The organism is Acinetobacter sp. ANC 4173 (genome assembly GCF_004331255.1).
Classification (GTDB): Bacteria; Pseudomonadota; Gammaproteobacteria; order Pseudomonadales; family Moraxellaceae; genus Acinetobacter.
In genome coordinates, this window is sequence record NZ_SJOF01000002.1 from 1 (window position 1) to 57,671 (window position 57,671).

Consider the following 57,671-nt stretch of genomic DNA (forward strand, 5'->3'; position numbering starts at 1 on the left):
GTGAATTAGTTCACATTCTAATTGAAGAAGGTTTAGACCATATTGAAGTTACAAACAGCGGGAAACTGACAATACCCAAATAAATTGAGGTGAAAAAGCTCATTTTCGAGCCTTAAGTCCACTCTAGAGACGTGGACTCCCCTATGATTCTGCTCAATCGGTCGGTCGAACGTTCCTCCTCCCTCCCTCAATCACAGAATCCTCGATGTCGTATAATGCAGATTGATGTTAAAAAGCCCCGTGAGGAAAGCATATTTTCTCACTGGGGCTTAGTAACATAATCAGGACACATTATACGAAATCAATATAATCTACCTATACAAACACAAAGTTACGCGACCTTGCCCAAACAAAGTCGCCGTAGAACACGATCTTATGATTTTAAAAAGTTAGAGATCTCTAACAAAACTTCATCTGTCTTTTCAGCGTGTAGCCAGTGTCCTGCATTCAAAACCTCTTTTATTTCAGCAACAGGAAACTGTTTCTGAATAGCATCAAAATGCTCAGGTTTATGAATGTATGGAGATAACCCACCACGTAAAAACAATACTGGCTTTTTATAAGACTTTATCTCTTGCCAAGACAATATCTCTGCATAATGCGCAAAAATAGCATTTAAATTAAAACGCCATTTACCTTGCGTGAATGATTTCAATAAAAATTGAATCACCATATCTTCTTGGATAAATTTCTTCATAATTTCAGTAGCTTGCAATCTAGATGGTGGTGCAGCTTCCTGTACAGCAAATAATGCTTTAAAAATTTGTTCGTGATGATTTTCTTGATAAGCAAATGGCGAAATATCTAACACAATTAGACGCATTACACGATCTTCGGCTTTCTCTGCAACTTTCATGCTTATTTTTCCACCCATAGAATGTCCAATGAGGGAAAATTTTTGAATTTGTAGATGATCCAAAGTTTCTAATACATCCTGTGCCATCAAGTCATAGTTCATCTGTTCACTATGCTCAGATAAACCATGATTACGGACATCTATTTGTATTACAGCCCTTTTTTCGTTCAAAGTCCGAGCTAACATGCCAAGATTGCTCAAACTTCCAAATAAACCGTGAATAAGTACAACTGGCTCTAAATCGCTTGGGTTTACTGATTGCTGTATTTGATGATTAAGGATCATAGGGCTTCTATCAGGTATTTTTATATATAGTGGCTTTTTAGTTTTTAAGAATCAATAAATTTGCTTAGGCTATTTATAAAAATACTAAAAATCGGAGATAATTGTGATGTATTATCCTGATTTTTTTTGCATTTATTTCATTTTTATACATTAGATTTAAAGAAATTAAATGGAATTTTCAAATAACTAATCCCATTTTCCTCGGGTTCAGGAAATTTTCCTGCCTGCATATTGATTTGTATCGCAGGTAAAATCAGTTTAGGCATTGCTAATGTAGCATCGCGTTGATTCCGCATATTAACAAATGCTTCTTTTTTAATGCTCTCATTGATATGAATATTATGTATCTTTTGTTCAGCAATACTGGTTTCATAAACAAAGTGATCACGACCTTCAGGTAAATAGTCGTGGCACAGGAACACGCGCATATTATTATCTAAAGCAAACAGTTTTTGTACTGAATCAAATAAAATGGCTGCACTGCCTTTAGGGAAATCGCAACGTGCCGTACCATAATCAGGCATAAATAGCGTGTCTCCGACAAATACAGCATCACCAATCACGTAACTTAGGCAAGCTGGTGTATGTCCTGGGGTTGGAATGTTATAAGCGTCAATTTCACCAATTTTGAAATGTTCGCCATCTTTAAATAAATAATCAAATGACCGTGTCGCATTAAAATATTTGGGTGCAAGGTTATAAATTGTGCTAAAGGTTTCCTGCACAATCGCAATCTTTTCACTAATTGCGACCACTCCCCCCACCTTCTGTTTTAAATACTGGGAAGCTGTTAAGTGGTCAGCATGGACGTGTGTTTCCAAAATCCAAATTACGCTTAGGCTATTTTGTTGAATATATGAAATCATCTCATCCGCCAAAGTTGTCTTTGTCGTTGCAGATGCAGCATCATAATTCAGCACACTATCGATAATGGCAGATTGGCGACTATTCGGGTCTGTAACCACATAGCTAAAAGTATTGGTTTCTTTATCAAAAAAAGCCTTAACGATTGGTTTTATCAACACGATTTCGCTCCCATCGTTTTATTAAATATCATCATACCTATTACCATCGCAGTAATAAAATATAGCGTTTGATAGTGACCCAAACCAATCAAGGTTAGACTTGGTGCGGGACAAATACCAGCTAAGCCCCAACCCATACCAAAAATTGCACTCCCTAGAATTAATCTTGAATCAATCTGTGTATTCTTAGGCATTACAATCGGTTCTTTAAACACTGTTTTTGGGGCTTGTTGTTTAGAGAGTATCTGAAAAGGAATAAATGCCACCGCAATTGCACCCATCATCACAAATGCCAAACTTGCATCCCAAGTTCCAAAAATATCCAAAAAGTTCAGTATTTTTTCTGGATTGGACATTCCTGAAAACATTAAACCAATGGCAAACAGACCACCAAAAATAAAGGCAAATATATTTTTCATGTTCACGCTCCCAAAATATGACGCATTACAAACACTGTCACGGCGCCTACAAGCATAAAGGTTGCTGTTGCTATGAGTGATCGTTTTGATAAACGACTAATCCCACAAATACCATGACCACTGGTACATCCAGAACCAAGTCGCGTACCAAAACCGACCAATAAACCCGCTAAAATCATAATGAATGGTGAACTTTCAATTTGAATCTGTGGTTGCGTAAATGCCCCATAAGCAAATGGCACAATAATTAAACCCAATAAGAACCAAAGTGCAGGTGTGCTCAATAAGGTTTTGGGGCTAAGGACTTGTGAAATTAGGCCGCTAATTCCTGCAATACGACCATTGACCCACAAATAACCCACGGCGGAGACACCCAGTAGTGTTCCACCGATAAAAGCGGTTAGATAGTCATGCATTTTCTGCGTTCCACTTAAAACAATATATGTTTTTATAATATGTTTATTTATAAATTATTCAAGAGTAATTTTGTATGAATTTTATGCAAACTCACCTTTCGAATTCATTTAAGACCTTATCCAAAAACCGCAGCTTCCAACTCATCGGCATTTATTTAAATAAACACTGATATGAGGTGATAATGAACAATCTTTGACGTACATTCCCTAGAATCATTTTAGTCAACAAACATATGGATTCTAGATTGGGACAGAATTGATATAGTTTTCTTCAACTAAAAATGAATACTTTCCAGATTATTTTCAATAATATTCAACCAAGCGCGTGTTGCTGGTGTCATCGCAACAGTACTGTTCCAAGCCATCTTTAAGTTCCAGTTGATCTTCGGCTCAGTGAGTAATGCAATATGAAATTCATCGCTATTCAGTCGCTCACAATAGGCTTGAGGAAGTAAAGCAATACCCACATTCGACTCCACCAGCTTGGCAATAAAGTCCCATTGACTACTCCGGCAAGCCACTTTCGGTTCAAAACCCACCGACTGCGCCGCCTGAATAATGACATTGTTTAGAGTAAATGTATTGGCGTACAGTAAAAAGGATTCCTCCTTGAGTTCAATCAGTTTAATTTCTTGTTTTTTACGCCAATGTGAGCTTTTCTTTGCTAGTAGACAAATCGGTGAGTTGATAATTTCAAATCCACTCAGTAAAGGTTTTAACTCTCCCATCACCACCCCAGCATCAACCTCTTTACGTAAAATAGCCTCTTCAATGCCCGTCGCCCCGACTTCCAGAAAGTTCAACTCAATATGTGGATATTGACTATGGAATTTGGCAATCACGGTACTTAGCATCATGGCTGCCAAAGGTGGTAGACCTATAGTCAGCTTACCTTTCTTTAAGCCTCTTACTTGTGTCACCGTATCAAAAATACGTTGCTGTTCATTCAGAATAATTAAGGCATGTTCATACACCTGCTGTCCCACATAAGTCAAAGCTACGCCGCGTTTGCGTCCTGCCTCCCCTTTATGCAGTAGCATAACGCCTAATTGCTCTTCTAGACTGCGCATCGCTTTACTAATGGTCGGTTGGGTTAAATTCAACTGTTCAGCAGCTAAAGTGAAACTCTGCGTCTCAACAAGAGTGACAAAAACTTGCAGACTTTTAATATCCACACCAAATATTCCATATTTGCATAATTATTTTTTTATTATTCATAATTAAAGTTTCAGGTCAATTTTACAATAAAACCCTGTTGATTAGACCAGTTCATGTCATGTCCTCTCCTGATGCATCAAAAGTACACGATCTCCTAAAAGTCACCGCTCAATTGCTGTTTTTAATTGGACTATGGTGGATCAGCTCCTTTATTCAGCAATTCTTTCATCTTCCTATTTCTGCTGGCGTGATCGGACTCATTCTGCTTCTGCTTGCCTTGAGCTCAGGCATCATGAAATTGGTGTGGATTAAATCAGGGGCAGATTTCATTCTTGCCGAATTGGTGTTGATGTTTATTCCCTGTGTCGTGGGCTTAGTCAAATATAAACAACTCTTTCTCACACAAGGCTGGCAGCTCATTCTTGCGGTTGTATTAGGAACCATCTGCGTTATGGTGATGACCGCATACAGTGTTCATTTTGGCTTTAAGTTAGAACGTAAACTTCAGCAAAAGCAAAATCATCGTCAGTCTAAAGTGGAAGCACACTCATGAACTTCACGGCGCTATTTTGTTTTATTGCAACCATCATTGGGTACGTCTTGGCGAAAAAAATCTATCATCGTTACCCTTATATGCTGCTGTCCCCTGCCATGCTCGTTCCTTTTGTGCTGATTTTAATCTTGTTGCGTTTCCATATCTCCTATGACACCTATATGCTCGATAACCATTGGATTGTCTGGATGCTTGGACCCGCAACTATCGCCTTTGCCATCCCTATCTATGAATATCGTCAACTGATTCGCGAACATCTGTTTTCTATTGCTCTGGGGATTGTGATTGGAATGAGTGCTGGTGTAATAAGTGCCTTTTATTTAGCAAAACTGTTTCATTTTGATAGCCAAACCACCTACAGCCTAATGTCACGCTCCATCTCGACCCCCTTTGCGATGGAACTGACCGCGCATATTGGTGGTTCAGTCGAACTGGTGATTTTATTTACTATGATTACAGGGATTGCAGGCGTACTTTTGGGAGACACCGTACTACTGCTGTTAAAACTGAACTCCGCCTTTGCACAAGGCGCTTCGCTAGGCAATGCAGCACATGGCTTTGGTACCAGTAAAGCATTCATGCGTCATTATGAAGAAGGTGTGATTGCATGCTTAACCATGGTTTTGGCAGGTATATTTATGGTGATTCTCGGACCGAGTTTAATTCATCTGGTATTACGTTGCTTAGGCTAATTAGTTGGTTAAAAAACTTAAAACAAGGTACTCATCGGTAAATAATTCAGGCCGATCACAAATATCAACAAGCAGATTGTTTCACTTAACTCAATGCTCGCACCAATGGTATCTCCTGTAATCCCTCCTAGACGTTGCAGAAACTTAGCACGCAAATAAAAGAATGTTAGCACCCATGCCAGTCCTGTAAGTAAGCCTATACCGTAAAAATACAAGACCAGACTCAAGCTGAGTACAATCACGCCATATACACGGCGCTTAGGCAAATGCGCTGCCATACTCGAACCTAATCCATTAGAACGAACATAGGGTGTGCTCACAAATAAAGCCAAAGGCGAAATTCGTGCAAGTAATGGAAACAGTAATAAAGCCAGTGCTGCTTTCTGCTCGAGCAATACATATAAGGCAGCCCATTTTAATACGCAGACAATAATTAAACTTAGAACCCCAATAGGACCACAACTCGGGTCTTTCATAATACGAAGTGTACGCTCCTTGTCTCCAAAGCCTCCGACCCATGCATCGGCAGTATCTGCCAAACCATCGAGATGTAAACCTCCTGTTAACCAAATCCAAAGCACCAGAATTAAACTTGAGAGTAGAACTGTAGACAATCCAGACAGCAATAAAGCCACTGTATATAAGATCAACCCAATGATCAGCCCCACCAAGGGATAAAATAAAATCGAGTTTGCATTCTGCTCAGCCGTCGGCATTTCTCTAAGTTGAATTCGTAACGTAGTCAAGAACTGTAAAGCTATCAGAAATGGAGTCATGTTAACTCCTGCAAACTAAGCGTCTGTGCTGCGGTATCCCAATGAAAAGAATTGAGTTGCCCCAATTCAGCCGACATTTTTAACACATCATCCAAGGGTTGCTGTGACACCATACATTTTAACAGTTTAATTACACCACCATGCGTGACCACCAAGGCCGATTGCCAACCATTGAGCTGCATCTGCTGCTGTATGTTCGCCATCGCTGTGCTGACTCGGCGATGAAACTGATGCATAGTTTCCGCATTAGGAAGTGTAGTCTGCGTTGGTTTTTGCCAGAAGTCTGCCAAAGTTTCAGGAAATTGTTCATATAGCTGTTGTATCGACTGTCCTTCCCAATCGCCAAAATGCATTTCTTGCAGGTTCTTATCTAAAATAAGCGGTATATCCTGCTCTTTTACAAAGTGTTGCGCGAAGATACGGCAACGCTGCAGAGGTGAGGAAAACACGATATCCCATTGCTGAGGTAGACTTTGAGATTGATCTATACTGCTAAGCATCTGTTGCCAACCCTTAGCTGTCAAAGCATCATCCAGTGAACCGCGCAGCGTATGACTCAGTTCACTTTCGCCATGTCGTAGTAGATCAATCTTTAAATGCATAGCAGATTTCCTAAATTTTCTCACCAATCACAGCGGCTTCTGCAAATGTCGCCATTTGATTATGTAAATGACATGCCAATTTAATAATCCCAAGTGCTGCACCTGCACCACTGGCTTCACCCAAGCGCAAATTCAGTTTTAAAATCGGCTCTGCATTTAACTCTTGCAATAAGCGTTGATGCCCATATTCGGCAGACTGATGTCCAAACAGCAGCCATTCACGTACCGCAGGGTTCAGTTGGACTGCAACCAGTGCAGCAGCCGTACTGATAAAGCCATCAACGACCATTGGTAGACCTAATTGCGCACAACGGATATATGCACCGACCATCGCAGCAATTTCTAAACCACCAACGGCGCATAAGGCTTTGAAAGCATCTTGCTGAACATAATCACGGTGTAATGCCACCGCACGATCGATCACTTGTTTTTTATGTGCTAATTGCTCTGCACGAATGCCTGTGCCAACCCCTGTAAGTTGTTCCGCAACTTCGTTGAGTAACATACATGCCAAAGCAGAAGCTGAACAGGTATTGCCAATGCCCATTTCACCCGCAATATAAATAGAGGCTTTTTCCGTTACGGCACGTTCGACACTTTGCTTACCCAAATTCATGGCTGCAATACATTGTGCTTCTGTCATTGCAGGCTGTTTGGCAAAGTTGGCTGTGCCTGGAGCAATACAATGGGTTTCGACATGGGGATATTGATAAGTATCTCCCACCGTACCACAGTCAATCACTTGTAAAGTCGCCGCATATTCCTTGGCAATGACACTAATACAGGCACCACCCGTGGTGAAATTGAGCAACATTTGACGGGTCACTGCTTGAGGATAAGCCGAAATATTCTCTTCCATCACCCCATGATCGCCAGCAAAAATACTAATCCACGGCGCTTGAATATCGGGTTGATCTTTATTCTGCAAACTTGCCAATAAAATTGCGATACGTTCTAACTCAGACAAAGAACCAGTAGGCTTGGTGAGTTGTAATTGGCGCGCTTCTGCACGTTGTTTCACTGCATCATTTGGTTGTTGACACGCCTCTAACCACCAACTCATGATTTGTCTCCTTTTAATTGCATTGATAATCCCGCTACACAAAACACCACCTTATCGGCAAGCTGTGCCAGTTGTTGATGCAGTCGCCCCGATTCATCCACAAACTTACGGCTTAACTCTCCCATAGGCACAACGCCTAAACCTGTTTCATTACTCACGAGAATAATTGTGGAAGATAAAGTCGGTAAAACGTCGAGTAATTTTTGCATCTGCTGTGCCAATAAGCTCTGATCATCTACCAATAAGAGATTGGTCATCCATAAGGTCAGACAATCGACCAAAATCAGTTGTTCTGGCGCATCTATACGCTGCAAACAATCGGCCAAATACAGCGGCTCTTCACTCAATTGCCAATGTGATGGGCGTTGTGATTGATGATGTTGAATCCGTTGCTGCATTTCAGCATCTAAAGCCTGAGCGGTTGCCACGTAGTGAACCTTAAGCCCCGAATCTTGTGCAATCTGTTCAGCCAAACGACTTTTACCTGAACGGGCACCCCCTAATATGAGTTGCAACATACGTCACCTAATGAAATGTTCTGTAGAGTATGTAAAGGACCTTGTAAGACTTGGGCCTGATAATAACCAAACTTGATCTGGTTAATGTCAATTTCAAACTGCTGAGCAGAAAATGCAGCCATTTTGTCTAAAATACTTTGGCTGGGATACGCAGCGTTATATAAACCCACAGTAATATGCGGACAATAGCTTAATGCCGCAATTTCATCACTAAACTGGGCACATTGCGCTCTGATTTGCTCTAAAGCTGAGTTAGTATCAATAACCTCTAGATATAAAGCACTACTGAAACTATTCAGAGCACCTATTTGAAGTTTAAATTTTTCTGGTCGGCTTAACCTCAACTGCGCATATTGTTGTTGGAATTGCTGTTGCGTGAAGTCATCATCAAAAATGGCTTGATCTTGTGCTAAAAAACCACAAATAAACAGTGTGATATGAAACTGACGTGTATTGGGAAATAATAAATATTCGGAGAAATAATCTTGAACTTGATTAAGATACAAAATCAAGTCTGGATTTTGAATTTCAATATACCACAATGCATAGTGCTCCCGACCATGATGCCATTCTGGATAATCACGGTGAATCGTGGGAACAACATAATGAATGTGATCTAAAAACACGTTTAATATCACTTTAAACTGCAAAGTGATATTAAAACACGTTCTTTGCCAGACTCATGCAAGGCAAAGTTTATAAATATTCAACTTGTGCTGAAAATGATTCAAATTATGCACAAACAGCAGATGTACTGCAAAGTGATATTAAAACACGTTCTTTGCCAGACTCATGCAAGGCAAAGTTTATAAATATTCAACTTGTGCTGAAAATGATTCAAATTATGCACAAACAGCAGATGTATCACTTGAATGAATTGAAATTCGTTTAGGATCAAACTGATCGGGATGCTGAAGCAGATCAGCTAAACCACGCTTTAATTGCATCAGTAACGCTTGTTGCTGTGGAATGCTAAGTAACATCTTTTCTACTTCATTTTGCATCGTACTCATCACATCATCTATAGCTATCTGATCATGCAAAATGGCATAGCCATAACCCAATACTGCACCCGCAATCAATTGATCATAGGCTTGTCCACTCAAGATTTGCTGCTGAATAGAAGATAAAACCCGTTCACCTGACTCCAGTTTGCGTAAAGGATCTCGTGCTACCCGCGAACAAGGATCTTTAAAAGCAAATTTACAAGAGTCGATAAAACTCTGCGCTAAGCGGTTTAAATCAGCTTCCCGATGTGGAAGTTGCTGGAACAAGCCAGACTTCACTTGATTCAGGAGATTCTGACTAAACTTCTGAATACGTGCATCCCCCATAGCAATCCCAATAGTTTCATATCCAAGCAAGTGGGCATACCACGCCATCATGGCATGGGTTCCGTTCCACAAACGGTTCTTGATCAACTGAATCTCGGAAATATCATCTACCAGAACCATTTGTCGCATTTTACTCAGTAAAGGGCTTTGGTTTTCCACATAAATTGGCATATCCAACTCTGCATGAAACAGGATTAAATCCATACTCTGTAGAATATGACTCGGTTGGAAATTACGGCGCAAATCTTCAATATACACAGCGGCTTGATGCTCTTGGGTCGAATCCAGCTGAAGACTTTCATCCGAATCGGCATTTTCAGTTTCGACTTCTTCCTGAAACTGTTTAAAAATGTTGTACTTAATTTTGAGCTGACGATATAGATTTTTCTGACTCAGTTTAGACACCATACGGTTCACTACGGTATCGCAAAAATAATGTTGTTGTAAAATTTGCTCGGTAATAATAGCTACACTGGTTAATTCATTTAAGGCTTGTCGTAAATAATCAAGGAAGAGTTGTTTGGCATTGACCTTGTTCAAGATAATCAAAAGGGTCAGCGGTTCTTTTACTTGCCCTGCTTGATGCGTATGGCGCTCATACAATCCTTTCGCAATCATCTTTACTTCATGTACTAAGGCATTTTCAGGCAAACACACGGCGATCAAACTAGATTCAACATACATCTCCGTCATTTGTGCTTCATTATCTGCATCAATCACGGTCATATTTTGAATTGACTCATCATAAGAGATTTGTCCATAGCGAATACAGTAACCACCAAAAGCATTTACCGCCTCACGAAACAAAGCATTCCGCGTCGAAGCTACGATACGCTTAGGTCGCGTGTAACCATCCCAGTGCGACAAGATTTGCGCCAAATAACCACCACCAATGGCCCCAAAGCCATGAATACCCACAGTTAGCTGATTCAAAGTTTGAGGAAAAGATTCTTGTAACTGGGGTAAATCTTGTTTTGCAATATAAGCATCTAAATCTTTCAGATAGTCATACATGTTTTCGTAATAGTAATTGGCTTTGGCACGCATATTGGCATTTGCTGGCTTAATATCTTTCAATAAAACCGTAATACCTTTGGCTTCAAATGCCGATGTCACGCCATTTTCCGAATCTTCAAACATTAAGCATTGGTCAGAGTTTAAATTGAGCTTTTCCGCTGCCGTCAGAAAAATTTCAGGATGAGGCTTACCCTTTTCAACTTCATCACCACACACCACCACATCAAAGAATTTATATACATTCGCATTAATCAAATATTCTTCTGCAATGGCACGGCGACTAGACGTTGCAACTGCCATACGCAAACCCGACTTTCTTAAACGCTCTAGAACCTGAACAAGCCCCTTTTTAATGGGAACGCCATAGCTCCGTACAGACTCTAATTCCAATTCATCGGCACGTTTACGAATTGCTGCATAAGGAATATCTGCGCCATAGGTTTCCTGTGCCAATACATGTGCAGTTTTGGCACTTAAACCTAAACATGCCATTAAGTACGCATTGGAAAAAGACTGACCGATCAGTTCCTGAGATGCCTGTTTCAATGTTTGAAACCGAAGACGCTCAGTGTCAAACATTGTTCCATCCATATCAAAAATTGCACCCAGTATCACATCATCATGAAATTTCAGCATTTATGCTCCTCAAATTATTGTTATGTACAGCTTTTAGCCTAATCAAAAACACAATAGCTGAGTCAAAATGACACGATATGAAATAATTTTGATCAAAAAACCATCATAAAAACCTAAATTATTCAAATTCATGTTTTATTTGTTTAATTATCGGTAAGTTCATGTAACAAAAATCTATTTTGGCTTTTTTACTAAGGATGATTAAAAACAATAAAAAAACCTACCCAAAATATTGAGTAGGTTAAATGATTAAAATTACAGCATCTAAAATTAATTTTTCATTAGAAAAGTTAATTCATAATCGTCATGGGTAATTTTAACTCTAATTCCACGATAGCTACGCTTATCTGGATCTAATGCTGAATTAATTACTTCATCTGCGAACTTTTGATCCGCCATAAATTTTGCGTATAGTTTATATCCAACGCGAATTTTCTTAATTTTTTTGCCTTTTGCTTCGTACTTATCTATGGTCTGGTCTAAAATTTCTAAGCTTAAATCATCCACGTATTTATCCTCTATTGTTCTACTCTATGCATTGCTTACTTTTACCTGAATTGAGTTCAAATAACCAGTAAATAAAAAGTCCAGCTCAAAATAGGTTGTGGCCTATAAAGCATTTATAAGGCGAAATTAAAAACATCCTCAACCATGAAGGATCAATCAATAACATTGATAGGATTAGGCTTAACGTCTTCATCAATGTCGCGGAGCAAACAACTAAGTTTATTTAGAATCTCAACCAAATGCTTAAATTCTGCTTCGCATTGATGGTTATTATTCAAATACGCATTCATCCAAAACGAACCACACACTTCCTTTTATTGTTGTTCTGTTCAACCCCCTATTGATACAACTCAATTCAATAAAAAATCCGAATACAAAGGCATCAAAAATTGATGGCTCTTTCCGTACACTTGAATCCGTTAAAATTTTATTCTCGAAAATAATTCGTGGTTGATTAAGTTAATCCGCAGAACCACTCGCAATAAATTTGGATCAAGCCAAGATTGCTCACCAGAGAAAGCTTATTAGAAGATAGAAAAACGATAAGAAGCAGTTCAGTCTTCTGCTGAGTAGACATAACAATCAAATAAGCCAACATGGCAATGAACAACACATTCACTGCAACAGACAGCTATAAAGCTACATCCAGTGTGTGGATTACTCGCCCCAAACCCATCAATCATGCATAAAAAAACCCAATCTAAGAAGATTGGGCTATAAACTTTAAATCTTTTTTCGTTGGTAGCGGGAGCTGGATTTGAACCAACGACCTTCGGGTTATGAGCCCGACGAGCTACCAGACTGCTCCATCCCGCATCAACGAGTTGACTTTATACGCGCTAACGGAAGATAAAGCAAACTTTATTTTAAATTACTTACTTATGGTGTGAAAAATAAACTCTTTTTAATTAAAATGACCAAACCAGATACTTTTCACCATGCAAGAAAAAAGCCCGCCTAAAGCGAGCTTTTATACTTTAAGCAATGGATTAAAGCTTAGATTGCTGTAATACCACTAGCTTGAGCACCTTTTTTCCCTGCAGTAACAGTGAATTGTACTCGTTGGCCTTCTTGCAAAGTTTTGAAACCATTTGTTTGGATTTCACTGAAATGAGCGAATACATCTTCACCATTGTCAGCAGCAATAAAGCCAAAACCTTTAGTTTCGTTAAACCACTTTACAGTACCAGTAGTTAAATTAGACATAATATATTTCCTATACGATTGAGCAGATAATAGAAAATAATTTATTAAACATAAACTTTTAATAAAATGCAGGATGAAAATCAACAACACAATAAAATCAGTAAACACAATAAAATTATTGTTCTAGCGCGCACAACTATACACGCTTTATTGACTAAATAATAGAATATTTAACCATTTAATTTGTAAAGTTTGTGCAGCGCGGTATAAAACGATTTAGCATCAACATTGAGAGAGCATTTTTCACCAGACTCAAATTCAATCTGTTTGCCCACTTCGACCCAGCTCACACCAAATAAGTTATTTTGTTTTCGCTTCAGAGGGATAATTTTCACACCTATTTCATCGCCATTTGTGACTCTTGCTGTGGTCCAGCCATTTAAAAAAATCAACTTAATTACTCATATATTGAGCCTTTGCAAACAAAAAGTATTTCATAAATAAGAGCTTTCAGGAGTTTGGAGATTATTCTATAAAAAGGCATTTTGCCTATGAACTTATAATATTTACATCAGCAAAGCATATAAAATGGATATCAGGATGTATCCAACTTTGGATGTGCATACTACGCGATCTAGGCTTGGTAGCAAACTGCACAAAAAAGCCCATCTGATGATGGGCTTTTACAAACTTATACCTTCGTCCCTTTACACACAATATCTGCTATTTTTCCAGCAGGCTCATTAAAAATGTATATCAGGTTAGGGTCTGTAACACATACCGTGGCTTGAAATAAATCTCGAACGAATAGCCAAACATTGAATTCTGTTTCTTTATTTAAATTTGATCTATTTGCATTCATTTTCTCATACTGCTGAGCTGCCTGAGTAAAGATAGCACTCCAGTTTTTCCCAAATTTCTCCAAATCTGCTGGAGAGGTACCTCTTAAATCAATAATCTGATCTATCTGAGAAGAGTTAGGATTGTATACTGCGATAAAAGGACCCGTTGAATACACCAACTTAGGGTTGAGCTTCACCAATTCACTTTCCGCAAGATTGTAGTCATATACTCTTAAAATTAAATCGCAATCACGGGTATTTTGCGACAGGCTTGTTGTTACAGGCACTTTAGTTACAACCTGATGCTCAATAGCCACGCCTTCACCCGCCTCAACATCCTCGGCAGTTTCTAATTGCACAAAGCCCTCACACAATGCTTTGTTAAATTTTCTGGCATTCACACCTTTGTTAAAAAAGATCACGGCGGAAGGTCTTGTGCTATGCGCAACAGGCGTTAAATCGGCCAATGATGTTGTGAATTGGCGAGTCATCACATCTGAATCATGAATAGGTATCATGGCAACTGGTGGTGCAGGCGCTGTTACAGGTGCTACAGAACATCCCCATAAAGGCAAGAGACTCATGCATAGCATTGCTACAATCCGACTTTTACCCATCTTATTTCATCCCTGTTTGCTACATATTAAGGTCGGGCATATTATCATTCTGACTTTCTCGAAACAAATCAGCTGATTAAATAACACAATGTAGACTCAAATTCTAAAACGACCGTATATAAATTTTAGCAAAATCAGATACATGAATAATCAGGTCAGCAACACTTCAGAAAATAAGCTTAAATGCATCGGGCAAAATATCGTGATTATTCATCGATCACATCAGCAAATACTGCACTTAATACTTCACTCAGGTCTTGTGGCGCTAAACCAATATCTAAGCCACGTTTTCCACCACTGACGTAAATCTTTGACAAGCTTTCAGCACTTCCATCAATCACAGTTTTAAGTCTTTTCTTTTGTCCAACTGGACTAATTCCCCCGACCAAATAACCGGTTAAGCGCTCAGCATCTTTAGGATCAGCCATATGCAATTTTTTTGCCCCAACCGCAGCGGCTACTTTTTTTAAGTTTAGTAAATGATGTACGGGTAAAATCGCAACGTAATAGTTCTTATCGTCCGTGACCAGTAGTGTTTTGAACACTTCCTCTACTTTTAAGTTCAGCTTTTCTGCTGCCTCTAAACCAAAACTTTTAGCACTAGCATCGTGTTCATATTCATGAATAGAGAAATCAATTTTTTTGCTTTTTAGTAATTTGCAGGCTGGCGTCATCTTTGTTTCTACTCTTGAAATACACTGAATAATTATAGGCATTTCATAATGGAAATGTGAATTCAACTTAGGCTATTTTGTTCTAAAAGTCACATGACTTGAATTCAACTTCCTGAAATGAGTACAATTCAATCAAAATATGATACTTAAAAAAATGCCAATGCCTTCTATTTATCAGCTTAAGCCAGCTTTTCAGAATTTATTACGACCTTTCGTTCGCCGCTTATATCAACATGGCATTACGGCAAATCAGGTTACTTTATTTGCAATGTTCATTTCGTTGCTTTTAGCAGGTTGGTTAGGTTTTATTTTTAGCAAACCAACACTGGCAAATACATTTTATTTCCTACTTATTCCCATTTGGATGCTCATTCGCATGGCCTTTAATGCAATTGATGGCATGTTGGCACGTGAATTCAAACAACAATCACAATTGGGTGCTTATCTGAATGAATTGTGTGATGTGATTTCAGATACGGCGCTTTATTTGTGCTTTATCGTTTTAAGCGGCATATCTGCACCCTTACTATTGTGCGTTGTATTCTTAGCCATCCTGAGTGAATATGCAGGAGTCATGGCCCCTGTGATTGGACAAGAACGACGTTATGATGGACCTATGGGGAAAAGTGACCGAGCTTTCTGGTTTAGTGTTTTAGCCGTCTTCTATACACTCAGCCAATATTTTTCAGAACATCTCACATTTAAACTACAACAATTAATGAGCAATGGCTTATTAGCCGTCATTGCACTTTTGCTCATGATAACAATCTATAACCGCATACGTCATGCGATTCAAAAGACTTCAAATTAATTGATCATTAGGACAATAAAGAATGCCTTATAACAACAGCCAGAAACATTTCACCAGCCATGATGGCACATCCTTGTTCTATCAACATTGGGCTTCGTCGCATAACCCCGATAAAAAAGCCATTGTGATGTTTCATCGTGGGCATGAGCATTCGGGTCGTATGGCACATTTGGTTGAAGAATTAGACCTGCCTGATTTTGATTTTTTTGCATGGGATGCACGCGGTCATGGTGAATCGCCTGGTGAACGTGGTGATGCACCCAGTTTTTCTGCTTGTGTGAAAGACATTCAATACTTTATTCAACATATTGAAAAAACCTATGCCATCCCACCTGAAAATATTGCAATTATTGCTCAAAGTGTCGGGGCTGTATTGGCAGCCACATGGGTACATGACTATGCCCCTAAAATTCGTGCCTTATGTTTGGCATCGCCTGCCTTTGATATTAAGTTGTATGTACCCTTTGCCAAACAAGGTTTAACATTACTGAATAAATTACGCGGCAATTTCTTTATCCAAAGTTATGTCAAAGCCAAAATGCTGACGCATGACTTAGAGCGTGCCCAACAATATGATCATGACCCGAAAATTGCCAGAGCCATTTCTGTACGGATGTTGCTCGGGCTGTATGATGCTGCCGAACGTTTGGTTAAAGATGCTCAAAATATCTATGTACCCACTCAAGTCCTATGTTCAGGTGCCGACTTCGTGGTACAGCAAAAACCACAACGGGATTTTTATGAACGTTTGGCACATCCCAATAAAGAATTTCATGTTTTAGATGGTTTTTTTCACGACACTTTAGGCGAACAAAACCGTGAGATTGCCATTAAAAAAGTCCGTCGCTTTATTCAACAATGTTTTGCGCATCCTTATGATACGCCAGACGTTTTAAATGCCGATAAAATTGGTTCAAGTTGCTCAACTGCTGAACAATTTAGTCAAGCACTACCCAAAACATCCCTTAAGAAACTGTTTTGGGATTTGACTCAACGTCAACTCAAATTTGGCAGTCAGTTTTCAAAGGGGCTTAAAATTGGTGAACAAACGGGTTATGACTCTGGCAGTACCTTAGACTTCGTCTATCGTAATCAACCAGAAAGCCAAAATTTACTGGGTAAAGTCATTGATCAACAGTATTTAAATGCCATTGGTTGGCGTGGCATACGAGCCCGTAAACAAAATATTGAATCCCTACTGGAAAAATATGCCGCATTGTTGGCTAAAAAACGTAAGCCAGTTCGTATCTTAGATATTGCGGCTGGACATGGGCGCTATATTTTAGATGCAGTTGCACAATTACCGAAACAACCCGAATCTATTCTGCTACGTGATTATAGCGAACTCAATGTCAAAGCTGGGCAAGCACTCATTCAAGAAAGAGGCTTAAGCCAAATTGCAAATTTTGTCCAAGCCGATGCCTTTGATACGGCGTCTCTCGCAAACATTAAACCCAAAGCAACCTTAGCGGTTGTTTCAGGACTCTATGAGCTGTTTAGTGATAATGATTTATTACGCCAATCCCTGACTGGACTCTACAAAGCCATGCTCAAAGATGGCTATCTGATTTATACGGGGCAAATTTGGCATCCGCAGCAAGAGTTTATTGCCCGCGCACTCACTTCACATCGTCAAGGCGAAGCATGGGTCATGCGCTTACGGTCACAGGCGGAGATGGATGCTTTAGTCGAACAAGCTGGATTTAAGAAAATTGATCAATGTATTGATGAGTTCGGCATTTTTACGGTTTCTGTCGCGCAAAAGATCGAGTCGTAACATTCTATGCAGGCACTCACACATCAGGCAGGTACATGGAAATGGGGAATACTCTGCCTGTTATTTCTTGCCCCTTTTTTCTTTTTAAGTTATGGCTTTGCCAATCATTATGCTGCGGGGCTTAGTCACGTTCCTAGTATTGTATTCTCCTGGGAAAAACATATTCCATTATGGCCATGGACGATTGTTCCTTATTGGTCAATCGACTTATTTTATGGGCTATCGCTGCTACTGTGCTGGAATAAATTTGAACTCAAACAGCATGTATTACGCCTGTTCAGCGCACAACTCATTTCCATTGGCTGTTTTTTATTATTTCCACTGAAATTCAGCTTTGAGCGCCCCGAACTACAAGGCTTCTTTGGTGTTTGGTTTGATATTCTGATGGGTTTTGATAAACCGTTTAATCAAGCTCCATCCTTACATATTGTCCTGTTAATGATCTTGTGGGATTTTTATCGTCGACATGTACCTTCCTCTTATCGCTGGTTTGTCGATCTTTGGAGTTTTCTGATTGGTGTATCGGTACTTACTACTTGGCAGCATCATTTTATTGATATCCCGACTGGCATTTGGGTCGGTGCATTCTGTTTGTGGTTATTTCCGCTGTATGCGCCATCTCCATTACAGACACAAAAAGTACAACAACGAACTTTAAAGCATTTTAAATTAGCCACTTATTATCTCATTGCAGCATGCCTTCTGGCATTCTTAGCTCTGCTTTTTAAAGGATGGATGCTTTGGCTGGCTTATCCCGCAAGTAGTTTATTTTTGGTTGCTTGTGCCTATGCTTTTAATCGCCCACATTTTTTTCAGAAACGACCCGATGGCACAACAAGCATTGCCGCATGGATCTTATTTGCGCCTTATTTTCTTTTGGCAAAACTCAATAGCCGTATCTGGACCAGAACACATCCCCATGATTCTTTTATTTTAAACATAGATAACACCCAAATTTTTCTAGGTCGAATTCCCTCAGCTCAAAATATGCAGCAGTATGATGGTTTATTTGATTGCTGTGCCGAGCTTCCTATCAAACAGCAACACGCGTATCAACAGTATTTGAGTCTTGATCTTATTCCGCTACAAGCTGAACAGTTAAATCTTGCGGTACAGGCATTAAATCAACTAATGTCTTCACAATACGGCGACACAAAAGTGCTGATTTTTTGCGCCTTAGGTTATTCACGTAGTAGCAGTATACTTGCTGCATGGCTGCTCCAAACGGGACATGCCAATCGAGTGGATGATGCCATTCAAATCATTCGTCAGGCCCGACCTTGGATTGTACTCAACACTCAGCAACTTGCAGCGATAAACAGCTATCAAAAACAATATTTACAGCAGGTAAAGACATGAAATTACTGATTGTCGCCAAGCTACTGCAAAATACAGACGGTATCCGTCATGCAGGCTATGTCGCATTTACCCTATCTGTTCTGTGCTATTTTTTTTATGCTTGGCAGTCCGTTGGCGTTTATCTTTCTCTCATCGTTATTTTTATTTTATGTCTACTTCAACATTACCTTAGTATTCGGATTAAGTTTGATGCCGAGCTGCTCAGTTTGATAGGGACTAACTCAGAGCACTTTGAAGATGCACAATCCATAGCACAGAAAACGCAAAGACTTGACCAGAGCTTACTCGAATTAGGACTCATTCCTACCAAAAAGCAACAGCGTAGTTGGGATGCCCGTATTCAGGGCTGTATGCGCTTATTTAAGCTTCATGTCGTTATGGTTTTATGCCAATATATCGTTTTAATATCGCTCATGATATTTTTATTACAACAAAAATAAAATTCGGTGACGTTATGCAAAGTACAAATTCTTCCTCAACTGAAACCGACCATAAAACCCATTTTCTTTCTCAGTCACTGGCACGTTTTATTGCTTTTTTAACCCGTCGTAGCGCACGACTGTTAACAGGTGCACGTAGTCGATGGATCGGTTGTAAACCTGCCACCAAGCAGCGAATTTACTATGCCAATCATAATAGCCACATCGATTTTATTTTACTGTGGTCATCATTACCAACACCTATCCGCCGTAGAACTCGACCAATAGCAGCGTCAGATTATTGGCTGAAAGATGGCTTTCGACGTTTTCTCATTCATGACACATTTACAGGTGTAACGATTCAGAGGAATCATAATGGACAGTCAGATCCACTCGAACTGATTAAAAATGTCCTTCAGCAAGGTGATTCTATTATTTTTTTCCCCGAAGGAACGCGTAACTTAAATGATGATGTAGAACTCTTACCCTTTAAAAGTGGGCTATATCATTTAAGCCAACAATTTCCAGAAGTTGAAGTCATTCCTGTTTGGATTTCCAACCTTAAACGTGTAATGCCCAAAGGGGCTTTAGTCCCATTACCCTTATTATCGACTGTGATTTTTGGTGCTCCATTAACATTCACAACCGATACAGATAAAAATGACTTCTTATTGCAAGCACAGAAAGCATTATTAGCATTGAAAGAGGTTGAGTTCCAATGACCGTAACCAACTTACAGCAAACCTATTTACTCTTTGCGATTTTCACTGGAATTCTCATCTTTGCTTCAACCATCGGTTGGATATTAAAGCAACGGACTGCTCAGCATGTTTCACCAGTCATCGATAATTTAAATGCACGAATCAATGCTTGGTGGGTCATGCTCATTGTCCTTGCTACCGCAATATTAATGGGAAAAGTGACCTTTATTCTGCTATTTGCCCTTATTTCACTTTTTGCACTTAGAGAGTTTATCAGTCTACTGCCTACACGCCGTGGTGATTATTTTCCATTATTAATCGCTTTTTATTTTGTTATTCCTTATCAATATTATTTGGTCTATATCGATTGGTACGGTCTATATTCCATTTTTATTCCATTGTATGTTTTTCTGTTAATTCCAATCGCTAGCTTGAAACAGGAAGACACCAAACACTTTTTAGAGCGAAGTGCCAAAATCCAATGGGGACTCATGGTTTGTGTCTTTTGTATTTCGCACGTTCCAGCACTCATCAATTTAAAATTACCTGGCTTTGAAGGCGAAAAAATCTGGTTAGCCATCTGGCTGATTATTGTGGTACAAGCCTCTGATGTACTGCAATATGTCTGTGGAAAGCTGTTTGGAAAACATAAAGTTGCACCGATCCTTTCACCATCTAAAACCATTGAAGGTCTTTTAGGCGGTATTTTCTTGGCAACAGGTCTAGGCATTCTTATGAAATGGCTAACACCATTCAGTTACTGGCAAGCAGCACTCATTGGATTGATTGTTTGTATCTTTGGCTTTTTTGGCGGTTTGGTCATGTCTGCAATTAAAAGAGACCGAGGTGTCAAAGACTGGGGACAACTTATTCATGGTCATGGTGGCATGTTAGACCGCATAGATTCAATTTGCTTCTCAGCACCGATTTTTTTTCATATTTTGCGTTATTGGTGGAGTTAAAAAAAGAAGCTGTTCTTTTTATACCACACAACATAATAAACCCTAGTTATAAAACTAGGGTTTATCTTACGTTAAAAATAAGATGATATTTTCAAAGTCGTTAATGCATCATTTGCCCAAAGGCATAAACTACAACCATCAACATCACAACCGACGATGACGTTATTAATAATTCTAAAGCTTTCATACCCCACCCCCATTTATTACGAGGTATTCCTATTTAGACACATTTAAGCTACATTTACAACCCAAAGATGTGACAAATTTTGACATTTACAGACAAAAATTAAACATTATCAGGCAAACATCAAATCTTTCTTACTTCGCAGACAATTTACTGTCCATCGTGATTAATAACAAAACTGACGCTGCGACTTTTTCTGTCAGTACATTTAATCTTTGTTGTGGCGTACCTGCAATCAAATAACGATAATCATATAATTTTCCAGAAAAAAGAATTGAAATAAAAAAAGTCCCTTCTGGTTTTTCTATTGTTGCACTACCGCCAGGTTTTAATAAACCTGTACAAGCCACAATTACATCGGCTGTAGTAAATATTTTTTTCCCCTCATTTGCCAAAGCCCGTGTAACCTCTGCCGACTCAGCTGTATACTGCTCAATTAACTTTGGATCAAGATGCAACACTTGTAGCTTAATACTCGGATCATAACAGACCAAACTTCCCAATAAAATTTCCGCACCGCTATGTTTATAAATAGAAAATTGGCTGCATAAAAAACCAGAGCTGGCACTTTCTATGAATGCTATTTTAAGCTGCTGACGCTCTAATTCATTACAACATTGCTTGAGCATAATTTCCCCATTGCACGTCATGACACTATTTAAAGTGCTATTTGTCCAATTCCTAATCAAACCCTAAGCATAACGGTTTATTCCGTGCTTAAAAACTGATACAACTAAAAATAAAGCATAGAAACAAAGGCAGAGATTACAATGAAAACAACCGTCAAATATGTGGTTTTAAAAAGTAAAGATTATCAACTTGGCACACCACTGTTTGAAGAAGAATTAGACGCAGATAGCCAATATTTTGATCAGATTCCATTAGTTATTCACTTTCAAAATCGGGATTTCAAAGTAAAAAGTAAGGAATTACAGCGCAAACAAATTCAAGATGACTTTGAAGAAAGCCAAACCATTTTAGTTAAAGTTATCGCACAATAAGCTTAAGTCACTAAGCCACAAAACCTTAAATAACATGGAGAAACGTTACTCCATGTTATGATTGATCCGATCTAAAAATTAATGCATTACAACAATAGATAAATATAGTGTTATTAATTAATCTCATAACAGCAGAAATACATATAAATACTATGGATTAAGTAAAATTGCGCAAACTTTTGCTATAATTTCAAGTGATTTTTAAAGATACTTTTCAAAAACATGCATGATATAGCAGATTTAGAACCTCTCGCACGCGATGTACCACATACCAAACGTGGGCATGAGCGTTGTCTTGCACTTTTATTAAGTGCAAATGAGTTGTTTTTACAACATGGCTATGATGCTGTTTCATTAGATGATATCGTCAATCATGCGGGTGGCTCCAAAGCATCGATCTACAAGTATTTTGGTAATAAAGAAGGTCTATTTACCGCAATCTGTGACTACCGTCGTGAGCAGTTTTTTAAAGATATTTGTATGCCCTTCGATATAGAGAAAGATGACTTACGTCATTACCTCATTCAAACTTTACTGCATTTACAAATTCATCTTGTCTTACCTGAAAATGCTTCTTTCTTTCGTCTCATTATGGAGCAAACGCAACGTAGCACTCAGCTTGCTCAACATATCCATGAACAAGGTCCAAAGCATATTCAAAATGCGATTGCTTGTATATTAACTAAAGCTCATGCGCTTGGACTTATTACATGCGAAGAACCGCAATATTCCGCCCAACTCTTTTTTGGCATCGTACGTAATTTAGAATGGCAAGTGCTCATGAATATCTATGTACAAGAAAATGAGCAAGAAAACTTAAAATATATTCATTATTGTGTCGACCGCTTCTTAGACGGTCATCAAAAAACCTAGTTTTTTTGCATTTCCTAACATTTTTAGTATATAACTGTTAGTCTTTTCTTTTAACCAACCAACAACTAATTGTTGTACATGAAACAGCAATTATTGTGGAGTAACCATGGCTCTACGTCACTTTCTTACCTTACGCGATTTATCGACTTTAGAACTCAACCAAATTTTGCATCGTGCAATCGAATTGAAACGAAAACAGCACGACAACGAAATTTTTCAACCTTTCGTTGGTAAAGTTATGGGCATGATTTTTGAAAAATCGAGCACCCGTACACGCGTTTCGTTTGAAGCTGGAATGAGCCAATTTGGTGGCAGTGCAATTTTCTTATCTCCACGAGATACCCAACTCGGTCGTGGCGAACCTATTGAAGATTCAGCACGTGTTATTTCAAGCATGTTAGATATCGTGATGATCCGAACTTTTGGACACGATATTGTTGAACGTTTTGCTTCTTATTCAAAAGTCCCTGTGATTAATGCTTTGACAGATGACCATCATCCATGTCAATTACTTGCAGACATGCAAACCTTCCTAGAACATCGTGGTTCAATCGAAGGTAAAACCGTTGCTTGGGTTGGTGATGGCAATAACATGTGTAATTCGTACATCGAAGCTGCACATATGTGGGGCTTTAAATTAAAAATTGCTGCACCGAAAGGTTATGAACCACAGGAGAAATTCTTATCTGAGTTTGCTCATTGTGTTGAATTGGTAGACTCTGCGGAAGATGCAGCAGTCAATGCTGACTTGATCGTGACCGATGTCTGGGCAAGTATGGGACAAGAAGAAGAGCAAAAAATCCGTGAAAAAGCTTTTGCTGATTACCAAGTCAATGAATGCCTAATGAACCTCGCTCATCCTGACTGTTTATTCATGCATTGCCTACCCGCCCACCGTGGTGAAGAAATTTCTGAAACCATGCTAGACCATTTGAATGCTGTAGTCTGGGATGAAGCTGAAAATCGCTTACATGCTCAAAAAGCTTTGGTTGAATTTTTGATGAATGAAAATCTAAAAAAAGACTAGAAATTACGCATAAAAAAAGCACCTTTGGGTGCTTTTTTTATGCTCGCAACGATATAATCAAAACCATAAGGTCTATAAGTGATTTAAACACATGCTATTAAAAAAGATTATTCTGGGTGTATTCACCACGACTTTCACCATGATTGCTTTGGCACAACCCACAGATTTAGATCAATATTTACTAAAGAAAAAAATTATCGATCAAAACTACGCCATTAAGAACACAACTGCCCTAAATGAAATTCTTGATTATATTAGTGATGAAGATTCTCGTACGATGCCTTACCAACTCGATCAGAACATCGTGATTGAAAAAATGCGTTTATATGCAAACCACATGGAAATCTCAGGGCTTATTACCGCTCCAGACTTTAAACAATTTGCACAAGATATTGGTGATGATCAAGTCCATGAAATGATGAAAAAAACATTAGTTCATAGCTGTCCGAAATTTTTTGAACACCAATTCCAAAGAGTAAATCCATATCAAGTTCAAATTAAACTCACTTCAGAACAAAAAAATTATAATCTTACTTTAAAGAACTCAGACTGTAATTTTGAATAACTAAGTTTAGCTGATTAGTCCTTGGGGTTGCATAATAATGATTGCAGCCCCAATCAATACAATTGCTCCACCCAATACATCCCATCTTGAAAGCATGACTTGATCGACATATCGCAACCACATGAGTGCCGAAAAAATATAGATCCCACCATAAGCAGCATAAATTCGACCAGAAGCTGCGGGATGTAAAGTCAGTAACCATACAAAAATAGCCAGACTAAGTGCTGTCGGGATCCATAGCCAATAAGAACGCCCTTGATTTAAAATTAAATATGGAAAATAGCAACCTAAAATCTCAGCAATTGCTGTAAGTATAAATAAGAAAACTGTGGTCAAAATTTTGATTAATGGCATATCCATAGAGATATTTGTCACCGTCAGAAAACTATAAATAGAGTGCTATTAAAAAATAAGCAAAAAATAACCCGTGTTAACACGGGTTATTGACAAAAAAGTAAACTAAGCAGGTTCAGCAGTTTGATCTTCAAACACTTCAAGTTTCAAACCAACAGCTTCACCATTTTCCATTTTCACAGAAACGGCTACGTTGCCACCATGTTCTGCCAACTCACCAAATAAAATCATTTCAGCAAGTGGTTTTTTCAAATGCTCTTGAATCAATCTTTGCATTGGTCGAGCACCCATGAGGCGGTCATAACCATGTTCAGCCATCCACTCACGCGCACTTTGATCAACTTCAAGCATGACTTTCTTATCATCGAGTTGTGCTTGCAACTCAGTCAAGAACTTATCGACCACATTCTCAATCACAGTGGTTGGGAGTGCTTTGAATTGAATCACACCATCCAGACGGTTACGGAATTCTGGAGAGAATGCTCGTTTCATGGCTTCCTGATTATCACGACTATTGTCTTGTTCCATAAAACCAATGCTAACACGTGAAATACTTTCTGCACCAATATTGGTGGTTAGTACCAAAATCACATTACGGAAATCAGATTTACGTCCATTATTATCCGTTAACGAGCCATGATCCATGATTTGTAATAACAAATTAAAGACATCTGGATGCGCTTTCTCAATTTCATCAAGTAACAATACACAATGTGGATTCTTATGAATTGCATCGGTTAACAAGCCACCTTGGTCAAATCCCACATAACCTGGAGGTGCACCAATTAAACGTGAAACCGCATGGCGTTCCATATATTCAGACATATCGAAACGAACCAGTTCAACACCTAACAATTTTGCCAACTGTTTAGTGACTTCTGTTTTACCGACCCCTGTAGGACCTGCAAACACAAAACTTCCAACAGGTTTGTCTGGAGATTTTAAACCAGCACGTGACAATTTAATGGCAGAAGATAATGCGTCAATTGCTTCATCTTGACCAAACACCACACGTTTTAAATCACGTTCAAGATTTTCGAGTACCGTTTTATCATCTTTGGATACTGTTTTCGGTGGAATACGAGCAATCTTCGAAACAATATCTTCAATATTTTCAACAGTAATCAAGCTTTCATCTTGTTCAGCTTTCAAACGGCGCTGTGCACCTGCTTCATCAATCACGTCAATTGCTTTATCTGGTAAGAAACGATCATTGATAAATTTCGCAGACAGTTCTACTGCCGAAACCAGTGCTTTATCGTCATATTTCACATGATGGAAATCTTCAAATTTAGATTTTAAGCCACGTAAAATATCAATCGTTTCAGAAATAGATGGCTCATTGACATCAATTTTTTGGAATCGACGTGAAAGTGCATGATCTTTTTCAAAGACTTGGCGATATTCTTGGAACGTGGTTGAACCGATGCAGCGCAATGAACCATTGGCCAATGCTGGTTTAATCAAGTTTGACGCATCCATAGTGCTACCCATACTTGAGCCTGCACCAATAATCATATGAATTTCATCAATAAATAAGACAGCTTCAGGTCTTTTCTTCAACGCATTTAACAATTGTTTTAGACGTTTTTCGAAATCTCCACGATATTTAGTCCCAGCAACCAATGCACCAATATCTAAGCTAAAAATTTCAGCATTTGCGAGAGGCTTTGGTGCCTTACCATTAACAATAAGCCAAGCTAAACCTTCTGCAATCGAAGTCTTGCCCACACCCGGATCACCAACGAGTAATGGATTATTTTTACGGCGACGGCATAAAATTTGTGCCGCGCGCTCAATTTCTTTTTCACGACCAATGAGCGGATCAGTTTTGCCTTTTTGTGCCTCATGATTCAAGTTAGTCGTGTAAAGCTCTAATGGACCTGCATTGGCCGAAGATGCGGACTCCCCATCCAACTCCTCAGCTTCTTCTTCAACTTGGACTTCATCTTTACGCGTACCATGCGACAAGTATTGCGTTAAAGTTAAACGATTAATTTGATGACGTTTTAATAAATAAACCGCAAATGAATCCCGCTCGGAATACATTGCCACCAAAATATCAGCCCCTTCTACAGTACGATCACCGCCACTCGATTGCACGTGGAAAATGGCGCGTTGCAGAATACGGTCAAAACTTTCAGTTGGATGCGGTGCCTGATCGCTGTTTTCAGCAAGTTTCGGAGTATGTTGTTCTACGTATTCTTCTAATTCTTTCCGTAAGACGATGATATCTGCACCGCATGCTTTTAATGCATTCACAGCAGAGTCATTGTCTAGTAATGCCAATAATAAATGTTCAACTGTTAAGAACTCATGTCTCTTTTGACGAGCCATGCTTACAGCCAAACGTAATGATACTTCCAATTGACGACTGAGCATGTAACCCCCTTAATCTTTTGGCTCAATCTGACAAAGTAGTGGATGACCTTGAGATCGAGCGTAATTATTGACTTGGTTCGCTTTGGTTTCCGCGATGTCTCTTGGATATACGCCTGCAACACCTTTACCTTCGTAATGTACTGTTAACATTACTTGAGTGGCTTGGTCAAGATTCATTGCAAAGTATTGTTGTAAAATTTCAATTACAAAGTCCATTGGGGTGTAATCATCGTTCATTAAAACGACAGCATACAAAGATGGACGCTTTAATTCAGGTGGCGCAGTTTGTACAGCAACATCCCCATGCTCATCGTGCTGAGGCTCATCCACTAAACGCGGATTAAAATGCCAGTCCACTAAACCAGACTGGTAAAAACTACTTTTAATGTCGTTTAGACAAATTTGGCGTTTCGAATTTCGCATAAGATATAATTACAACTATTGAGCATTCGCTTCAGCTTGAGGAATTTCAGAGATATTGGCAGACGGTGACTCAACTGCATTCCCTTTCGCCCAACTAAAGCGTTTAATTACAGGTGTATTCGTTCCAGTTAAACGAACTTCTACAAATTGCGGGGTAAAGCCTTTAGGCATTGTCCAACGCCCAGTCAAACGCTCGTATTCATCAAAGTTAAAGTTTTTATCTTCCATTGGAACAACCAAAACTTCAGTGCCTTGAATAAGATGTAAGGCGACTTCCCCAGAAGTATTACGTTTACTTGGGCTAACTTGCACTAAATCTAGCTGATATTCAAAAGCATTTTCAGGTAAAGGCTTAATACTTAGATTCTGTACAGTTAAGCTTAGACCACCGCGCTGGCGCAACACTTCACGATAAAGTGCACCTAAACTACGGGCCTGATTTTCACTGTCCTTCGCCTGATTGAGTGCGGTGAATAAATCATTTGAATTACTGACCGCAACATCACGCTCTTGTACCGCGGTATTCATGCTTTTGTTTAAACCTTCAAGCGTTTGTTTTTGCTTTTGTACAACTTCAACCAGTTGTTCGGCATCCGCATCATAACCAACCACTGTTAAACCCTGCCGATGCCCGACCGAATAGCCAATAAAACCACTTCCGAGCACCAAAACGGCAGCACCAATCACCAAAGGTAAATTGGTTTCAAGAAAAGGCTTTTTGACAGGCTCATTCGATTGTGACGTAGTGTTCGAGTCAGTATTCTGCATCGTCATCTCTTGTTTTGAATTATTCAAAACACACATTTAAATCTAAATTTAAATGTGTGTGAAGGTATTTAATAGGTTTTATGGTAATAAACCAATGCCTTCAAGTCCTGCTGTTTCAGCAAAATTAAACATTAAGTTCATATTTTGAACAGCTTGACCAGCAGCACCTTTAACCAAGTTATCTTGCGCAACCAAAACCACCAATTTCTTAGGTTGTGGCTTATAAAGAGCAATACGCAACTGATTAGCCCCACGTACAGAGCGTGTTTCAGGTGAACTGTTTTCAGGCATCACGTCTACAAAACTTTCATTTGCATAGAATTGCTCATACCATGCTTGTAAATCCAACTCAGTGCCTGCATCCGTCAAATCCACATAAATGGTACTGAGCATGCCACGAATCATAGGTACCAAGTGCGGAACAAATAAGATCTGATCAAAAACACCTGTTTGACCTGAAATATTTTCTAAAGCTTCTACAATTTCAGGATGGTGACGATGTCCTGCGACGCCATAAGCTTTAAAGTTATCAGCATTTTCAGTGTAAATCATACCCATGCTGGCTTTGCGTCCAGCACCAGAAACACCTGATTTCGCATCAATAATAATGCTCTCAGGTTTAACCAATGTGTCGCTATGCTTAAACAATGGTGCCAAGCCAAGTTGCACTGTTGTTGGATAACAACCAGGGTTGCCAATCACATTTGCCTGCTTAATTTTGTCACGGTTCAGCTCTGATAGACCATAGACAGAATCTTTAAGCAGTTCAGGGCAAGCATGTTGCATACCGTACCATTTTTCAAATTGCACCAAATTTTGCAAACGAAAGTCAGCAGCTAAATCAATTACTTTCGTATTTGCTGCAACCAATTCTTCTGCATGCTTCATGGCTACGCCATGCGGTGTCGCAAAAAACACCACATCACACTGTTTTAATTGTTCGATATTTAAGTCTGAATATTTCAGGTCTGTATGTCCACGTAAGCTCGGGAACATATCATCGACACGGCGCCCATTTTCAGTACGTGATGTCAGTACATTGACTTGTACATTTGGATGTCGAAGCAATAGGCGCAACAATTCAACACCTGTATAACCTGTTCCACCAACAATACCTACTGAAATCACGCGTTTTACCCCTATTCAAAAGCAGCCATTTTGTAACTGCGTAGTATGACAGGAAGTTGAGGCTTTCTAAACTGTTTTACTTGGATTTTTATATGTTTTAGTGTTGTTAAAGCTTTAATTCAATACAGGGAAAATCACTTTGGTATGATCCAAACCTATACAATTCCGTCCAGATCGCTTCGCGGAATACAGTAATTGATCAGCAACACCAATTGCCCGTATAAAATCTTGCTCAAAGATCTGCGCTAAACCAAAACTGGCAGTCACTGATATTTTGCTAGCTGATAACTGCCTAGCTTCTATATTAACTCGAATACGTTCGGCAATTCTATAAGCCTGATGTTGGTCTTCTACTTGTAGAAGCAGAATAAATTCTTCACCACCAAAACGCCCAACCAAATCCTGACCTCGAACATTTTCTCGAATAATCTGCCCAACCTGTTGCAAAATACTATCGCCAATCAAATGCCCATATTGATCATTGATACGCTTGAAATGATCAATATCACACATCAGTAAAAAATAGGTGTCTTGAGATGTATATGAAAGTGCTGACTTGGCCTTTTCATAAAAACCACGTCGGTTTAATAAATTGGTTAATGGGTCTTTCAAACGCTCATCATTCAACTTATGAATAATATCTCGCACCAAAGTCCCTAACAAAACAATCGCAAACCACATGCTTAAAAAAATACTTGCAGCAAGCATCATTAACCACCAAACGGAGGTAACGAGCATGTCCGCTTCAATATTACTTAAAAATAGATAAATAATTAAACTGCGTGCAAAGGTATAAATTACAATGAAAAAATAAGAAAAATCCACAATTTTATTAAATATACCAATGTGTTGATAATTTTTAAATATCGAAAATAAAACCAATGACTCTACTATTGCTATAGTTGAATTAAGAATCAACATCCTGATCCATAATTGATTATCTACATATGAAAAATAACTCAGCAACAATAGGGCTATCGTAATTAAACCAAAACACCAATATGAATGCGCATGGCCGTTTTTTCTTAATGCCATTGCATAGGCACTTGCCCAAGCCCCAAATAAATACATGCCTCCCAGCAAAGGCGCGGACAAAGCTAGCTCTGAATTAGACATAAAGCTTTGTGCTGCCAATGAAAAAGAAGGTACGATATAGCCTAGACCTAGCCAAAATAAGTATTTTGGAGCCTGATAAAAATAATGGCATATTAAAAACAAGCTTCCCATTAAGATCAGGCAAGCTGGAACAATTAATATAAAATAATGGGTATCTGTAAAATTCACGCCCAACACTAAAAGTTTGTACTAAAAGTAACCGCAGTGTAGATGATTTATTTAATCATTCAAACTTAAATCGATTACATCAATCACATCGTAAAATTTAGCTATTTTAAGAAGAGAACCACCAAAAGGGTAATGTTGTATTTTTTAAGGTATGACGATGCTGTTTAAAGTTTGGATCATGCTCAGCGACTTTTGCCCAAAAATGAGCACTATGATCAAAATAAACGGTGTGTGCCAATTCATGCACACAAACATAACGCGCAATTTCCAAAGGGAACAAAACCAAAGCACTGTTCAACATAATGTCATGCTTGACACTACAACTACCCCAACGCGTTTTAGGTTGTCGAATACTGCACTGCAAATAGTGTAAACCCGTCTCACCAGTAACTTTTGCCAAATAAAGTGGTAAATGCTGCTTTGCATAAGCAATGACAAATGCTTTGAGATATTGTTCTGGTTGTCGATCACTCACTAAAAGCATTTGCTGCTCTGCATTCCAGAGATAAGTTTGCTTCTGCACAACATAGTTAATCTGAATGGGCTGAGTTAGATTAAACAACTTCAGCTCAGTTACTAAGGCTTGATGCTGCCCCATTTTATTTTGTTGTTTTTGCCATGTTTCTCGCATCCAATGCTCAGACTCACTCAAGAAAGCCTGTATTTGTTTTTGGCTACAAAACTTTGGAACTGTTAAACGAATTTGTGTTGGCTCAACACGTAAACGTAACCGCGTTGCACGAGCATGATGAGTGATTTGGATTTCAGGTAAGTCTGCTAAGGTCATTAAAATATTATTCTTTTATTTAATAATCCTCCCCAGCCTTCCTTTTGAAAGAAGGGAGAAAACTAATTAGTAATAATTTTACTAAATGAGTTTTCTTGAACAAACTTTAAAGCAGTGCTTTAAAGTTTGTTCAGGGTTTGGGGAGATTTAAAATTAAACTGCTGTACGTTCTTCAATGCCGTTGTCTGTTGCAACGACAGCAATATCCGCTTTGTTTAATGCAAAAATACCATTACACACCACACCCGGAATGTTATTGATGGTCTTTTCTAATTCAAGCGCATTTAGAATATTTAAGTTATAAACATCTAAAATAACATTGCCGTTATCTGTCACTACCCCTTCACGGTAAACTGGATCACCGCCCAAGCTCACGATTTTACGTGCTACAGCCGAACGCGCCATTGGAATCACTTCTACTGGTAATGGGAACTCACGGCCCAATTGTTCAACCCATTTTGAATCATCAACAATACACACAAATTTCTTTGCAATTGATGCCACAATCTTTTCACGAGTTAAAGCAGCACCACCGCCTTTAATCATGTGCATATGACGGTCAATTTCATCTGCACCATCGACATAAGCATCTAAACCACCCACATGGTTCATATCCACGACTTCAATGCCAAGTTTCTTTAGACGTTCTGCCGTTGCTTCTGAACTCGCAACAGCCGCTTCAAGTTGAAGTTCTGGCAATAAATCAATTAGAAAATTAACGGTACTGCCTGTACCCACTCCTAAAATGCCGCCTTTTGGTAAGTGTTTTAAAGCGGCTTTCGCTGCTGCTTGTTTTTTCTCATCTTGGCTTGCATATAGACTCATGACATCACTCAACTTTTTTTCACGTTTTGCGCAATTTTAAAACGCAAATGTGCAGGGGTTTGTTACAATAAACGCCTATTTTAAACTGTTAGATGGAAAATTAACATGCTGTCTCGTTTGGTTCGACAAATTTTACAAGCAACGGTATACGACGTTGCAATCGAAACCCCACTCGAAGCAGCGCCACGAATTAGTGAAAAGCTAAACAACAACATTCGCTTTAAACGCGAAGACTTACAACCTGTCTTTTCTTTCAAACTACGCGGTGCCTATAACCGTATTAGTCAATTACCGAAATCTCAGTTGGAACGTGGCGTTATTACTGCTTCAGCAGGTAACCATGCTCAAGGCGTGGCTTTATCTGGTCAAAAGTTAGGTATTCACGCCATTATTGTTATGCCAAAAACCACACCAGATATTAAGGTACAAGCGGTAAAACGCTTGGGTGGTGATGTTGTGCTACATGGTGACTCATTTGATGTTGCCAATAAATATGCCATTCAACGTGCCAAAGATGAAGGCATGACATTTATTCCCCCTTATGACGATGAGTTGGTGATGGCGGGTCAAGGCACCATTGCCAATGAAATTTTACGTCAATGGCGTGATGTCGAATATGTATTCGTTGCCGTTGGCGGTGGCGGTTTAATCGCAGGTATTGCAGCTTATTTAGGCGATGTTGCGCCACATGTCAAAATCATCCCTGTTGAATATGACGAATCGGCTTGTTTAAAAGCAGCGTTTGAAGCCAATGAACGCGTGATTCTGCCTCAAGTTGGTCTATTTGCAGATGGTACAGCAGTCGCACAAATTGGTGAAAAACCGTTTGAAGTGTTACAACTGCAAAAATCAGATAACTCTGGTCCAATTGTCGAACGTGAAGTCGTTCTGGTGAACACCGACGAAATTTGTGCAGCCATTAAAGATACTTATGACGAATGTCGTAGCATTGTCGAACCTTCTGGTGCCATGGCTTTAGCAGGCATTAAAAAATACGTTGAAGAGCACAATATTCACGGTAAAAACATGGTATCAATTGTTTGCGGTGCAAACATGAACTTTGACCGCTTACGCTATATCGCAGAACGTACAGAACTGGGTGAACACAAAGAAGCGATCTTTGCAGTGACTATTCCAGAAGAAAAAGGCTCTTTCCTTAACTTCTGCCGCGCCTTGCAAGGCCGCAATATTACCGAATTTAACTATCGTGCAAGCAATGCTTCAGCTGCACAAGTTTTTGTGGGCATTAGCCTAAAAAGTGGTGAAAAAGAACGCCACGACATTCACGAGTTACTCAAGACTCAATATGATGTCGATGATCTTTCTGATGATGAAGTTGCAAAACTACACATTCGCTACTTGGTCGGTGGTCATGCAGATTTAGAAAATGAGCGCTTATTCCGTGTCGAGTTTCCAGAGCGTCCTGGCGCATTGCTCACTTTCCTTGAGCGTTTAGGCCCTACGCATAACATTACCCTTTTCCACTATCGTAACCACGGCGCTGCTGAAGGTCGCGTTTTGGTCGGCTTGGAAGCGAGTGATGCCAAACAAAATCCAGATGGCTTGATTGAAACATTGGAAAGTATTACTTATCCATACGTGGAAATTACCAACAATCTTGGTTACCAACGCTTTTTAAAATAATCAATTGAGTCAACCCAAACAGAGTCTTTATGGCTCTGTTTGTCATTTAAATAGACCAAGATATTTCAGAAGGTTGATATTTTTCAACTTTTAAACCAGCACCATCAAATTGATGATTAAATAACGTGCAGAATGCTTCTATTTTTTTCGACTGATTCGGTACGGCGAGCCAATAGTGCTCCGCACCCCAAAGCAACAATAACGCAAAATTCTGAGATTTCAGGAATTTATAAATTTCATCTAAGATAATTTCTAAAATTTGATCCTGTACCCGATAAAACCGTCCAATCACATGCTCAAATTGCTCATAGTGTTTTAAGATTGGATCTGCACGTGATTGTATTTGTGCTTGCACCATTTCAATTTCAGTGGTCATGTGCTGAAAAACAGGATGTGCTGCCAGTCCATTTTCCAAATATTGATGAATGTTCAATGCAATCAAATATTCAAAAGTTTGTTCACTCTCCTGAGTATTTAACCAAGTTAAAAAGTGTTCTGCTTTTGCACGATACTTTTTTTTAGGTAATGGATGCTGTTTCAACTCAGGAAACCACTTTCTTAACTGCTTATAAATTTTCTTTTCATTCATATTCAAACCCTAATTATTTTATTCATTTTGCTTTTACTACTAAATGTACAGCCAATGCCGAAAAACTTCATTTCAAGCATCAATTAACGCTATGATTAGACATTATGAAATTTAAATGTGTAAATAATAATACACCTAACAAAATAAGGACCTAACATGGCTCAATTTGCAGTGATTGGTTTAGGAAGTTTTGGTGCAACTGTCGCAACTGAATTGGTAGAATTAAAGCATGATGTCCTTGGCATCGATAGCAATAAAAAATATGTAGAAAACATTTCTGATGTATTGACCCATGCTGTGATTGCGGATGCGACGGATGAACATGTACTCAATGAATTAAATATTCAAAACTGTGATGCCGTGGTGGTGGCCATTGGGGAGGATATTGAAGCCAGTATTCTCTGTGTTTTACATCTCAAGAATATGGGCATTGAAAAAATTTGGGTAAAAGCAAAATCAAAATCCCACCATATGATTCTAAGCCATTTAGGTATCGATAAAATTATTCACCCAGAAGAAGATATGGGCGTCCGTATTGCACAGTCGCTCAGCTATCCAATGGTCAGCCGTTATATGTCTTTGGGAGATGATCGCTATATGGTGAAAATTGAGATTAAAGACAATTTACATGGCACTCGTTTTCAAATCATTTCTGAGTACAACTCAGAAATTAAAGTCATATTACACAAGCGTGGCAAAGATCTTTCATATCAGATAGACCCCAATTTGGTATTACAACATGGTGATATCATTGTGGTTGAGGGTCATTTGGAACAACTACGAAAATTATCGAATCGTTTTAAATAATATGAAAATAATACGAAAAAAGCCCAAAAATACGGTTAACTTAAGCCCTCCGAGCTTATTAGCACTCGGCTTTTTAAGTTTTATCCTTATTGGAACCTTGCTGCTCAAATTACCGATTGCCCATCATGGTGATTTGTCTTGGATACATGCGCTATTCACAGCAACATCGGCAGTCACAATTACCGGTTTATCGGCTGTCAATGTCGGTGAGGCTTATACTGTATTTGGCAAAGTTGTCATTATGCTATTACTACAATGTGGTGGTTTAGGTTTTATGACTTTCGCCATTTTAGCCGTAATGAGCCTTTCAAATAAAATTGGGCTAAAACAACAAATTATGGCGCAGGAAACCATTGGTCATACCAGTTTATCTAAGGTTTCTCAGACTATTAAAGCGGTTTTGCTGTATTCGTTATTTTTTGAAGCCATCGGCACATGTATTCTCACAATTGCATGGATGCAAGAATATGACTTTTTAAAAGCCTTTTTTTATGCTGCTTTTTATAGTGTTTCTGCCTTTAATAATGGTGGATTTTCTTTATTTCCGAACAGCTTAATGGACTTTTCCAGTCACTACTTCATTACATTTACCATTAGCATGCTGTATATCATTGGTGGGATTGGTTTCTTGGTTTTAATGGACATTAAACACCAAAGAAGCTGGAAAAAACTCAGTCCAAATAGCAAGCTAATTTTATTAACGATCACGGGTCTTAATCTATTTGCCTTTGTGGTCTTTTGGCTATTAGAAGCCAATAATCCTCTTACGCTAGCCCCCATGAGCACGATGGAACAAGCCGTCAATGCATGGTTCCATGCGACTGTTCCGCGCTCCTCTGGATTTAACAGTTTGAATGTGGGCGACATGACTGATGCATCCGCACTGGTGACCATGGTGCTGATGTTTATTGGCGGAGGCTCTTTAAGTACGGCGGGTGGTATTAAAGTCGGCACCTTTATTGTCGTCATTTTAAGCGTAGTCAGCTTTTTACGCCGTGCTGATGAAATACGTATTTTTAATTTTTCGATACCACAAAATACGTCATTTAAAGCCATGGCTGTAGTGTCTATTACTGCCATGTTAGTATTTATGGGGTTTTTATCTTTATTACTATTAGAGCCTAAACGCCATTTCCTTGATTTACTCTTTGAAGCTGTATCGGCAGCCTGTACCGTTGGTCTGTCACGTGGCATTACCTCCGACTTACAACCTGCCAGTCAAATTACCTTAATGCTGCTCATGTTTGCGGGTCGACTTGGTCCACTTACGTTAGCCTATATGATTGCCACGCCGAAAAAAACACGCTTAAAACACCCACCTACGGATATTCAGATCGGTTGAAGAGTTCAGGACACATCGTTACTCAAAAGGGAAAATATTTGAGAATTTAATCGGAATTCAATTTTATTCCCTACAGACAAACCATGTAGCGAAGCTCAAATAATGTCAAATTTAAAGTGGATACAAACCCTTTTTCAGTGCGTGAATACTGTGAAATTTACAACACAGAATACTGACGCATAAAGGACTGCAAATGATTCCATAAAAAAAGCCTGAAATTGCAATTTCAGGCTTTTAAACTCAGTCAAAAAATATCAGTACCAATTCAGTAACGAAACCCCCAACCCGACATAGGTTGCACGATGATTATAATCAATTAAACTTTCACCATAACCATCAAACAACTGGAATTGACCACGTAGTTTTCCGTGAATAGGGAAAGACCAATCAAATTGTACCGCACCGTGAGAATCATCTCCGCCTTTTAAAGAGTGACGTAACATTAAAGAGAAATCATGATCAGCTTTACGGTAGAATGCTGTTATGTCACCCCGCCCCACATAATCTTTAATATCTGGATTATTATCATCTTTAGCATTTTCATCAAAACGATACCAAGGACGAATCATCAAGGCAAAGTTATCGCGCTCAAAGCCTAAATTTAAAATTGCTCTGTTCCAACTCCTCGATAACGGATCTGAACGGCCATTAGACTGGTGGTTTAAGGTAATTCCAAACAACCGCGCATTTAAACCCAAAATTTCATAATTGGTACGAAACATTAAACTTGCTTCAGGCTCATAATTGGTTTCACGAAATGGGCGTGACTCACTTTCGTTGTAAACTTGCCAGCGTGAAGACTGCGTGTACCCTACCCAAATATCACCATTATCACCAAATAAATTTTCTACGGCTTTGGTCTTGAGTGAGATTTGAAACTTTGTTTCTGTAGATTTTAAATTTTGGTCTTCATCCACAGTATTATGCGGGTTTGGGCTATCAGGAAGTTCATTTTTCTTGCTTGACCAAAACACAGGCAACAAATATACGGGCTTGTAAGCACGAATATTCCAAGTCCCTAATTTACTGTCTGGTGATAATTCCCAGCGTTTATCTAGCAAAGATTGATTTGGGTCAATTTTAGGCCCTTCCAGTGCAAATAAATTGCTAAAACTGCTGCCTTGTTTTTCCGAGCTTTGTGGTTCCTGCTTCGCTGCAGCTTGCTTGACTAAAACAGGTTCCACAACCTTTGGTTTTACTTCGGTTGCAGGTAGCTTAAATAAGGCATCATAACAAGCCAATCGATCTGCATTTGACTCCAAACCTACACAAGCTTCTGGACTAGCAGGTGAAATTTGCTCTGCTGAATCTTGTGCATAGGCATATGCCGAGCTGAGCATAATAATGCTCAGCGACAGCACACCACGTTCAAATGATTTGAACGCCATAAACACACCTCTTTTTTTATTGTATTAATTCACTTGATGAATTTCGAAACCTAATGCTAACAATTCATCTTTTTTCGCCATCGGAGCCACAACAGCTTTATTGGCTTCTTGATTAAGCAAATATTGTTTCGCTACACGCTTCAAGTCATCTAATGTCACAGCCAATAAACGTTCACGTAATTGTTTACGGAATGCAGGCGTACGTGCATGTAATAGCGAATAACAAGCAGTAATGGCTTCGCCCGCTGGTGAGCCTGGTTTATCCATTGAAGCAATGAGACCTAAAATTGCTTCTTCCAACTGATGCGGTTGTTGCTCAGTATTCAACAACCACGCCACACTGGCTTCAAAATCATTAAATGTTTCTGCTAAGCGTGGATCACGGTAGCTATAGAAACGGAAAGAACAAGCGTTGCCATCATAACTTGCGCCACCACCGTAAGCCCCGCCTTTCTCACGGATTGCACTGTGTAAGAAACCATTGCGTAAATATGCTGCCAATACCATGAGTGGTGCCGCATCTGCATGAGCAACATCTACAGCTGGGTATGCCGATGCACAGAATTGTACATTGGCCTGAATCAACCATGCTTCATTTGCATGGTTATTGACCGGTTCAATGGCTTTAAGTGCAATCGTATGCTGAGGAACATCTAACTTGTCCCAAACGTTTTGCACTTCTTCAACCAAGCGGTCTGACTGATGTTCTTCACAGACCAGTAAGAACTGTTTTGGTGCTTGTAAAAGTTTCAAATGAATCGCTTTTAATTCATTGATCAAATCATCATAAGCTGCTGCATCTTTTTCAATTCGACTGACCAGATCGCCTAACCAGTTTAATGCACCTAAGCCTGTATTATGATAATCACGTTGTGCTAAAGCACTGTGGTTACGTCCCGCAATTTGCATAGCATAACTATGCCCTGAACCCGAAAGACGTGATGCCCAACGCGTTTTACGTTGCTGTAATAACTCGATGATTCGATCTTTTTCGTCAAAACGGAGTTGCTCAAAAGCCAACTTTAACAAAGCAATACTGTCAAAATTACTGACCAATGATTTAGTGGTCAAGGTTAACCATGCACTAATCTTCTGTTTGTCATCGACTTTAGAGCGTAAAGATGCCCCCATACCCAAACCACCACTCACCGCAGTTTGCAGTTGTTGTAGCTCAAGATAATTATACTGACCTGCACCAACTTCACCCATCAAAATGGACAGCAAGTTAAAGTATGGCGATTGCACTACATCTTGCGGAATTTCAATCAGCACCTGATTATAGTAAATACCATTGGTACCTGCATGATAAAGGTTCAGCGGATAATCAATACGATTTGAGATAATCTCGCGCAATTGCCCTTGTACAATTTGTAGTTCCGCAGGCACATCTTCCAAGCCTACTTTTGGCAGAAGATTAAGATCATCTGGGGTATCTTGACGAACTTTCAACGCTTCAGTTTGTGCTTGAATTTCTGCTTTTTCAGCTTCGGTCAGTTGTGCACCAATTTCTGCTAAACTTGCTTTTTCTGCCGCCGCTTCCACCGCAGATTTGTTGGCATCAGGTACCAATGTCATTTGCACGCGATGCGGGTTATCAATCAAATGTGTTTTGATCAGGTTTGATAGCCACATCGGATCTTTCAGTTCTTCTTTTACTGCGGCAATGGCTGAATCGACATCCCAAACCGTCACTGGGTCGCTGTGGTGAATCACACTGCCCAAACCATTTAAAATCAGGCTTAGACCATAAGGCATGCCGTCGCCATTGATTTCACGTTGGTGCAATTCAATTTGATGTAAAATCGCATCCACCATGTTTTGATCGACAGGTTTTGAAGCAACATCTTCCAAAATTTTAAACACGCCTGCTTTAAATTCTGCTGCATGTTCTGGGTTTGAACCTTGTACGCCACAGTAGAAAGTCATTTCATAGTTAGAATCATCTACACCCATAATCGGGCCAGTAGACTGTGCATAACCACAGGTCTCTAAGTAGTGACGTAATGGAGAAGCTGAATCTTCTAACAGTACACCCTCAACAAGGCGCATACCTAAGCGTAGTTTGATCTCACTGGCTTTAGGCAATAACCACGAAATGATGTGATAAGTCTTGTCTTTTAAATCTTCTGCATCTACCGCATAGGTTTCAGTCACTTCTAGCGGTGCGGTTAGACGGCGCTCTTCTTTAGAAAATAGCGTTTCACCTTTTGAAAACTTCGCCAAGGCTAAAGTTTCAAACTGCTCTTGTAGATTGTAAGCAGACTCATTACCAAAGGTCATGAAAACAGCATTACTTGGGTGATAGTGTGACTTATAGAAACTAACTAACTCAGGGTAAGTTAAATCAGGAATATCTTTAGGGTCACCACCTGAGTTGTAATGGTAAGTCGTTTCAGGGAATAAATGATGCGCAAGTTGGTGATATAACTGATCTGAAGGCGAACTCATCGCCCCTTTCATTTCATTGAAAACCACACCTTTATAAACAGGTTCACCATTTTCAAGCTCAATACGAATACCTTCTTGAGCAAAATCTAATGGATTTAAATTGGCTGCAAATGCTGCATCTAAATACACTTCAAGTAAATTCTGGAAATCTTTTTTATTCTGGGTTGCAAATGGATACGCCGTCCAATCCGCAGCAGTAAATGCATTCATAAAAGTATTTAATGAACGTCGAATCATTAAGAAAAACGGGTCACGCACTGGGAATTTTTCAGAACCACACAATGCTGTATGCTCTAAAATATGCGCTTCACCTTTTGAATCCATGGGCTGGGTGCGAAAAGCCACCAAGAACACATTTTCATCGTGATTAGTCGCAAGGTGGTAATGTACAGCGCCAGTCACTTTATGCTGGTACTCAGTCACTAAAATATCTAAGGCTTCAACATGATGTTGACGAATCAACTGAAACGCGGGATGTACAGTTTGAGAAATAGTTTCAGTCACATCTACAGTCATGTGCGCTCCTAATAATCTTTTAAATAAAACTGAAATGATTATAGCTTTAGTTTGAGCCATAATTCACGTGTATACCCGAGTATTTTATTCAGGTCTGGAACAATACACAGTAACACACTGTGCATTGTGTTAAATAAAGTAAATTACTGAAAAACTAGATTAAATATTTAAAGTAGTTATAGCTTGGATTATTTTCGACCCAAACGTAGTTCTGTTTTTGATAAAAATCTGCGGCTAATCGTGTATCAGTATGTAAACAGAGCGCCGAAAAATTAGGTTTAGCTTTATTTTCCAAGTATGCCAACAGGTCTTTTCCAACACCATGTCGTCTATATTTGGGGTGTACATAAAAACGTCTTACTCGGCCAATTCGGCTTTTTTGCCCATCTTCTTCACGTTGTTGATTTAATCCACCACACCCAATCAGCTTTTCACCATCATAAGCAACTAAAAAAAATTCACCTTCATCCTGAAATCTATTTTTTCCATTGGCAAATTCTTCAATTAAACGCTGAACAATATTGAATCCTTCTTTGTTTGCAAGTTTGAGTAAAGTATCAATCTGAGTGGGTAATTCTGTCGCTTCTTGAATGATGAGGTCCATGTTTTATCTATTACCTAACACTGGTTTTTGCTTATTAAACAATAAAACACAATCAATTACGCATAATCTTGAATTTTATTCACAAAACTTCTGCAATCCTGAGCATTGGTGTAAACTTAGCGTTTTATTTTAGATGTGATTGAACGACATGACCTCTGTTGATCTTTTTGCAATTGGTAATGCGCTGATTGACCAAGAATTTAAAGTTTCTGATGAATTTCTTACGCAACACAACCTGCAAAAAGGAACCATGCAACTCACTGATGGCGATCAACAAGCAAATTTATATATTCAACTGCAACAGTCTGAAGTTTATAAAGGTCAGGCTTCTGGCGGTTCTGCTGCCAATACAACGGTGGCATTTAGCGCACTTGGTGGTACAGCATTTTATGGTTGCCGCGTAGGTAATGATGAATTAGGTAAAATTTACTTAGACGGCTTAAATGAAGCAGGCATTCAAACCACCGCTAAATCAGTCAGTGATGGTGTAACAGGTACGTGTATGGTTCTGGTCAGCCCTGACTCAGAACGTACTATGCAAACCTACTTAGGTATTACCGCGGAACTTTCTGCAGAACAAATTGATTTTGAGCCATTAAAAACTGCACAGTGGCTCTATATCGAAGGTTATTTATCTACAAGCACCACAGCACGTGCAGCCGTCAAACAAGCACGTGAAATTGCTCGTGCACACCAAGTAAAAATTGCCCTGACATTATCTGACCCCGCCATGGTGCAGTATGCTCGTGAAGGTTTAAATGAATTGCTAGATGATGGCGTAGATTTACTCTTCTGTAATCAACAAGAAGCAATGATGTATACCGAAACTACGACAGTTGAAGATGCATTAGCAAAATTGAAACTACATAGTAAATACGTTGTAATTACATTAAGCGCAGAAGGCGCGATTATTTCATCTGAACAAGAAACAATTCGTGTGCCTGGTCGTGTAGTGACTGCAGTTGATGCCAATGGTGCTGGTGATGCATTCGCTGGTTCATTCCTTTATGCATTGAACACAGGCGAAAATTTACAAACAGCAGCTGAACTGGCTATCTTGATTTCAAGTGAAGTGGTTTCACAGTTTGGTCCACGTCTTGCTAATCAAGACTATGCGCAGTTGCTAACAAACTTTCAAAAGAAGGAATGTGCCTAATGGATAAACTTTGTATGACCGAAGACATTCCAGAGCGTGAAGCACGTGCTTTTGAAACGCCGAATGGTGATACGATTTTTATTACACAGCGCGATGGTGCTTTTTTTGCCTATCAGAATGTTTGCCCACACCTACAAGTTGAACTTGAATTTCTTGAAAACCAGTTCCTAGACCGCGATCAAGAATATATAGAGTGCTCTACACACGGTGCATTATTTACTGTAGAAACGGGCGAATGCATATCTGGTCCTTGTCTAGGTCAGTCACTTGAAAAGGTCGAGATAACTGTGCATTCTGATGGTGGAATCTACCTACCTGAATAATATATGGAATTTGCCATGCCTGAGTTAATACACGATATAAATTTAATGCCGTTTCATTTAAGTTTATTAACACTTGTATTTCTCAGCTTGGTAGAAACCGTTGGTTACTTTTTACATATTCAACCAAGCCAATTTTTTAAGCGTGTTATTCCACAAAAACTCGCAGAAGCTCCCTTACTCAACGTAAAATTTTCCAAAATCTTAATTTTGGTCTTCCTGTTGATGAATTTCAGCTTTTCTGGCTATTTCCTTCAATTTAGTTATTTCGCACAACAAGAAAATTTTTTACCCGCATATTACGTCATTCTTCCCGCATTAATTATCGCAATTTTCTTTACCGTGTTTATGATTCACTGTTTAGATCAGGTGATTAGACCTACGCAAATACAACTTCAATCTAATTTGTTGGGTAGGCTGGCAACCATTTCAAGTGGTAATGCTCGACCAGGTTTCTCTGCTCAAGCTCGGGTTAGAGATGAATATGGTCAACTGCACTATGTACAAGTTGAACCAGAATTTGGCGAATTGGAATTTCAATCTCAAATTATTTTAATTCGTATTAAACATACACACTACATTGCCAAAAAAATCTCAAAATCAAATGAACTTTTCTCTAACGACTTACACAAATAAGTAAGCTGTCGAACACTTAGCGCACTATTTAGCTTTAATCCTTATTCGCTTTTATTGCCCCTTAACTCTGTACGAAGTTTAATTCAGCGAATAAATCACAACAGCTCAAGGACTTCTTGGGCCTGTAGGATAAAAAAAATTACAAATAAGCCTTCCTCACCCCTTTTAATTATGTGTATATTTATTAATCAATAATAAATAATATGAGCATTAATTAAGAAAACTAAATTTCAAACCAACTCTTTTAGTATAGTTTAATAATCAACCTATTTTTAAATAGACCAAAATACTTTGTTTTATTATTTTTTAAATACAAGCATTTTAGTCGGATTTAAATACATTAAATCACAACCGTTTTAGTCAGAAATAAAACATTAATTACCAGAATAAAAATAATACACAATCAAACATAAAATATTGATTTTAAACAAAATAATAATATATTTTTATTTTAAGTGTATTTCCTATTTATTTTTTGTATGAAATTGTTTAATAATATTAAGTATGTTTCAAAACAGGCTTATTCCTATGAGCTTAGTTCCAAAAGATTTTAATCAACGCCTAGTCCGTGAAATAACAATCATATTAATAATTAAGGTTGTTATCTTACTCACGATTAAACATATCTGGTTTGATGCACCGACTATTCCCAAAAACTTTGACAATCAAGTTGCTGAGCGTATTGCTGGCAGTCCATCCCAAATCAAGGAGACACGTTGATGATTTCTGAAAGCGTGGTCGATCTTTCGCGGTTCCAATTTGCAATGACCGCGATGTATCACTTTATTTTTGTTCCACTTACTATTGGTATGGCTTTTATTCTTGCCATTATGGAAACGACTTATGTCATTTCTGGTAAAGAAATTTATAAAGACATGACCAAATTCTGGGGAAAACTCTTCGGGATTAACTTCGCACTCGGGGTAACAACAGGTTTAACAATGGAATTCCAGTTTGGTACAAACTGGGCTTACTACTCACACTATGTCGGTGACATTTTTGGCGCACCATTGGCAATTGAAGGCCTAATGGCTTTCTTCTTAGAATCCACCTTTATTGGCTTGTTCTTCTTTGGTTGGGATCGACTTTCCAAAGTCCAGCATTTAGGTGTGACGTGGTTGGTTGCTCTAGGTTCCAATATGTCAGCCCTGTGGATTCTTGTTGCCAACGGCTGGATGCAAAACCCTGTGGGTTCTAAGTTTAACTACGAAACCATGCGTATGGAGTTGGTCGATTTTGGGGCATTAATTTTCAACCCAGTCGCGCAGGTTAAGTTTGTACATACTGTTTCAGCAGGTTATGTAACTGGCTCAATCTTTGTATTGGCAATTTCAAGTTATTATCTGCTTAAAAAGCGCGATGTTCCATTTGCTCGTCGTTCTTTTGCAATCGCAGCAATCTTCGGCTTGGCATCAACACTCTCAGTAATTCTACTCGGGGATGAATCTGGTTATGAGTTAGGTGATGTTCAGAAAACCAAACTCGCTGCTATTGAAGCTGAATGGGATACACACCCTGCACCTGCGCCATTTACACTGTTTGGTATTCCAAATAAAGAAACCATGACCACGGACTATGCAATTAAAGTTCCGTATCTTATGGGTCTCATTGCAACACGTTCGACAACTAAAGAAGTCACAGGCATTAAAGACTTATTAGTTCAACATGAAGATCGTATTCGTAATGGTATGGTTGCATATTCCCAACTAGAAAAGCTTCGTGCAGGCGACACATCTCCTGAACTTAAAGCTGCCTTCGAACATTCTCAAAAAGATTTAGGCTACGGTCTACTTTTGAAAAAATACACACCAAATGTAGTTGATGCATCTGAAGATCAAATCAAATCTGCTGCAAAAGACACGATTCCACACGTACCAAGCTTATTCTGGGCATTCCGTGCCATGGTTGTGTCTGGTTTCCTTATGCTGTTGCTATTTGCGCTAGCAACCTTTGCTGTAGCAAAACGCAATGCAGAAAACAAACCATGGTTACTGAAGTTCGCGCTTTTCGCTCTACCTCTGCCATGGGTTGCTGCACAAACAGGCTGGTATGTTGCCGAAGTCGGTCGTCAGCCGTGGACTATTGGTGAAGTTTTACCTACACACTTGTCAGCATCGAGTTTAAGCACTGGTGATGTATGGGGTTCTATCGCTGCTTTGGCTGCGTTCTATACTGTACTTTTGATTATTGAAATGTATTTAATGATTAAATTCTCACGCCTTGGTCCAAGTTCGCTTCATACTGGTAAATACCATTTTGAAAAACTTGAAGCAGCCCGCAATGAGGAGTCTCAAGCATGATCGAATATGAATTACTCAAAATTATCTGGTGGGTTCTGGTCGGTGTCCTTCTTATTGGCTTCGCTCTCACTGATGGCTTCGACATGGGCTCTATGGCGATCATGCCATTTGTAGGTAAAACAGACGAAGAACGCCGTGCAGCCATCAACACCATTGCACCGCACTGGGACGGTAACCAAGTTTGGTTTATTACTGCTGGGGGGGCATTGTTTGCAGCATGGCCAATGGTTTATGCAACAGCCTTCTCAGGCATGTATTGGGCGCTGCTATTGGTACTATTTGCCCTATTTTTACGACCTGTAGGCTTTGACTACCGCTCTAAACTGCAAAATACAAAATGGCGTACGTCATGGGACTGGGGTTTAGCAATCGGTGGTGCTGTACCTGCGCTAGTCTTTGGTGTGGCATTTGGCAACATGTTCTTAGGTGTGCCATTTAGCTTGGATGACACAGTCCGCTCAACCTATACAGGGAGCTTTTTTGCCCTACTCAACCCGTTTGCTTTAGTCTGTGGTCTGGTCAGCTTGTCTATGCTGTGTGCACATGGTGGTGCGTGGCTTATGCTCCGTACCGATGGCGATTTACGTAGCCGTTCAGCCCAAGCAACAAAACTCATGGGCATTGTTTACCTCATCTGTTTCTTGGGTGCTGGTGCTTGGTTATACTTTGGTGGAATCGAAGGTTATACCTTAGTAACTCCATTTGACACCAACGGTGCTGCTAATCCATTAGCGAAAGAAGTCTTAACCAATGCCAATCATGGCTGGATGAACAACTACTCGACTTATCCAATCACCATGATTGCGCCTGTTGCAGGGATCTTAGGTGGTTTGATTGTGGTGCTTGCAGCAAGCAAAAACAAAGCGGGCTTTAGCTTCTTAGGTTCAAGTTTAGCGGTCGTGGGTGCAATTTTAACTGCAGGTTTCGCTTTGTTCCCATTCTTAATGCCATCAAGCATTCAACCAGTTGCAAGCTTGACCATGTGGGATGCGGTTTCAAGTAAAACCACGTTAACCGTTATGACAGTTGCAGCATGTATCTTTGTACCACTCATTTTGTGCTACACCACGTGGTGTTACTACAAAATGTGGGGTGTTATTACCAAGAAACATATTCAAGAAAATTCACATAGCCTTTACTAAGGCAATGCTTAGGAGAATAAATTATGTGGTATTTTGCATGGATTCTCGGTATTTTGATGGCATGCTTTGCTGGTGTACTCAGTGCCCTATATATCGAACATCATCAAGATTTAGATGAGGAATAAAACATGACTGAAGTAGCAATGACAACAGAACAGCCGAAAAAACCCAATAAGTTTGTAATGGCAGTGTCCTTTTTGTTGGCATTGCCTCTTGCAGCAGTCCTGTTAATTCATCCAAGTGCAATGCTCGATGCTAATGGTGAATATAGCCATCGCGCCATGATGTTTATCATGATTGGTATTTCAGGCGGCTTCATTTACGGCGTAGGATTTATGCCACGCTTTTGGCTCTGGAAGTGGCTATTTAGCCCTCTCATTGCTTGGCCCCTAATGTTATGGGGATATTACACTTGGTTCCTCGCCTAATTTTAAAGCCCTCTTCATGAGGGCTTTTTTAATATTATTATTTATTGAATATTCTTGAGCATTTGCTGTAACTCAATATGCCTTAACGGCTGACCTACATTCGCGTCAAGAGGATAAGATATTTTAAGTTCAGTCAGTCTATAGCCACGACGCTGATAATAGGCTAGTAATTCGGTGCGTATATCCAATACAAACATCACATATACATCAAGGTTGGGTTGAATCAACAGTGCCTGCGCTTCAGCGAATGATAAAACCACTTTGCCCACACCCGCATTTTGAAAGTCAGGATCTACACAAAAAGTTCCAATTTCCACTTCTTGCGTATTAAACGTCAAACCAATACAAGCAACTATTGATAAGGAAGATAGATCATTGTCGATTTCGGCAACATATAAATGGAAATTCTGATCAGCTAAAGCCTGTTGCAATTGTTGTTCATCAATTCTAGCCCCTGAAACAAACTTGGCTTCATTGGTCCAGCTTCGAGCAGTATCGTCACGATATGCCCGATTAATTAAATACAGCAATTGCTCCACATCTTTTAATTCTGCTTTACGAAATTTTAATGACTGCATAAAGTCTACCCTTGAATACTTATTTAAAATTTAGCTGTAAAAATTAACTCAAACCTAGTGATTGAGTGTTTTTTATGAATTTATAATGATATTAATGCTTAGGCTATTTTAAATTAAGCTATAAAAAACCAGTTCAAGCGAACTGGTTTTTGTGCAAATTATTTGGGTTCAATCGGTGCAAATGGCGCAACCACATCAGCATTCTGTGCACGATGACGCATGAAGTGATCCATCAGCACAATCGCAAACATTGCTTCTGCAATTGGTGTAGCGCGCACACCAACACATGGATCATGACGCCCTTTTGTAAGGACATCTGTGTTTTCACGATCGATATTAATGGTTTTACCTGGTGTAGTAATACTTGCTGTTGGTTTTAATGCAATTGCAACTCGAATGGTTTGACCACTCGAAATGCCACCCAGAATCCCACCAGCATGATTTGCCAAGAAACCATCTGTGGTCAATTCGTCTCGTGTTTCGTGCCCAAACTGTTCAGCGACTGCAAAACCATCGCCAATTTCAACCCCTTTTACGGCGTTAATTGACATCATCGCATGGGCAATATCCGCATCTAAACGATCAAATACTGGCTCACCCCAACCCACAGGAACATTTTCAGCCAAAATTTCTAATTTTGCACCACAGCTTGTACCTTGCTCGCGTAAAGAAGTCACCAAGGCTTCAAAACGTGACACTGCATCGACATCGCCACAGAAAAATGGATTATTTGGAACTTCATTCCAATCTAACTTTTCTGCTTTTTCAGTGCCAATTTGGGTGACATGACCACGGATTAAAATTCCGAATTTTTCTGCAAGATATTTCTTCGCAATAGCTCCCGCAGCAACACGCATCGCTGTTTCACGCGCACTTGAGCGACCACCACCACGATAGTCACGGAAACCGTACTTTTGCGTGTAAGTGTAGTCAGCATGTCCTGGACGGAAAGTCTGCGCGATATTGCCATAATCTTTGGATTTTTGGTCAGTATTGCGAATCAACAAACCAATCGGCGTACCTGTGGTTTTACCTTCAAAAACGCCTGAAATAATTTCAACTTCATCAGGTTCTTTACGTTGCGTGGCAAATTTCGAGGTTCCCGGTTTACGACGATCTAAATCTTTTTGTAAATCTTCTGCAGAAAGCTCAAGCCCTGGTGGAACGCCATCCACAATAGCCATCAAGCCTACGCCATGAGATTCACCACAGGTCGTTACACGGAAGAGTTGTCCAATACTATTACCTGCCATGTTCACAACTCCTTATGCTTGAACAGATTGAATGAATAAATCACGGAATTGGCGGCATTGTGCAGCTGTTAAAGCAAAGATGCCTGAACCACCTTTTTGGAATTTTAACCAATGGAAATCAATGGTATTGAAATTCTGTTTCATCGCCCATTCAGAATTCCCCACTTCGATGACAATCAAACCATTTTCAGTTAAGTAATCCGCAGCTTGTGCCAACATTTTACGCACTAAATCCAAACCATCTTGTCCAGCGGCCAAAGCCAACTCTGGTTCATGGCGGAATTCATCAGGTAAATCTGCCATGTCTTCTGCATCAACATACGGTGGGTTCGATACAATTAAGTCATACTGATTTTCAGCAGGAATTTTAGCGAATAAATCTGACTCTAATAATGCAACTTGATATTGTTTATCGTGATGTTCAGCATTAATTGAAGCAACTTCTAATGCTTCTTTTGAAATATCTGTAGCATCTACTTCCGAATCTGGGAATGCATAAGCCAACGCAATTGCAATACAACCTGAACCAGTACACATATCTAAAATGCGTTGCGGTGTTTTAGGTTGAGTATTGACTGGAAGATTATTGTCCGCAGCACGCATTTCACCATTTTCATCTAAACAGTAGGGTGCAAAACGGTTCTCAATGAGTTCAGCAATTGGCGAACGCGGAATTAATACACGCTCATCCACATAAAATGGCTTATTAAAGAAATACGCCAAGTTCAATAGATATGAAGTGGGTACTTTTTCGTTAATACGGCGTTCAAGTAACTGTAGAAATTCTGCTTTTTCACTTGCTAATAATTTTGCATCCAAAATTTCTGAATCAGCATTCCAATCTAAAGATAAGGTTTGTAATACCAATGCTGAACTTTCAGCGAAAAAGTCTTCTGTACCTTGACCTAAGTGTGCATCGTATTGACGTAATGCTGTTACCCCAAAACGGATAAAATCACGAATAGTGGTAAGGGTTTCAGCGGCTTCCTGTAAATGTTCAGGGCTAATAGTCGGTCGATCCACTTAAGGCGTCTCCAAGGTCAAAATCATAAAAAACGGCTTATGATACCTTGTTTTGCCTGATTTTATAATGCTTAACTGTGTTTCTTCTCTATTTCATTCCATTTTTCAATCACCTGCAATTTCATTAAAATTCTGTCTATATCAGGCTACTGGATGCATTTAATTATCCAAACTTGAACCTTCATAAACAGATACAAAACTTTAACCTTTCTCGCGAAAAGCAACTTGAATTAAGGACTTTCGAGACTTATATATAGCTCACTATTTACTCCTTTTCTTGATATGAGCTATAAACACAACAATCTTATGGCAATGCGCCAAAACTATTGGAACAATGAATCGCCCGATATTCTTTCTGAAAAATTATTTTTAATGCAACAACTGTCAGAACATCAGGTTTTTAATAGCCCCACTCTAGACGATGCAAAATATTTATTTTTTAGCTTACCGAGTATCGTAATTGTTAAAGGCTATGCGCATGGTTTCACTCACATTAGCGTGCAAAACATGATTACGACCTATATTGAAAGCCATAAGGTGCAACTCTCGAACAAAGAAGCACTGAAAATAAAATTTCACCTGTAAGCAGAATGCTCTGATTCTGCATAAATTTAGATACAGTTCTAAAAAAACCGCGTCATTCAGCAAGTTGAACTTTTTTAATACGTGAAGACACGTTAATATCCGTTACAATTAACTTTTCTGTGAATTGCTGATTAAGGATTGCATTGAATGTCAGATCAGAATGATAAGCTCAAACAACTTAAAACCTCCTCTATGGATCGTCGCTTATCTATTGCAAAAGCATCCTTACTGGCGGGAACTCGTTGGGCGGCATCCAATGCGACATCAATGTTCTCTAGTGAAGCTGAAAAAGAAAAAAAACGTAAACAAGCCATGAAAGAGCAAGCGAACTATTTAGTGGCTGAAATTGGCAAACTAAAAGGTTCAATTGTAAAAATTGGACAAATGATGGCGCTATATGGCGAACATTTTTTGCCAGAAGAAATTACTCAAGCTCTAAATACCCTGAATAACCAAACCGTTGCACTGGCTTGGCCTGCAATTAAGCAGCATTTAGAGCAACAACTGGGTGATAAAATTCATGAACTGACTATTGATCATGAGCCACTGGGCACAGCGTCATTGGCACAAGTGCATCGTGCGACACGTAAATCAGACGGATTAGAACTGGTATTGAAAATTCAATATCCAGGGGTTGCCGATGCGATTGATTCCGATATGAGCTTGTTTAAAAACATGCTCAAATTGACCCGCATGGTGCCGCAAACCCGCGAATTTGATCAGTGGTTTGATGAAGTGCGCGAAATGATGCATCGTGAAGTAAGCTATGATATTGAGGCTGCAACCACCAGACGCTTTGCTGAACGCCTGAAAGATGATCCGCGTTATATCGTGCCAGAAATTGTTGATGAATTTTGTACTAACCAGATTCTATGCATGACGTTTGAGCGTGGTGTGCCGATTAACAGCCCCGTGATGCTTTCCTTGCCACAAGGTCGTCGTAATCTTTTAGGTGAAGCTTCTTTAGAAATTGCGGTACGTGAGATTTTCGAATGGGGTGAAATGCAAACCGATCCTAATTTTGGCAACTACTTGGTTCGCTTAGGAGATGGTGAACAGCAACCTGACCAAATTGTGTTGCTTGACTTCGGTGCCATTCGTCAATTCGATCAGCACCTACTCAATGTTGCTCGCAATCTTATTCATGCAGGTTATCTGCATGATCCGCAAGCAATGGTGACTGCCATGACTGGCTATGATTTCTTTGACTCAATTCCGCAAAGTATTAAGCCTGATATGGCGAAGGTTTTCTTATTGGCAACCGAAGCATTTAGCTGCCCTGCCAATAACAAAGATTTACCTGTTGGTGTGATGGATGAACATTACCGTTACGACTGGAAGAAAAGCCTGTTGCATAGCCGAGTGATGCAACAAGCGTCTAAATCAATGGCTTCCCGTTATTTCAGTGTTCCCCCAAAAGAATTTATGTTTATTAGTCGAAAATTTATCGGGGCATATACCTTTATGACCGTGATTGATGCCAAAACCAATGTCCGCGACATGATTAAATCTTTTATTTAATTTACTCAGACTAGAATGGCAACTTTGTCATTCTAGTCAATACACACCCCATTTCGACAATTCAACCACAAATATTCATAATATAAATCAGTATCTTAAGACAAACCCTGCTACTAGATTACCGTTTATCTTTGACAATTGAGTATGTCAACAATGACATAGTTTTTTATATAACGTCATGTCAGCATAAAAATAGCAATTATGCTCATATGGAACGAAAAATAATGACAAATATGCTCAATAAGGCACAAGGATTAGGTTTATCACTGATTACAAAAATTGCCGGAAGTGACGTTCTGGACCAACTTAAGCTCAGAAAATTATTAGAAAAATCATTATATCAAGGCTCTAAAACCAGTTTTAAAGCCCTAAGCAAAACACAAAAGGTTTTTAATAGTGCTGAACCTCATGCTAAACAACGCCTACCTAGTCAGCAAAAATCTCTGTTCGATCTAAGCTTAACCGCAGAACAGCAAATGACCTGTGATGCCATGAGTCAATTTGCAGCAGAAGTCCTCTACCCGCTTGCCCATCAAGCCGACCATCAAGAACAATTCCCTCAGCAACTCTGGGCACACATTGATGAATTAGGCTTAAATTATTATGCATTACCTGAATCTTTTGGTGGTGTTGCCACTGAAAAAGACATCATCAGTCATATCTTAATTGCAGAACACTTGGCCAAAGGCGATTTCAGCCTAACCGCAGGAATGCTCTCAACCTTTAGTGTAATTAATGCCATAACACAATGGGGTTCCAAACAGATACAAGAACGTTATTTATCTGCATTTGCTGAAGATAGTGAAATTAGAGCCAGTTTTGCCGTCCAAGAAAATACGCCCGCATTTAATCCAATGCAGCTTAAAACCAAAGCTCAAAACATTGATGGTCAATTTTATTTAAGTGGTGAAAAAACACTGGTGATGTTGGGTGAAACTGCCGATGTATTTCTTGTAACTGCTGAATTTCAAGCTAGACCAGATGTATTTGTGGTGAAACGCGATACTTCTATTCATGCTCAGAAAAATCCTGCAATGGGTTTAAAAGCCACGGAAACCATGACTTTACAGTTTAATCAAACTCCAGCTGAACGCTTAAGCGACGATGACTTCGATTACACCGCTTTTATAGATCTAGGAAATCTTATGTGGTGTGCCATGGCTGTAGGCACTTGTGAAGCAGTTAAACAATACTGTATTCGCTATGCCAACGAACGAACAGCTTTTGGTGAACCAATTTCTCATCGTCAAAGCGTAGCTTTTATGATTGCAGATATGGCCATTGAAATTGATGCCATGCGTATGCTGGTGTTGAATGCTGCAAGTTTGGCAGAAGCAGGTAAACCTTATCATCGTGAAGCGTATCTTGCTCGTCTACTCTGCGCTGAAAAATCCATGAAAATTGGTACAGATGGCGTGCAAATTTTGGGTGGACATGGCTTCACCAAAGAACATCCCGTAGAACGTTGGTACCGTGATTTACGTGCTACGGCCATTTTACATTCAGGTTTACACGCTTAAAACAATAAATCAGGACAATAGCCATGAACTTACAAAACCCTAAAAAATTTAAAATTTTACTCGACCAAGCCCATGAAGTTGCATTAAATGTATTACGTCCAATTTCCCGCAAATACGACAAAGCCGAACATGCCTACCCGAAAGAACTGGATATGCTCGCATCCTTACTCGACGGTATGAATGACGGTGGTGAAGGTATAAACGCTGGAGCTGCGGTAGGAAAACGCGGTTCACAAGACGACAGCAATAAAAATGGCGTCAATATGTCTACAGCATTGGGCATTATCGAAATGTGTTATGGCGATACGGGACTGTTACTGTCCATGCCACGTCAGGGACTTGGCAATTCAGCCATCGCCGCGGTTGCAAACGATGAACAATTGGAACGCTTTAAAGGCACATGGGCGGCAATGGCAATCACCGAGCCAAATTGTGGTTCTGACTCTGCTGCTATTCGCACCACAGCCACTAAAGATGGCGACGACTACATCTTAAATGGTGAAAAAATCTTTGTGACTTCAGGTGAACGTGCCGATTCTGTTGTGGTTTGGGCAACACTGGATAAAAAACTTGGTCGTGCTGCCATCAAATCTTTTGTCGTCGCAAAAGGCACAGCAGGTATGACGGTTGAACGACTGGAACACAAACTCGGAATTAAAGCATCTGATACTGCCGTGATTCGTTTTGAGCAATGTCGTGTCCCTGCGGAAAACTTACTCGGTAATGCCGAAATTGACGTCGCAAAAGGCTTTGCTGGGGTGATGGAAACTTTTGATAACACGCGTCCTTTGGTCGCTGCGATGGCTATTGGATGTGCCAAAGCCTCTTTAGAACGCATCAAAGAAATTTTTCAGGATCAACTTGATTCAAACTATGCCACCCCTTATTTATACTGCTCTAATTTGGCTGCCCAGATTTATAAAATGGAAGCAGAATGGGAAGCCGCACGTCTACTCATGTTAAAAGCAACGTGGATGGCAGACAATAAAAAACCAAACTCTAAAGAGGCCTCTATCGCAAAAGCCAAAGCAGGTCGTGTTGGCAATGACATTACATTAAAGTGTGTGGAACTTGCCGCTTCTGTTGGTTATAACGAAACAGAGCTTTTAGAGAAATGGGCACGTGATTCTAAAATCTTAGACATTTTTGAAGGTACACAGCAAATCCAACAGCTCATTATTGCACGGCGTGAACTGGGTAAAAGTTCAAGTGAGTTAAAGTAAGTGCTATACGCTTAAAAATGCCCTTACAAATGATGGATTATTTGCTATAACAATCCATCATTTAAATACTTTGCTTACCCAATGTTTCAAATTCGTACGCTCCAAGAACAAGATAATCCCGCAATTGCCCAAATTATTCGTGAAGTATCTAAAGAATTTGGCCTTGCACCTGAATCTGGCTTTGCTGTTGCAGACCCTATTTTAGACAATTTATATCAAGTCTATACTCAGCCCAATGCACAGTATTGGGTCATTGAAAATGCACAAGGTCAAATTTTAGGTGGTGGTGGACTTTCACCGCTTAGTGGTGATCACGAAACACTTGAAATTCAAAAGATGTACTTTTTACCTGAAATTAGAGGTTTAGGCTTTGCCAAACAAATCTTAGAACAATGTTTCGAATTCGCTTCAGCGAGAGGCTGCCGTTCCTGTTATTTGGAAACAACCGAATCTTTATGGCAAGCTGTCAAACTTTATGAAAAGTTGGGTTTTCAACACTTATCCGCACCCAAAGGTCATACAGGTCATAGCCATGCCTGTGAAATCTGGATGGAAAAAACACTTTAAAATACGCACAAAAATGACATCAATCCCTCTGAAATTGATGTCATTACTTGCTCAATTTTAAATGATGTATAAACCATTATGAGTTCAGTAATTTGTCTATCACACCAAATTTCTTAAAAATCTTCGCTCTACGCTTAGGATGAATATTGGCTTTATTTAAGTCACCGCCATAATGTTTAAATACACGCTTATCCATCATTTTGAACCATAATGGTGGGATCATCGCGGGGAGCAACATACTGGCATAGCCACTTGGCAGCTCTGGTGCTTCATCAAAGTGTCGCAGAGCTTGGAAGGGTCGTGTTGGATACGCATGATGATCTGAATGACGTTGCAATTGATATAGGAACAAATTGGTCACAATGTTATTGTTATTCCAACTATGCTCAGGCATGGTTCGCTCATATTTGCCATTTTCGTCTTTCTGGCGCAACAAACCATAGTGCTCAATATAGTTAATAATTTCAAACAAGCTAATGCCATATAAAGATTGTGTGAGTAAATATGGCGTAATACCTGTGCCGAACATCTTAATCATGCTGGCATGAAAAGTGGCACTCATCCCCCAGCCTTGTAACAACTCATTATCCTTAGACCAAAACGTCTTGCCTTTACGCTTCAAACGATTACTTTCAATTTCAATTGCAGATTTAAACGAACCAATCACGGTTCTAGGTAAAAACTCATAAAAAGTTTCCCCCATACGCGAGGATGCAGGGTCTTCTGGTGTTGCCGCACGTTTATGATGCCCATATGGATGCTCAATACGGAAGTGGTTATAGCCTGTCGGGACCAAGGCCAAATGTGACAAAATATGATCCAAGCGATCTGACTTATGGCTTAATTCATGGGCTGTATTGACCGCAACGCCGTTAATTGCTCCCATAGAAACACCGAGTAAAATTTTATCCAATAAAGATGTCTCTTTACGTCCCACCAAATAACATGCATAAACATTGGCTGCATACTGAAGTGGAATAAAAGTTTTTACCAAACGCGCATAATAAGGATCTTGTTCTAATAATTTCACATCTTCAGCAGAAGGGTTGTTTTGATCTTTACCAATGAATGCATCAACAGTTGGAATAATGACATGGAGCAATAAGGGACCACCTAAAGCAAAAGCCTTTTTTAATGGACGTGGTGCAAACTGATAGCCTGCTAAAATTCCCATACCAATCACAGGTAAAGCGGGACTAATTGCCCATAAATAACGTTTTTTATCTAAAGCCAATCCAGATTTGGCTTGAAGCAGGATCGAATCCTGTTCTGTTACTTTGACTGGTGCATTCATTTGCAAACCTTTCCTTCTTTT

General features: G+C 39.4%; 61 protein-coding genes and 1 tRNA gene. 28 read left to right on the plus strand and 34 right to left on the minus strand.

From position 1 onward, the window contains the following. Positions 1-373: 373 nt before the first annotated feature. The 5 genes from E0H94_RS02380 to E0H94_RS02400 form a co-directional block, all read right to left on the minus strand. Positions 374-1,141, minus strand: a complete 768-nt coding sequence (locus E0H94_RS02380) for an alpha/beta fold hydrolase (protein WP_131324966.1) — start codon at positions 1,139-1,141, stop codon at positions 374-376. 143 nt (positions 1,142-1,284) lie between these two features. Beyond that, the gene (locus tag E0H94_RS02385) at positions 1,285-2,163 is read right to left on the minus strand and encodes an MBL fold metallo-hydrolase (RefSeq protein WP_131325347.1); all 879 of its coding nucleotides are present in this window, start codon (positions 2,161-2,163) and stop codon (positions 1,285-1,287) included. After that, the gene (locus tag E0H94_RS02390) at positions 2,160-2,585 is read right to left on the minus strand and encodes a YeeE/YedE family protein (RefSeq protein WP_131324967.1); all 426 of its coding nucleotides are present in this window, start codon (positions 2,583-2,585) and stop codon (positions 2,160-2,162) included. Before E0H94_RS02390 ends, E0H94_RS02385 begins: the two co-directional genes overlap by 4 nt. A 2-nt stretch (positions 2,586-2,587) precedes the next feature. Continuing rightward, a complete protein-coding gene (locus tag E0H94_RS02395; RefSeq protein WP_131324968.1) occupies positions 2,588-3,001 on the minus strand; it encodes a YeeE/YedE family protein in 414 nt (137 codons plus the stop codon). A 275-nt stretch (positions 3,002-3,276) separates the two neighbouring features. Continuing rightward, positions 3,277-4,176: a LysR family transcriptional regulator gene (locus E0H94_RS02400; protein WP_131324969.1), complete on the minus strand. Its 900-nt coding sequence runs from the start codon at positions 4,174-4,176 to the stop codon at positions 3,277-3,279. Positions 4,177-4,277: 101 nt separating this feature from the next. Between E0H94_RS02400 and E0H94_RS02405 the strand changes: the two genes are divergently transcribed. Both E0H94_RS02405 and E0H94_RS02410 read left to right on the plus strand, forming a co-directional pair. Then, positions 4,278-4,712 carry a CidA/LrgA family protein gene (locus E0H94_RS02405; RefSeq protein ID WP_131324970.1) on the plus strand — a complete coding sequence of 145 codons (435 nt, stop codon included), beginning with the start codon at positions 4,278-4,280 and terminating at the stop codon, positions 4,710-4,712. Beyond that, a complete protein-coding gene (locus E0H94_RS02410; RefSeq protein ID WP_131324971.1) occupies positions 4,709-5,404 on the plus strand; it encodes an LrgB family protein in 696 nt (231 codons plus the stop codon). Before E0H94_RS02405 ends, E0H94_RS02410 begins: the two co-directional genes overlap by 4 nt. 17 nt (positions 5,405-5,421) lie before the next feature. Here E0H94_RS02410 and E0H94_RS02415 read toward each other — a convergent pair whose 3' ends face one another. From E0H94_RS02415 to ybaK, 12 genes are all read right to left on the minus strand, one after another. Continuing rightward, positions 5,422-6,180: an adenosylcobinamide-GDP ribazoletransferase gene (locus tag E0H94_RS02415; RefSeq protein ID WP_131324972.1), complete on the minus strand. Its 759-nt coding sequence runs from the start codon at positions 6,178-6,180 to the stop codon at positions 5,422-5,424. Further along, positions 6,177-6,782, minus strand: a complete 606-nt coding sequence (locus tag E0H94_RS02420) for a histidine phosphatase family protein (RefSeq protein ID WP_131324973.1) — start codon at positions 6,780-6,782, stop codon at positions 6,177-6,179. Before E0H94_RS02420 ends, E0H94_RS02415 begins: the two co-directional genes overlap by 4 nt. A gap of 10 nt (positions 6,783-6,792) precedes the next feature. Further along, positions 6,793-7,845 (minus strand): nicotinate-nucleotide--dimethylbenzimidazole phosphoribosyltransferase, encoded by a 1,053-nt coding sequence (gene cobT / locus E0H94_RS02425; protein ID WP_131324974.1) that lies wholly within the window; start codon positions 7,843-7,845, stop codon positions 6,793-6,795. Further along, positions 7,842-8,363 carry a bifunctional adenosylcobinamide kinase/adenosylcobinamide-phosphate guanylyltransferase gene (gene cobU, locus E0H94_RS02430; RefSeq protein WP_131324975.1) on the minus strand — a complete coding sequence of 174 codons (522 nt, stop codon included), beginning with the start codon at positions 8,361-8,363 and terminating at the stop codon, positions 7,842-7,844. Before cobU ends, cobT begins: the two co-directional genes overlap by 4 nt. After that, positions 8,345-8,989, minus strand: coding sequence for a 2'-5' RNA ligase family protein (locus E0H94_RS02435; RefSeq protein ID WP_227548534.1), 645 nt, complete (start codon positions 8,987-8,989; stop codon positions 8,345-8,347). The genes cobU and E0H94_RS02435 overlap by 19 nt, the downstream gene beginning before the upstream one ends. A 216-nt stretch (positions 8,990-9,205) precedes the next feature. Then, positions 9,206-11,350 carry a bifunctional mannitol-1-phosphate dehydrogenase/phosphatase gene (gene mtlD / locus E0H94_RS02440; RefSeq protein WP_131324976.1) on the minus strand — a complete coding sequence of 715 codons (2,145 nt, stop codon included), beginning with the start codon at positions 11,348-11,350 and terminating at the stop codon, positions 9,206-9,208. Positions 11,351-11,620: 270 nt separating this feature from the next. Then, entirely contained in the window at positions 11,621-11,857 is a 237-nt protein-coding gene (locus tag E0H94_RS02445) for a hypothetical protein (protein WP_131324977.1), read from the minus strand. Between the two features lie 739 nt (positions 11,858-12,596). Next, positions 12,597-12,673 (minus strand) — tRNA-Met (locus E0H94_RS02450). Between the two features lie 180 nt (positions 12,674-12,853). Then, positions 12,854-13,063, minus strand: coding sequence for a cold-shock protein (locus E0H94_RS02455; protein ID WP_016167826.1), 210 nt, complete (start codon positions 13,061-13,063; stop codon positions 12,854-12,856). A gap of 170 nt (positions 13,064-13,233) precedes the next feature. After that, positions 13,234-13,455, minus strand: coding sequence for a transposase (locus E0H94_RS02460; protein WP_131324978.1), 222 nt, complete (start codon positions 13,453-13,455; stop codon positions 13,234-13,236). A 239-nt stretch (positions 13,456-13,694) separates the two neighbouring features. Then, positions 13,695-14,462, minus strand: a complete 768-nt coding sequence (locus tag E0H94_RS02465) for a hypothetical protein (protein WP_131324979.1) — start codon at positions 14,460-14,462, stop codon at positions 13,695-13,697. 206 nt (positions 14,463-14,668) lie between these two features. Next, positions 14,669-15,136 (minus strand): Cys-tRNA(Pro) deacylase, encoded by a 468-nt coding sequence (gene ybaK / locus E0H94_RS02470; protein WP_131324980.1) that lies wholly within the window; start codon positions 15,134-15,136, stop codon positions 14,669-14,671. Positions 15,137-15,296: 160 nt separating this feature from the next. Here ybaK and E0H94_RS02475 point away from each other — a divergent pair, with 160 nt between their 5' ends. From E0H94_RS02475 to E0H94_RS02500, 6 genes are read left to right on the plus strand one after another with little or no spacing between them, the layout of a single operon-like run. After that, the gene (locus E0H94_RS02475; protein ID WP_131325349.1) at positions 15,297-15,947 is read left to right on the plus strand and encodes a CDP-alcohol phosphatidyltransferase family protein; all 651 of its coding nucleotides are present in this window, start codon (positions 15,297-15,299) and stop codon (positions 15,945-15,947) included. A 22-nt stretch (positions 15,948-15,969) separates the two neighbouring features. Further along, positions 15,970-17,724 (plus strand): bifunctional alpha/beta hydrolase/class I SAM-dependent methyltransferase, encoded by a 1,755-nt coding sequence (locus E0H94_RS02480; RefSeq protein WP_131324981.1) that lies wholly within the window; start codon positions 15,970-15,972, stop codon positions 17,722-17,724. Between the two features lie 6 nt (positions 17,725-17,730). After that, positions 17,731-19,083: a phosphatase PAP2/dual specificity phosphatase family protein gene (locus E0H94_RS02485; RefSeq protein WP_131324982.1), complete on the plus strand. Its 1,353-nt coding sequence runs from the start codon at positions 17,731-17,733 to the stop codon at positions 19,081-19,083. Beyond that, positions 19,080-19,523: a hypothetical protein gene (locus tag E0H94_RS02490; RefSeq protein WP_131324983.1), complete on the plus strand. Its 444-nt coding sequence runs from the start codon at positions 19,080-19,082 to the stop codon at positions 19,521-19,523. The genes E0H94_RS02485 and E0H94_RS02490 overlap by 4 nt, the downstream gene beginning before the upstream one ends. A gap of 14 nt (positions 19,524-19,537) precedes the next feature. Next, positions 19,538-20,224 carry a lysophospholipid acyltransferase family protein gene (locus tag E0H94_RS02495; protein WP_131324984.1) on the plus strand — a complete coding sequence of 229 codons (687 nt, stop codon included), beginning with the start codon at positions 19,538-19,540 and terminating at the stop codon, positions 20,222-20,224. Further along, positions 20,221-21,165, plus strand: a complete 945-nt coding sequence (locus E0H94_RS02500) for a phosphatidate cytidylyltransferase (RefSeq protein ID WP_131324985.1) — start codon at positions 20,221-20,223, stop codon at positions 21,163-21,165. The genes E0H94_RS02495 and E0H94_RS02500 overlap by 4 nt, the downstream gene beginning before the upstream one ends. A 318-nt stretch (positions 21,166-21,483) precedes the next feature. Here the strand turns inward: E0H94_RS02500 and E0H94_RS02505 are convergent, their stop codons facing one another. Further along, the gene (locus E0H94_RS02505) at positions 21,484-21,978 is read right to left on the minus strand and encodes a CinA family protein (protein WP_131324986.1); all 495 of its coding nucleotides are present in this window, start codon (positions 21,976-21,978) and stop codon (positions 21,484-21,486) included. Positions 21,979-22,119: 141 nt separating this feature from the next. Here E0H94_RS02505 and E0H94_RS02510 point away from each other — a divergent pair, with 141 nt between their 5' ends. The 4 genes from E0H94_RS02510 (at position 22,120) to E0H94_RS02525 (ending at position 24,815) form a co-directional block, all read left to right on the plus strand. Continuing rightward, positions 22,120-22,350, plus strand: a complete 231-nt coding sequence (locus tag E0H94_RS02510; protein WP_131324987.1) for a hypothetical protein — start codon at positions 22,120-22,122, stop codon at positions 22,348-22,350. A gap of 222 nt (positions 22,351-22,572) precedes the next feature. Then, positions 22,573-23,223, plus strand: a complete 651-nt coding sequence (locus tag E0H94_RS02515; protein WP_131324988.1) for a TetR/AcrR family transcriptional regulator — start codon at positions 22,573-22,575, stop codon at positions 23,221-23,223. 106 nt (positions 23,224-23,329) lie between these two features. Further along, on the plus strand, positions 23,330-24,250 hold the full coding sequence (gene argF / locus E0H94_RS02520; protein WP_131324989.1) for an ornithine carbamoyltransferase: 921 nt from the start codon (positions 23,330-23,332) through the stop codon (positions 24,248-24,250). A 91-nt stretch (positions 24,251-24,341) separates the two neighbouring features. After that, positions 24,342-24,815 carry a hypothetical protein gene (locus tag E0H94_RS02525; protein WP_131324990.1) on the plus strand — a complete coding sequence of 158 codons (474 nt, stop codon included), beginning with the start codon at positions 24,342-24,344 and terminating at the stop codon, positions 24,813-24,815. A 6-nt stretch (positions 24,816-24,821) separates the two neighbouring features. Here E0H94_RS02525 and E0H94_RS02530 read toward each other — a convergent pair whose 3' ends face one another. From E0H94_RS02530 to rpiA, 8 genes are all read right to left on the minus strand, one after another. Continuing rightward, the gene (locus E0H94_RS02530; protein ID WP_131324991.1) at positions 24,822-25,175 is read right to left on the minus strand and encodes a YnfA family protein; all 354 of its coding nucleotides are present in this window, start codon (positions 25,173-25,175) and stop codon (positions 24,822-24,824) included. A gap of 99 nt (positions 25,176-25,274) precedes the next feature. Next, on the minus strand, positions 25,275-27,551 hold the full coding sequence (gene clpA, locus E0H94_RS02535) for an ATP-dependent Clp protease ATP-binding subunit ClpA (RefSeq protein WP_131324992.1): 2,277 nt from the start codon (positions 27,549-27,551) through the stop codon (positions 25,275-25,277). 9 nt (positions 27,552-27,560) lie between these two features. Further along, a complete protein-coding gene (gene clpS, locus E0H94_RS02540; protein WP_131265255.1) occupies positions 27,561-27,974 on the minus strand; it encodes an ATP-dependent Clp protease adapter ClpS in 414 nt (137 codons plus the stop codon). Between the two features lie 15 nt (positions 27,975-27,989). Then, positions 27,990-28,742, minus strand: a complete 753-nt coding sequence (locus E0H94_RS02545) for a DUF6776 family protein (protein WP_131324993.1) — start codon at positions 28,740-28,742, stop codon at positions 27,990-27,992. A 78-nt stretch (positions 28,743-28,820) separates the two neighbouring features. Then, on the minus strand, positions 28,821-29,870 hold the full coding sequence (argC, locus tag E0H94_RS02550) for an N-acetyl-gamma-glutamyl-phosphate reductase (RefSeq protein WP_131324994.1): 1,050 nt from the start codon (positions 29,868-29,870) through the stop codon (positions 28,821-28,823). Between the two features lie 114 nt (positions 29,871-29,984). Beyond that, positions 29,985-31,097 carry a GGDEF domain-containing protein gene (locus E0H94_RS02555; protein ID WP_131325350.1) on the minus strand — a complete coding sequence of 371 codons (1,113 nt, stop codon included), beginning with the start codon at positions 31,095-31,097 and terminating at the stop codon, positions 29,985-29,987. A 163-nt stretch (positions 31,098-31,260) separates the two neighbouring features. After that, on the minus strand, positions 31,261-31,941 hold the full coding sequence (locus E0H94_RS02560) for a M48 family metallopeptidase (RefSeq protein WP_131324995.1): 681 nt from the start codon (positions 31,939-31,941) through the stop codon (positions 31,261-31,263). 153 nt (positions 31,942-32,094) lie between these two features. Further along, complete coding sequence (gene rpiA / locus E0H94_RS02565) at positions 32,095-32,766, minus strand: ribose-5-phosphate isomerase RpiA (protein WP_116760640.1); 672 nt, start codon at positions 32,764-32,766, stop codon at positions 32,095-32,097. 105 nt (positions 32,767-32,871) lie between these two features. On the opposite strand from rpiA, the gene ilvA reads away from it, so the two are divergent. Then, positions 32,872-34,410, plus strand: a complete 1,539-nt coding sequence (gene ilvA / locus E0H94_RS02570) for a threonine ammonia-lyase, biosynthetic (RefSeq protein WP_131324996.1) — start codon at positions 32,872-32,874, stop codon at positions 34,408-34,410. A 46-nt stretch (positions 34,411-34,456) separates the two neighbouring features. Here ilvA and E0H94_RS02575 read toward each other — a convergent pair whose 3' ends face one another. Continuing rightward, positions 34,457-34,999 carry a hypothetical protein gene (locus tag E0H94_RS02575; RefSeq protein WP_131324997.1) on the minus strand — a complete coding sequence of 181 codons (543 nt, stop codon included), beginning with the start codon at positions 34,997-34,999 and terminating at the stop codon, positions 34,457-34,459. Positions 35,000-35,155: 156 nt separating this feature from the next. On the opposite strand from E0H94_RS02575, the gene E0H94_RS02580 reads away from it, so the two are divergent. Both E0H94_RS02580 and E0H94_RS02585 read left to right on the plus strand, forming a co-directional pair. Beyond that, a complete protein-coding gene (locus E0H94_RS02580; RefSeq protein WP_131324998.1) occupies positions 35,156-35,806 on the plus strand; it encodes a potassium channel family protein in 651 nt (216 codons plus the stop codon). A gap of 1 nt (position 35,807) precedes the next feature. Then, complete coding sequence (locus tag E0H94_RS02585) at positions 35,808-37,148, plus strand: TrkH family potassium uptake protein (RefSeq protein ID WP_131324999.1); 1,341 nt, start codon at positions 35,808-35,810, stop codon at positions 37,146-37,148. Positions 37,149-37,402: 254 nt separating this feature from the next. Here the strand turns inward: E0H94_RS02585 and E0H94_RS02590 are convergent, their stop codons facing one another. The 3 genes from E0H94_RS02590 to E0H94_RS02600 form a co-directional block, all read right to left on the minus strand. Further along, on the minus strand, positions 37,403-38,536 hold the full coding sequence (locus E0H94_RS02590) for a phospholipase A (protein ID WP_131325000.1): 1,134 nt from the start codon (positions 38,534-38,536) through the stop codon (positions 37,403-37,405). Between the two features lie 24 nt (positions 38,537-38,560). Continuing rightward, the gene (locus tag E0H94_RS02595; RefSeq protein WP_131325001.1) at positions 38,561-41,500 is read right to left on the minus strand and encodes an insulinase family protein; all 2,940 of its coding nucleotides are present in this window, start codon (positions 41,498-41,500) and stop codon (positions 38,561-38,563) included. Positions 41,501-41,654: 154 nt separating this feature from the next. Continuing rightward, positions 41,655-42,104, minus strand: coding sequence for a GNAT family N-acetyltransferase (locus tag E0H94_RS02600; protein ID WP_131325002.1), 450 nt, complete (start codon positions 42,102-42,104; stop codon positions 41,655-41,657). A gap of 148 nt (positions 42,105-42,252) precedes the next feature. Here E0H94_RS02600 and E0H94_RS02605 point away from each other — a divergent pair, with 148 nt between their 5' ends. From E0H94_RS02605 to E0H94_RS02640, 8 genes are all read left to right on the plus strand, one after another. After that, positions 42,253-43,260, plus strand: a complete 1,008-nt coding sequence (locus tag E0H94_RS02605; RefSeq protein ID WP_131325003.1) for an adenosine kinase — start codon at positions 42,253-42,255, stop codon at positions 43,258-43,260. 14 nt (positions 43,261-43,274) lie between these two features. Then, the gene (locus E0H94_RS02610) at positions 43,275-43,583 is read left to right on the plus strand and encodes a Rieske (2Fe-2S) protein (protein ID WP_165492958.1); all 309 of its coding nucleotides are present in this window, start codon (positions 43,275-43,277) and stop codon (positions 43,581-43,583) included. A 15-nt stretch (positions 43,584-43,598) separates the two neighbouring features. After that, entirely contained in the window at positions 43,599-44,216 is a 618-nt protein-coding gene (locus E0H94_RS02615; RefSeq protein WP_131325005.1) for an OB-fold-containig protein, read from the plus strand. 528 nt (positions 44,217-44,744) lie between these two features. After that, complete coding sequence (gene cydP / locus E0H94_RS02620; protein ID WP_016167794.1) at positions 44,745-44,936, plus strand: cytochrome oxidase putative small subunit CydP; 192 nt, start codon at positions 44,745-44,747, stop codon at positions 44,934-44,936. Next, the gene (locus tag E0H94_RS02625; protein ID WP_131325006.1) at positions 44,936-46,516 is read left to right on the plus strand and encodes a cytochrome ubiquinol oxidase subunit I; all 1,581 of its coding nucleotides are present in this window, start codon (positions 44,936-44,938) and stop codon (positions 46,514-46,516) included. The genes cydP and E0H94_RS02625 overlap by 1 nt, the downstream gene beginning before the upstream one ends. Continuing rightward, positions 46,513-47,658, plus strand: coding sequence for a cytochrome d ubiquinol oxidase subunit II (cydB, locus tag E0H94_RS02630; protein WP_131325007.1), 1,146 nt, complete (start codon positions 46,513-46,515; stop codon positions 47,656-47,658). Before E0H94_RS02625 ends, cydB begins: the two co-directional genes overlap by 4 nt. A gap of 23 nt (positions 47,659-47,681) precedes the next feature. Beyond that, on the plus strand, positions 47,682-47,783 hold the full coding sequence (gene cydX / locus E0H94_RS02635) for a cytochrome bd-I oxidase subunit CydX (RefSeq protein WP_002120988.1): 102 nt from the start codon (positions 47,682-47,684) through the stop codon (positions 47,781-47,783). 3 nt (positions 47,784-47,786) lie between these two features. Further along, the gene (locus E0H94_RS02640; protein ID WP_131325008.1) at positions 47,787-48,086 is read left to right on the plus strand and encodes a cyd operon YbgE family protein; all 300 of its coding nucleotides are present in this window, start codon (positions 47,787-47,789) and stop codon (positions 48,084-48,086) included. 41 nt (positions 48,087-48,127) lie between these two features. Here the strand turns inward: E0H94_RS02640 and E0H94_RS02645 are convergent, their stop codons facing one another. From E0H94_RS02645 to prmB, 3 genes are all read right to left on the minus strand, one after another. After that, positions 48,128-48,664 carry a GNAT family N-acetyltransferase gene (locus E0H94_RS02645; RefSeq protein ID WP_131325009.1) on the minus strand — a complete coding sequence of 179 codons (537 nt, stop codon included), beginning with the start codon at positions 48,662-48,664 and terminating at the stop codon, positions 48,128-48,130. Between the two features lie 158 nt (positions 48,665-48,822). Next, positions 48,823-49,917 carry a chorismate synthase gene (gene aroC, locus E0H94_RS02650; protein ID WP_131325010.1) on the minus strand — a complete coding sequence of 365 codons (1,095 nt, stop codon included), beginning with the start codon at positions 49,915-49,917 and terminating at the stop codon, positions 48,823-48,825. A 12-nt stretch (positions 49,918-49,929) separates the two neighbouring features. Beyond that, the gene (prmB, locus tag E0H94_RS02655) at positions 49,930-50,940 is read right to left on the minus strand and encodes a 50S ribosomal protein L3 N(5)-glutamine methyltransferase (RefSeq protein ID WP_131325011.1); all 1,011 of its coding nucleotides are present in this window, start codon (positions 50,938-50,940) and stop codon (positions 49,930-49,932) included. Positions 50,941-51,222: 282 nt separating this feature from the next. Here prmB and E0H94_RS02660 point away from each other — a divergent pair, with 282 nt between their 5' ends. From E0H94_RS02660 to E0H94_RS02680, 5 genes are all read left to right on the plus strand, one after another. Continuing rightward, a complete protein-coding gene (locus E0H94_RS02660) occupies positions 51,223-51,525 on the plus strand; it encodes a hypothetical protein (RefSeq protein ID WP_131325012.1) in 303 nt (100 codons plus the stop codon). Positions 51,526-51,672: 147 nt separating this feature from the next. After that, positions 51,673-53,046: an ABC1 kinase family protein gene (locus tag E0H94_RS02665; RefSeq protein ID WP_131325013.1), complete on the plus strand. Its 1,374-nt coding sequence runs from the start codon at positions 51,673-51,675 to the stop codon at positions 53,044-53,046. A gap of 233 nt (positions 53,047-53,279) precedes the next feature. Beyond that, positions 53,280-54,566, plus strand: a complete 1,287-nt coding sequence (locus tag E0H94_RS02670) for an acyl-CoA dehydrogenase family protein (protein ID WP_171462038.1) — start codon at positions 53,280-53,282, stop codon at positions 54,564-54,566. Positions 54,567-54,589: 23 nt separating this feature from the next. Further along, positions 54,590-55,789 carry an acyl-CoA dehydrogenase family protein gene (locus tag E0H94_RS02675; protein WP_131325015.1) on the plus strand — a complete coding sequence of 400 codons (1,200 nt, stop codon included), beginning with the start codon at positions 54,590-54,592 and terminating at the stop codon, positions 55,787-55,789. Between the two features lie 81 nt (positions 55,790-55,870). After that, a complete protein-coding gene (locus tag E0H94_RS02680) occupies positions 55,871-56,356 on the plus strand; it encodes a GNAT family N-acetyltransferase (RefSeq protein ID WP_131325016.1) in 486 nt (161 codons plus the stop codon). 76 nt (positions 56,357-56,432) lie between these two features. On the opposite strand, the gene E0H94_RS02685 is transcribed toward E0H94_RS02680, so the two are convergent. Then, positions 56,433-57,650 (minus strand): alkane 1-monooxygenase, encoded by a 1,218-nt coding sequence (locus E0H94_RS02685; protein ID WP_131325017.1) that lies wholly within the window; start codon positions 57,648-57,650, stop codon positions 56,433-56,435. Positions 57,651-57,671: the final 21 nt, after the last annotated feature.

Bases quoted from the DNA above. Each gene is read 5' to 3' on its own strand.
- E0H94_RS02380 (WP_131324966.1), bottom strand. From the start codon at position 1,141: ATGATCCTTAATCATCAAATACAGCAATCAGTAAACCCAAGCGATTTA.
- E0H94_RS02390 (WP_131324967.1), bottom strand. From the start codon at position 2,585: ATGAAAAATATATTTGCCTTTATTTTTGGTGGTCTGTTTGCCATTGGT.
- E0H94_RS02395 (WP_131324968.1), bottom strand. From the start codon at position 3,001: ATGCATGACTATCTAACCGCTTTTATCGGTGGAACACTACTGGGTGTC.
- E0H94_RS02405 (WP_131324970.1), top strand. From the start codon at position 4,278: ATGTCCTCTCCTGATGCATCAAAAGTACACGATCTCCTAAAAGTCACC.
- E0H94_RS02410 (WP_131324971.1), top strand. From the start codon at position 4,709: ATGAACTTCACGGCGCTATTTTGTTTTATTGCAACCATCATTGGGTAC.
- E0H94_RS02415 (WP_131324972.1), bottom strand. From the start codon at position 6,180: ATGACTCCATTTCTGATAGCTTTACAGTTCTTGACTACGTTACGAATT.
- E0H94_RS02420 (WP_131324973.1), bottom strand. From the start codon at position 6,782: ATGCATTTAAAGATTGATCTACTACGACATGGCGAAAGTGAACTGAGT.
- cobT (WP_131324974.1), bottom strand. From the start codon at position 7,845: ATGAGTTGGTGGTTAGAGGCGTGTCAACAACCAAATGATGCAGTGAAA.
- cobU (WP_131324975.1), bottom strand. From the start codon at position 8,363: ATGTTGCAACTCATATTAGGGGGTGCCCGTTCAGGTAAAAGTCGTTTG.
- mtlD (WP_131324976.1), bottom strand. From the start codon at position 11,350: ATGCTGAAATTTCATGATGATGTGATACTGGGTGCAATTTTTGATATG.
- E0H94_RS02455 (WP_016167826.1), bottom strand. From the start codon at position 13,063: ATGTCTAATTTAACTACTGGTACTGTAAAGTGGTTTAACGAAACTAAA.
- E0H94_RS02465 (WP_131324979.1), bottom strand. From the start codon at position 14,462: ATGGGTAAAAGTCGGATTGTAGCAATGCTATGCATGAGTCTCTTGCCT.
- ybaK (WP_131324980.1), bottom strand. From the start codon at position 15,136: ATGACGCCAGCCTGCAAATTACTAAAAAGCAAAAAAATTGATTTCTCT.
- E0H94_RS02475 (WP_131325349.1), top strand. From the start codon at position 15,297: ATGCCTTCTATTTATCAGCTTAAGCCAGCTTTTCAGAATTTATTACGA.
- E0H94_RS02480 (WP_131324981.1), top strand. From the start codon at position 15,970: ATGCCTTATAACAACAGCCAGAAACATTTCACCAGCCATGATGGCACA.
- E0H94_RS02485 (WP_131324982.1), top strand. From the start codon at position 17,731: ATGCAGGCACTCACACATCAGGCAGGTACATGGAAATGGGGAATACTC.
- E0H94_RS02490 (WP_131324983.1), top strand. From the start codon at position 19,080: ATGAAATTACTGATTGTCGCCAAGCTACTGCAAAATACAGACGGTATC.
- E0H94_RS02495 (WP_131324984.1), top strand. From the start codon at position 19,538: ATGCAAAGTACAAATTCTTCCTCAACTGAAACCGACCATAAAACCCAT.
- E0H94_RS02500 (WP_131324985.1), top strand. From the start codon at position 20,221: ATGACCGTAACCAACTTACAGCAAACCTATTTACTCTTTGCGATTTTC.
- E0H94_RS02505 (WP_131324986.1), bottom strand. From the start codon at position 21,978: ATGCTCAAGCAATGTTGTAATGAATTAGAGCGTCAGCAGCTTAAAATA.
- E0H94_RS02510 (WP_131324987.1), top strand. From the start codon at position 22,120: ATGAAAACAACCGTCAAATATGTGGTTTTAAAAAGTAAAGATTATCAA.
- E0H94_RS02515 (WP_131324988.1), top strand. From the start codon at position 22,573: ATGCATGATATAGCAGATTTAGAACCTCTCGCACGCGATGTACCACAT.
- argF (WP_131324989.1), top strand. From the start codon at position 23,330: ATGGCTCTACGTCACTTTCTTACCTTACGCGATTTATCGACTTTAGAA.
- E0H94_RS02525 (WP_131324990.1), top strand. From the start codon at position 24,342: ATGCTATTAAAAAAGATTATTCTGGGTGTATTCACCACGACTTTCACC.
- E0H94_RS02530 (WP_131324991.1), bottom strand. From the start codon at position 25,175: ATGGATATGCCATTAATCAAAATTTTGACCACAGTTTTCTTATTTATA.
- clpA (WP_131324992.1), bottom strand. From the start codon at position 27,551: ATGCTCAGTCGTCAATTGGAAGTATCATTACGTTTGGCTGTAAGCATG.
- clpS (WP_131265255.1), bottom strand. From the start codon at position 27,974: ATGCGAAATTCGAAACGCCAAATTTGTCTAAACGACATTAAAAGTAGT.
- E0H94_RS02545 (WP_131324993.1), bottom strand. From the start codon at position 28,742: ATGCAGAATACTGACTCGAACACTACGTCACAATCGAATGAGCCTGTC.
- E0H94_RS02555 (WP_131325350.1), bottom strand. From the start codon at position 31,097: ATGGGAAGCTTGTTTTTAATATGCCATTATTTTTATCAGGCTCCAAAA.
- E0H94_RS02560 (WP_131324995.1), bottom strand. From the start codon at position 31,941: ATGACCTTAGCAGACTTACCTGAAATCCAAATCACTCATCATGCTCGT.
- rpiA (WP_116760640.1), bottom strand. From the start codon at position 32,766: ATGAGTCTATATGCAAGCCAAGATGAGAAAAAACAAGCAGCAGCGAAA.
- ilvA (WP_131324996.1), top strand. From the start codon at position 32,872: ATGCTGTCTCGTTTGGTTCGACAAATTTTACAAGCAACGGTATACGAC.
- E0H94_RS02575 (WP_131324997.1), bottom strand. From the start codon at position 34,999: ATGAATGAAAAGAAAATTTATAAGCAGTTAAGAAAGTGGTTTCCTGAG.
- E0H94_RS02580 (WP_131324998.1), top strand. From the start codon at position 35,156: ATGGCTCAATTTGCAGTGATTGGTTTAGGAAGTTTTGGTGCAACTGTC.
- E0H94_RS02585 (WP_131324999.1), top strand. From the start codon at position 35,808: ATGAAAATAATACGAAAAAAGCCCAAAAATACGGTTAACTTAAGCCCT.
- E0H94_RS02590 (WP_131325000.1), bottom strand. From the start codon at position 38,536: ATGGCGTTCAAATCATTTGAACGTGGTGTGCTGTCGCTGAGCATTATT.
- E0H94_RS02595 (WP_131325001.1), bottom strand. From the start codon at position 41,500: ATGACTGTAGATGTGACTGAAACTATTTCTCAAACTGTACATCCCGCG.
- E0H94_RS02600 (WP_131325002.1), bottom strand. From the start codon at position 42,104: ATGGACCTCATCATTCAAGAAGCGACAGAATTACCCACTCAGATTGAT.
- E0H94_RS02605 (WP_131325003.1), top strand. From the start codon at position 42,253: ATGACCTCTGTTGATCTTTTTGCAATTGGTAATGCGCTGATTGACCAA.
- E0H94_RS02610 (WP_165492958.1), top strand. From the start codon at position 43,275: ATGACCGAAGACATTCCAGAGCGTGAAGCACGTGCTTTTGAAACGCCG.
- E0H94_RS02615 (WP_131325005.1), top strand. From the start codon at position 43,599: ATGCCTGAGTTAATACACGATATAAATTTAATGCCGTTTCATTTAAGT.
- cydP (WP_016167794.1), top strand. From the start codon at position 44,745: ATGAGCTTAGTTCCAAAAGATTTTAATCAACGCCTAGTCCGTGAAATA.
- E0H94_RS02625 (WP_131325006.1), top strand. From the start codon at position 44,936: ATGATTTCTGAAAGCGTGGTCGATCTTTCGCGGTTCCAATTTGCAATG.
- cydB (WP_131325007.1), top strand. From the start codon at position 46,513: ATGATCGAATATGAATTACTCAAAATTATCTGGTGGGTTCTGGTCGGT.
- cydX (WP_002120988.1), top strand. From the start codon at position 47,682: ATGTGGTATTTTGCATGGATTCTCGGTATTTTGATGGCATGCTTTGCT.
- E0H94_RS02640 (WP_131325008.1), top strand. From the start codon at position 47,787: ATGACTGAAGTAGCAATGACAACAGAACAGCCGAAAAAACCCAATAAG.
- E0H94_RS02645 (WP_131325009.1), bottom strand. From the start codon at position 48,664: ATGCAGTCATTAAAATTTCGTAAAGCAGAATTAAAAGATGTGGAGCAA.
- aroC (WP_131325010.1), bottom strand. From the start codon at position 49,917: ATGGCAGGTAATAGTATTGGACAACTCTTCCGTGTAACGACCTGTGGT.
- E0H94_RS02660 (WP_131325012.1), top strand. From the start codon at position 51,223: ATGAGCTATAAACACAACAATCTTATGGCAATGCGCCAAAACTATTGG.
- E0H94_RS02665 (WP_131325013.1), top strand. From the start codon at position 51,673: ATGTCAGATCAGAATGATAAGCTCAAACAACTTAAAACCTCCTCTATG.
- E0H94_RS02670 (WP_171462038.1), top strand. From the start codon at position 53,280: ATGCTCAATAAGGCACAAGGATTAGGTTTATCACTGATTACAAAAATT.
- E0H94_RS02675 (WP_131325015.1), top strand. From the start codon at position 54,590: ATGAACTTACAAAACCCTAAAAAATTTAAAATTTTACTCGACCAAGCC.
- E0H94_RS02680 (WP_131325016.1), top strand. From the start codon at position 55,871: ATGTTTCAAATTCGTACGCTCCAAGAACAAGATAATCCCGCAATTGCC.
- E0H94_RS02685 (WP_131325017.1), bottom strand. From the start codon at position 57,650: ATGAATGCACCAGTCAAAGTAACAGAACAGGATTCGATCCTGCTTCAA.